At 68.0% G+C, this 46593-nt stretch carries 37 protein-coding genes and 1 tRNA gene; 18 read left to right on the top strand and 20 right to left on the bottom strand.

The window, feature by feature from the left end; translation table 11 throughout:
- The coding region (locus GX543_RS18810) for an AMP-binding protein (protein WP_366929072.1) at window positions 1-167 on the bottom strand (167 nt) is incomplete at its 3' end.
- A gap of 73 nt (window positions 168-240) precedes the next feature.
- Between GX543_RS18810 and GX543_RS12195 the strand changes: the two genes are divergently transcribed.
- The gene (locus GX543_RS12195) at window positions 241-822 is read left to right on the top strand and encodes a TetR/AcrR family transcriptional regulator (protein WP_290852179.1); all 582 of its coding nucleotides are present in this window, start codon (window positions 241-243) and stop codon (window positions 820-822) included.
- Window positions 823-1005: 183 nt separating this feature from the next.
- Window positions 1006-1971, top strand: coding sequence for a hotdog domain-containing protein (locus tag GX543_RS12190; RefSeq protein ID WP_290852176.1), 966 nt, complete (start codon window positions 1006-1008; stop codon window positions 1969-1971).
- A gap of 25 nt (window positions 1972-1996) precedes the next feature.
- Here the strand turns inward: GX543_RS12190 and GX543_RS12185 are convergent, their stop codons facing one another.
- Window positions 1997-3019 (bottom strand): LLM class flavin-dependent oxidoreductase, encoded by a 1023-nt coding sequence (locus GX543_RS12185; protein WP_290852174.1) that lies wholly within the window; start codon window positions 3017-3019, stop codon window positions 1997-1999.
- Window positions 3020-3061: 42 nt separating this feature from the next.
- Window positions 3062-3619 (bottom strand): dihydrofolate reductase family protein, encoded by a 558-nt coding sequence (locus GX543_RS12180; protein ID WP_290852172.1) that lies wholly within the window; start codon window positions 3617-3619, stop codon window positions 3062-3064.
- A 134-nt stretch (window positions 3620-3753) separates the two neighbouring features.
- On the opposite strand from GX543_RS12180, the gene GX543_RS12175 reads away from it, so the two are divergent.
- Window positions 3754-4524 (top strand): YggS family pyridoxal phosphate-dependent enzyme, encoded by a 771-nt coding sequence (locus GX543_RS12175; RefSeq protein WP_290852170.1) that lies wholly within the window; start codon window positions 3754-3756, stop codon window positions 4522-4524.
- Between the two features lie 31 nt (window positions 4525-4555).
- Here GX543_RS12175 and GX543_RS12170 read toward each other — a convergent pair whose 3' ends face one another.
- On the bottom strand, window positions 4556-5200 hold the full coding sequence (locus tag GX543_RS12170) for a hypothetical protein (RefSeq protein ID WP_290852169.1): 645 nt from the start codon (window positions 5198-5200) through the stop codon (window positions 4556-4558).
- Window positions 5201-5360: 160 nt separating this feature from the next.
- Between GX543_RS12170 and GX543_RS12165 the strand changes: the two genes are divergently transcribed.
- Entirely contained in the window at window positions 5361-5792 is a 432-nt protein-coding gene (locus GX543_RS12165) for a VOC family protein (RefSeq protein WP_290852168.1), read from the top strand.
- Between the two features lie 10 nt (window positions 5793-5802).
- On the opposite strand, the gene thiD is transcribed toward GX543_RS12165, so the two are convergent.
- The 4 genes from thiD to GX543_RS12145 all read right to left on the bottom strand — a co-directional run bounded on the left by thiD (window position 5803) and on the right by GX543_RS12145 (window position 11960).
- Complete coding sequence (thiD, locus tag GX543_RS12160) at window positions 5803-6594, bottom strand: bifunctional hydroxymethylpyrimidine kinase/phosphomethylpyrimidine kinase (RefSeq protein WP_290852167.1); 792 nt, start codon at window positions 6592-6594, stop codon at window positions 5803-5805.
- 40 nt (window positions 6595-6634) lie between these two features.
- A complete protein-coding gene (locus tag GX543_RS12155; RefSeq protein WP_290852186.1) occupies window positions 6635-8020 on the bottom strand; it encodes a wax ester/triacylglycerol synthase domain-containing protein in 1386 nt (461 codons plus the stop codon).
- A gap of 86 nt (window positions 8021-8106) precedes the next feature.
- A complete protein-coding gene (locus GX543_RS12150) occupies window positions 8107-9609 on the bottom strand; it encodes an HAD-IB family hydrolase (protein ID WP_290852166.1) in 1503 nt (500 codons plus the stop codon).
- Window positions 9606-11960, bottom strand: a complete 2355-nt coding sequence (locus tag GX543_RS12145; protein WP_290852184.1) for a glycerol-3-phosphate 1-O-acyltransferase — start codon at window positions 11958-11960, stop codon at window positions 9606-9608. Before GX543_RS12145 ends, GX543_RS12150 begins: the two co-directional genes overlap by 4 nt.
- Window positions 11961-12134: 174 nt before the next feature.
- Between GX543_RS12145 and GX543_RS12140 the strand changes: the two genes are divergently transcribed.
- From GX543_RS12140 to GX543_RS12130, 3 genes are read left to right on the top strand one after another with little or no spacing between them, the layout of a single operon-like run.
- A complete protein-coding gene (locus tag GX543_RS12140; RefSeq protein WP_290852165.1) occupies window positions 12135-14057 on the top strand; it encodes a sphingolipid ceramide N-deacylase in 1923 nt (640 codons plus the stop codon).
- Window positions 14054-15400 (top strand): MFS transporter, encoded by a 1347-nt coding sequence (locus tag GX543_RS12135; RefSeq protein ID WP_290852164.1) that lies wholly within the window; start codon window positions 14054-14056, stop codon window positions 15398-15400. Before GX543_RS12140 ends, GX543_RS12135 begins: the two co-directional genes overlap by 4 nt.
- Window positions 15397-16872, top strand: coding sequence for an aminotransferase class V-fold PLP-dependent enzyme (locus GX543_RS12130; protein WP_290852163.1), 1476 nt, complete (start codon window positions 15397-15399; stop codon window positions 16870-16872). The genes GX543_RS12135 and GX543_RS12130 overlap by 4 nt, the downstream gene beginning before the upstream one ends.
- Before the next feature lie 21 nt (window positions 16873-16893).
- Here GX543_RS12130 and GX543_RS12125 read toward each other — a convergent pair whose 3' ends face one another.
- From GX543_RS12125 to GX543_RS12115, 3 genes are all read right to left on the bottom strand, one after another.
- Window positions 16894-18036 (bottom strand): acyl-CoA dehydrogenase family protein, encoded by a 1143-nt coding sequence (locus tag GX543_RS12125; protein WP_290852162.1) that lies wholly within the window; start codon window positions 18034-18036, stop codon window positions 16894-16896.
- 217 nt (window positions 18037-18253) lie between these two features.
- A complete protein-coding gene (locus tag GX543_RS12120) occupies window positions 18254-19447 on the bottom strand; it encodes an Ig-like domain-containing protein (RefSeq protein ID WP_290852161.1) in 1194 nt (397 codons plus the stop codon).
- A 252-nt stretch (window positions 19448-19699) separates the two neighbouring features.
- A complete protein-coding gene (locus GX543_RS12115; RefSeq protein WP_290852160.1) occupies window positions 19700-20986 on the bottom strand; it encodes an NAD(P)/FAD-dependent oxidoreductase in 1287 nt (428 codons plus the stop codon).
- Between the two features lie 137 nt (window positions 20987-21123).
- Here GX543_RS12115 and GX543_RS12110 point away from each other — a divergent pair, with 137 nt between their 5' ends.
- Window positions 21124-21990 (top strand): LysR family transcriptional regulator, encoded by an 867-nt coding sequence (locus GX543_RS12110; RefSeq protein WP_290852159.1) that lies wholly within the window; start codon window positions 21124-21126, stop codon window positions 21988-21990.
- Between the two features lie 25 nt (window positions 21991-22015).
- Here GX543_RS12110 and GX543_RS12105 read toward each other — a convergent pair whose 3' ends face one another.
- Window positions 22016-23437, bottom strand: coding sequence for a carotenoid oxygenase family protein (locus GX543_RS12105; RefSeq protein WP_290852158.1), 1422 nt, complete (start codon window positions 23435-23437; stop codon window positions 22016-22018).
- Window positions 23438-23536: 99 nt separating this feature from the next.
- On the opposite strand from GX543_RS12105, the gene GX543_RS12100 reads away from it, so the two are divergent.
- Window positions 23537-24088, top strand: coding sequence for a TetR/AcrR family transcriptional regulator (locus tag GX543_RS12100; RefSeq protein WP_290852157.1), 552 nt, complete (start codon window positions 23537-23539; stop codon window positions 24086-24088).
- 681 nt (window positions 24089-24769) lie between these two features.
- Here the strand turns inward: GX543_RS12100 and GX543_RS12095 are convergent.
- From GX543_RS12095 to GX543_RS12085, 3 genes are all read right to left on the bottom strand, one after another.
- The gene (locus tag GX543_RS12095) at window positions 24770-26359 is read right to left on the bottom strand and encodes a DUF222 domain-containing protein (RefSeq protein WP_290852156.1); all 1590 of its coding nucleotides are present in this window, start codon (window positions 26357-26359) and stop codon (window positions 24770-24772) included.
- A 193-nt stretch (window positions 26360-26552) separates the two neighbouring features.
- Window positions 26553-26625: transfer RNA gene (locus tag GX543_RS12090), tRNA-Lys, on the bottom strand.
- A gap of 135 nt (window positions 26626-26760) precedes the next feature.
- Window positions 26761-26982 carry a DUF3618 domain-containing protein gene (locus GX543_RS12085; RefSeq protein WP_290852155.1) on the bottom strand — a complete coding sequence of 74 codons (222 nt, stop codon included), beginning with the start codon at window positions 26980-26982 and terminating at the stop codon, window positions 26761-26763.
- 121 nt (window positions 26983-27103) lie between these two features.
- Here GX543_RS12085 and bcp point away from each other — a divergent pair, with 121 nt between their 5' ends.
- Together bcp and GX543_RS12075 are read left to right on the top strand one after the other, a co-directional pair.
- The gene (gene bcp / locus GX543_RS12080; RefSeq protein WP_290852154.1) at window positions 27104-27577 is read left to right on the top strand and encodes a thioredoxin-dependent thiol peroxidase; all 474 of its coding nucleotides are present in this window, start codon (window positions 27104-27106) and stop codon (window positions 27575-27577) included.
- 22 nt (window positions 27578-27599) lie between these two features.
- The gene (locus tag GX543_RS12075) at window positions 27600-28235 is read left to right on the top strand and encodes a TetR family transcriptional regulator (RefSeq protein WP_290852153.1); all 636 of its coding nucleotides are present in this window, start codon (window positions 27600-27602) and stop codon (window positions 28233-28235) included.
- Window positions 28236-28294: 59 nt separating this feature from the next.
- Here the strand turns inward: GX543_RS12075 and GX543_RS12070 are convergent, their stop codons facing one another.
- Complete coding sequence (locus GX543_RS12070; RefSeq protein WP_290852152.1) at window positions 28295-28690, bottom strand: holo-ACP synthase; 396 nt, start codon at window positions 28688-28690, stop codon at window positions 28295-28297.
- A gap of 2 nt (window positions 28691-28692) precedes the next feature.
- A complete protein-coding gene (locus tag GX543_RS12065; protein WP_290852151.1) occupies window positions 28693-37941 on the bottom strand; it encodes a type I polyketide synthase in 9249 nt (3082 codons plus the stop codon).
- Window positions 37942-38267: 326 nt separating this feature from the next.
- On the opposite strand from GX543_RS12065, the gene GX543_RS12060 reads away from it, so the two are divergent.
- The 4 genes from GX543_RS12060 to GX543_RS12045 all read left to right on the top strand — a co-directional run bounded on the left by GX543_RS12060 (window position 38268) and on the right by GX543_RS12045 (window position 40754).
- The gene (locus tag GX543_RS12060) at window positions 38268-39065 is read left to right on the top strand and encodes an LppX_LprAFG lipoprotein (RefSeq protein WP_290852150.1); all 798 of its coding nucleotides are present in this window, start codon (window positions 38268-38270) and stop codon (window positions 39063-39065) included.
- Window positions 39066-39088: 23 nt separating this feature from the next.
- A complete protein-coding gene (locus tag GX543_RS12055) occupies window positions 39089-39478 on the top strand; it encodes a DUF4189 domain-containing protein (RefSeq protein WP_290852181.1) in 390 nt (129 codons plus the stop codon).
- An 87-nt stretch (window positions 39479-39565) separates the two neighbouring features.
- Window positions 39566-39991 carry an HIT family protein gene (locus tag GX543_RS12050; RefSeq protein ID WP_290852149.1) on the top strand — a complete coding sequence of 142 codons (426 nt, stop codon included), beginning with the start codon at window positions 39566-39568 and terminating at the stop codon, window positions 39989-39991.
- A 13-nt stretch (window positions 39992-40004) separates the two neighbouring features.
- Window positions 40005-40754: an NAD-dependent deacylase gene (locus GX543_RS12045; RefSeq protein ID WP_290852148.1), complete on the top strand. Its 750-nt coding sequence runs from the start codon at window positions 40005-40007 to the stop codon at window positions 40752-40754.
- Here GX543_RS12045 and GX543_RS12040 read toward each other — a convergent pair.
- Window positions 40747-41490 carry an ABC transporter permease gene (locus GX543_RS12040; protein ID WP_290852147.1) on the bottom strand — a complete coding sequence of 248 codons (744 nt, stop codon included), beginning with the start codon at window positions 41488-41490 and terminating at the stop codon, window positions 40747-40749. The genes GX543_RS12045 and GX543_RS12040 overlap by 8 nt on opposite strands.
- A 9-nt stretch (window positions 41491-41499) precedes the next feature.
- A complete protein-coding gene (locus tag GX543_RS12035) occupies window positions 41500-41754 on the bottom strand; it encodes a hypothetical protein (RefSeq protein WP_290852146.1) in 255 nt (84 codons plus the stop codon).
- A gap of 109 nt (window positions 41755-41863) precedes the next feature.
- Here GX543_RS12035 and GX543_RS12030 point away from each other — a divergent pair, with 109 nt between their 5' ends.
- Window positions 41864-42487, top strand: coding sequence for a TetR family transcriptional regulator (locus GX543_RS12030; protein ID WP_290852145.1), 624 nt, complete (start codon window positions 41864-41866; stop codon window positions 42485-42487).
- 77 nt (window positions 42488-42564) lie between these two features.
- Here GX543_RS12030 and GX543_RS12025 read toward each other — a convergent pair whose 3' ends face one another.
- Window positions 42565-44337 carry a DEAD/DEAH box helicase gene (locus GX543_RS12025; protein WP_290852144.1) on the bottom strand — a complete coding sequence of 591 codons (1773 nt, stop codon included), beginning with the start codon at window positions 44335-44337 and terminating at the stop codon, window positions 42565-42567.
- Window positions 44338-44482: 145 nt separating this feature from the next.
- Between GX543_RS12025 and GX543_RS12020 the strand changes: the two genes are divergently transcribed.
- Entirely contained in the window at window positions 44483-46270 is a 1788-nt protein-coding gene (locus GX543_RS12020) for a long-chain fatty acid--CoA ligase (protein ID WP_290852143.1), read from the top strand.
- Between the two features lie 93 nt (window positions 46271-46363).
- Window positions 46364-46593: OpgC domain-containing protein (gene opgC, locus GX543_RS12015; RefSeq protein ID WP_290852142.1), on the top strand; the 230-nt coding region annotated here is incomplete at its 3' end.

The raw sequence follows: 46593 nt of genomic DNA, 5'->3' as shown, positions 1-46593 counted from the left end.
GCGACGTGTGTCCCCTTCGCGATTCCGGCGGCGATCAGCCGACTCGCAATGAGATTGGCCCGATCGTTCACCTCGCGGAAGGTCAGCGAGTCGTCACCGACGTACACGGCGGGACGATCGCCGTGCGCCAGCGCGCCCCGGCGGATGAGAGTGGCAGCTAGCGTCATTGTGCTCCTCGATCATGGTCGTCATCGTTAAAACAGATCAATTGGTCTGTTTTGCATCTGTCACTATTGTGACGTGAGCAACGAGCCCCGTCAAGAGCGTGCGATCCGTACCCGCGAGCAGATTCTGACCGGCGCCGTCGAGGTGCTCGTGGAGCACGGGTACGCCGGAATGACCATGCAGCGAGTGCAGTCGGCGGCGGGAGTCAGCCGCGGCGCGCTGACCCACCACTTCGGCTCCATGACTCAGATCGCCGTCGCCGCAGTGGATTTCATCGCCGAGAATCAGTCAGCGGAGATCCGCGGCGCGATCGCCCCGGAGACGTCGATGCTCGATGCGGTCGAGGTGATCCACGAGATCACCCGACGTCCGACCTTTGTCGCCGGCCTCCAGCTCTGGATGGCGGCCCGGACCGAGCCCGCCTTGCGCGAAGCCCTGCAGCCGGGTGCTCACCGACTGTTCGCCGAACTGCGGCAGACGCTCGCTCCGTTCGTCGGCGACGTCGACGACGAGCAGGAGGTCGTCGTCTTCCTCGACGGTCTGCTGAGCCTGTTGCGCGGGCTGGCCATCGGCGCGGTACTGCGCGATCGTCCAGATCGGGAGAAGCAGGTGCTCGCCACCTGGCTCGCGGCCTTCGCCCCGAGCCCCCGCACCTGACGCCCTGCTACACGTGCCGCCGGACGCGTAGCACCCCGGTGACGGCCGCGTTACCGGCCGATCACCGAAATCTCTCACCTCACCCCCGCTGCACTGTGCGTTTGCTGCGTGCTCCACGATTGCCGAACCGCAATCGGGTCTCAGCCCGCAAGCAAGGATCAGCCCGCAAGCAAGGAGAAGCGCATGGAGTCGACCGACCGCGAGATCACCCTACGGTTCATGGCAGCCCCGACCGACGTCGCCACACTCGGCGGCGGCGTCCGCGGAGGGCGGATTCTGGAATGGGTCGACAAAGCGGCCTACGCCTGCGCTGCGATGTGGTCGGGCGGCTACAGCGTGACCGCGTACGTCGGCAACATCAGCTTCGGCCGGGACATCGACTCCGGCGACCTGGTCGAGGTGACGGCCACCCTGATTCACACCGGACGCACCAGCATGCACATCGAATGCACCGTCGCCTCGGCCGATCCCCGCGTCGGCATGTACACCGAGGCCAGCCGCTGCCTGCTGGTGTTCGTCGCGGTCGACGAGGGCAAGCCCACGCCGGTCCGTCAGTGGCGTCCGACCGACCCTGCCGACATCGCCCGATCCGAACACGCGGTCGCTCGCACGCGGGTCCGCGACCAGATCACCGCGGCGATGGCCGACGCCGACTACTCCGCGCCGACCCTCGCCCCCGCAGCCGACACCCGCTTCCTCGCCGCGCCCACCGACGTCAACTGGGGTGGCAACACGCACGGCGGCCGGGTGATGGGCTGGATCGACGACGCCGCGTACCTGTGCGGCACACGCTGGTGCGGCGGCGAGGCGGTCACGGTGTACATGGGCGGTGTCCGCTTCTACCGACCGATCCGCATCGGCCAGGTGGTCGAGATCGCTGCCCGTCTGATCCACACCGGTCGTCAGACCATGCACGTGTCCGTGCACGTCTATGCGTACTGGCCGCGCGAAGGGCGCGACTCCCGACAGCTCGCGGCCCACAGCCTGACCGTGCTGGCGGCCCTCGATCCCAACGGCGACGCCGACGTCACCCCGACGTGGACACCGACGCTACCCGGCGACGTCGCACTCGACGCCCATGCCCGCGAGATGATCGCGATCCGCGGCTCGCGCCGACCGGCGCGCGAGCACCGGATGGTCGAGATCTAGCGACGCGCGTCGGCGGGGCCGGAGCTCAGCGCCAGCCGAGCTCCGGCGCCACGTGAGTCAGCAGTGACTCGATGACGTGCGCGTTGTACTCGACGCCCAACTGGTTGGGCACCGTGAGCAGCAAGGTGTCGGCCGCGGCGATCGCCTCGTCCTCCCGCAACTCCTCGATGAGCTTGTCCGGCTCGGCGGCGTACGTGCGGCCGAAGCGCGCCGTGGAACCGTCGATGACACCGACCTGGTCCTTGCTGGCCTGCCCCCGCAACCCGAAGTAGGCGTGGTCCTCTTCCGTGGTGAGCGGAAAAATGCTGCGGCTCACCGAGACTCGAGGTTCACGCTCGAATCCCTGGTTCTTCCACTCGGCACGGAACCGCTCGATCTGCTCGGCCTGCAGCTGGTGGAACGGCACACCGGTGTCCTCGGTCAGGAGCGTGGAGCTCATCAGGTTGAGACCCTGGCGCGCGGTCCACTCCGCCGTGGCACGACTGCCCGCACCCCACCAGATGCGCTCCCCGAGTCCCGGCGACTGCGGCTCGATCGGCAGCAGGCCGGGCGGGTTCGCGAACATCGGCCGCGGGTTCGGCTGCGCGAAACCCTCACCGTCGATCACCTTGAGGAACACTCCGGCGTGCTGGCGCGCCATGTCCGCATCGCTCTGACCTTCCTTCGGCACGTAGCCGAAGTACTTGTACCCGTCGATCACCTGCTCGGGCGATCCCCGCGAGATGCCCAACTGCAGACGACCACCGGCAATCAGATCCGCGACGCCGGCCTGCTCGGCCATCGCCAGGGGATTCTCGTAGCGCATGTCGATGACGCCGGTGCCGATCTCGATCCGACTGGTCTTGGCGCCGATCGCCGCCAGCATCGGGAACGGCGTCCCGAGTTGGCGGGCGAAGTGGTGGACGCGGAAGTACGCGCCGTCGGCGCCCAACTCCTCGGCCGCGACGGCCAGATCGATGGACTGCAGCAGCGCGTCCGACGCCGACTGGACTTGCGATCCAGGAGTGTCGGACCAGTGACCGAATGACAAGAAGCCGATTTTCTTCACGGTTCCTACAGCGTCGAAGGTGAGCGAACTATTCCGCCGACATCAGGCGGCGCGTCGATAGTGCATCGCGACCGTACCGTTGCTCAGCGGTCGCGTCGAGACCAGTTCGAGACGCCGGGTGCCGGGCAATCCACCCTGGTACAGGGTGGGGCCGTGGCCGACGATCCGAGGCTGGATCAGGAACTGGTACTCGTCGATCAGGTCCAGTCGATCCAGCTCCGTCGCCAGCATGCCGCTGCCGATCAGAACCCCTTGGGGCGTCTGGTCTTTGAGGCCCTGAACCGACGCCTGCAGATCCCCGCCGAGATGATGGGTGTTGGTCCACGAGTAGTCGTGACGCGTGGTCGACACCACGTACTTCGGCTTGGCGTCGAGCTTGCGTGCCCACCCGACGAGCGCCGGTGGCGCCTCGACCTCACCGCGGGCGACCGCGGGCCAGTAGTCCTCCATCATCTCGTAGGTGGTCCGGCCCCAGAGCATCGCGCCGCTCGCGTCCAGCAGCCGGGTGAAGTGGGCGTGCGTCTCATCGTCTGCGATCCCCTCTCGATGGTCGACGCACCCGTCCAGAGTGACGTTGATGCTGAACGTGAGCAGTCCCATGCGACGCCCCTTCCCGGCGGTCGACGACCATCGATTCCTGCGCTGGGTCCATCGAAACACAGGTCCGGGACGCCCCGCCGCGGGTTCAGTCACGCCGACGGACCCCGATTTGGCCGGCCGAGGATAATCGAGCCATGACCGCCTCCGATTCCGCCAAGCAGCCCGAGTACACCACCGCCGTCGAGGTCGCCGACTTCCGGCACAACATCGCGGCGGTGCAGGCCAGGATCGATGCCGCGGCACAGCGGGCCGGACGCGACCCGAGCGAGGTGGAACTGCTACCGGTGAGCAAGACGGTGCCCGAGGAGCGCATCATCAACGCCGTGGCCGCCGGGTGTCGTCGGCTCGGCGAGAACAAGGTGCAGGAGGCCAAACGCAAGCACGGCAATCTCGCGGACCTCGATGTCGCGTGGTCGGTGATCGGCCACCTGCAGACGAACAAGGCCAAGGACGTCGCGGCCTTCGCCGCCGAGTTCCAGGCGCTCGACAGCCTCCGCGTCGCCGAGGCCCTGGACCGTCGACTGCAGGCCGCAGGCCGCGCGCTGGACGTCTACGTGCAGGTCAACACCTCCGACGAAGACAGCAAGTACGGCCTCGACCCGGAGGAGCTCCCCGCACTGCTGAAGCAGCTGCCGAACTACTCGTCGCTCCGCGTGCGCGGGTTGATGACACTCGCCCTCTTCTCCGACGACGCCGAGCGCGTCCGCCCCTGCTTCCAGAAGCTGCGCGGTCTCCGCGACCGGATGCGCGAGGAGAACCCGGACCTGATCGGCGACGGCGGCCTGTCGATGGGCATGTCCGGCGACTACGAACTGGCGATCGAGGAGGGCTCGACGTGCGTCCGCGTGGGGCAGGCCATCTTCGGCGCGCGCGCCACGCCGGACAGCATGTACTGGCCCAGCTGACCGTGTCGGCCTGACACCTCGCGCGACCGCCTCACCGCCCGCGGATCGCCACCGCCCGAGCGATCGCCACGGTCGCCGCCAGTACCAGGAGCACCGCGACGCTCGACGCCACCCAGGTTCCCTCGGTGGTCGCGAACCCGAGGATCCATGCGGCGCCGACGCCTGCGCCCGTTGCCACGGCCGCGCCGGGAATCAGAGCGACGGCCGCCGCCCGAACCGTGGACCGGACCGCGGAGTCGCCCGACAGGCGCAGCACGACAGCGATCGCCACGAGGGCCAGACCATACGCCACCAGCCCGCACGCCGCATAGATCGCAAGGACCGTCGCCGGTGTCGGTGCGGAGTCGATGACGTTGCCGAAGGCGATGAACACCGCGACTCCGACACCGACCGCCGCGCCGACCAGACCGGCGAACACCACGCGGGCGATTCGGTTGTCGGGGGCTCCCGCCATGCTGAACCCCAGGCCCCACAGCACAGCGCCGACCAGCCCGCCGACGACAGCACCGAGAACGCCCGTCGACACCAACTGTTCCGCTGCCGTCGGCATGGCGGCGAACGAGGCGTCGAGTATCTGTCGCCGCGGACTGCCGATAGAACTGAGCCCGCTCCCCAGGGTGGCCGCGAGGAGCGCGACCGCAGCCCCCAGGACTGCGAATCCAAGTGTCTGTCGCACAGCTCTCCCCTCTCCTGAATTACTCGCCACTGCCGGCCGAGGATATCCCCCGTTCAGTCGGCATGCCCAGGATTGCGATTCCGGAATGACGCACCACCGCATCGGATACTCTCGCGACACTCCGCACTCCGCCGCGGAAACCACAGCGAAAGGACCGCCCATGGCGCCCTTGTTCAGTCCGTACCTGACCCTCCCCGGCAACGCCGCGAAGGTCTTCGCGTACTACCGGGAGGTGTTCGGCGGCACGCTCGACCTGATGACATACGGCGACACCGACACCACCGGGTTTCCGTTCACGCCCCCGGACGACGCCGTCGCGCACGCACAGCTCGACGGCGGACTCGTGACCTTGGCCGGCGGCGACGCGGTCGGCGAAGACGACGCCGACCCCCAGGCCCTCGCGTCGGACGTCTACTCGTTCCTCATCAGCCTGGACTCCGTCGCGCAGGCGGAGGCACTGATCGGCGAGTTGACCGCACGCGACGCCGAGATCGCGATGCCCTTCGCGCTGGCCCCGTGGGGCGACCACTACGGCCAGGTCCGCGACCGGTTCGGCGTTCTGTGGGCGCTGGTGGTGCCGGGCGGCGACTGACCCGCGGGTGCTACTGCCCCTGACGCACCGCGGCGAACGGCAGATGGCCGCTCACCCGGGCGGCGATCGCGGCGCCGGTGAACTCCTTGGCGCGACGCGCGGCATCGACCACCGTCGCCCCCTTGGCGAGTTCGGCGGTCACCGCGGCGGCCAGCGTGCAGCCGGCGCCGGAGACCCGCTCGTCGCCGATCTTCGGGGCGCTCAGCACAGTGACGTCGGTGCCGTCGAAGAGGACGTCGACGGCGTCGTCGCCGGGCAGCTCCACGCCACCCTTGGCGAGCACATACCGCGGACCGAGGTCGTGGATCCGGCGGGCGGCCTCGATGAGGTCGTCGACCGTCTCGATGGCGTCCATGCCGGAGAGCACGGTGGCCTCGAACAGGTTGGGCGTCACGACCGTGGCCTGCGGCAGCACCCGGGCGCGCAGCGCGGTATCGGTGTCGAGGGCCGCGCCCGGCTCCTGCCCCTTGCAGATCAGGACCGGGTCGAGGACCACGTGGCGCCACGATTGCTTTGCCAGGGCGTCGGCCACCACTTCAATGGTCGCGGGCGTGCCCAGCATGCCGATCTTGACCACGTCGAGGTCGTACGCCGACGTCGCCGCCTCGATCTGGTCGGCGATCACCTGCGGATCCACCGGGACGAACCGATGGTTCCAGCCGTTGTTGGGATCGAACGAGACGATGCAGGTGATGGTGCCGAGCCCGAACGCACCGAGTTCCTGAAAGGTCTTCAGGTCGGTCTGGATTCCAGCTCCGCCGGTCGCTTCGGACCCGGCGATGACATATGCGAAGTCAACCACGCCTGTAGAAACTACAGGGTCCGTCAAACCCCACGGCCGGTCAGTCGACCACCCTGATCATCCGACCGGTCGGGTCGCCGTCGGCCAGGGCGAGGACCTCGTCGAAGCCCTCGACGACGCAGTCGGCGAACAGATCTTGATCGGTGACGGCCGCGGCGTCGAGGTTGATGCCGAGGCACGCCGTCTGACTGTGGGTGATCATCGTCGCCATCACCGCGCAGCCCGGGAGCGGGCCGAAGGGGAACATCCGCTCCACCTTGGCGCCCGCGACAAATGTCTCCCACGGAATGCCGGGCACGTTGCTGGCCTGCAGGTCGTTCTGCGACGTGGTTCCGCTGAACTGCATCAGCACGGGCCCGGGCAGCCACGCCAGCAACGGACCGATGGCATTGAGGACGTCGACGGCGGGTTCGCCCCGCGCCGCACGCACCTGTTCGCGGATGGTCAGCACGCGCTCGAACGGATCGTCGATGCCGACGGGACCGGCCAGGCGGCCGACGGCGATCCGGTTGCCGCCTTCGGGATCGTCGGGTTTACGGACCGAGATCGGAATCGCGACGGGAATGGTCTCGACCGGGGTCCCCATCTTCTCGTGGTAGCGGCGGAACCCGCCGATGAGACCGCCGAGGTAGACGTCGTTGACCGAGGCCCCAGAGGACTTCGCCGCGGCGTGCAGCGCCGAGAACGGCACCTCGAAGGCCAGGAATCGCCACGAGAGGCTGCGCCCGGCGAGCAGCGGCGATCCCGGCGGGCTGATCATTCCGGCGACGCGCGGCACCGACCGGCCATAGCGCAGCACTCGACTCAACGCCTTCTTTGGATCGGTCAGGGCGCGGACGCCGTCGAACGCCATCTCGGCGAGCTTCGGCACCCGGCGGACCTCCTCACCCACCTGACGGGTCAGGACGTCGAGGGCCGACAATTCCTTGGGGACCGGCGGCGCGGGCTGCGGCTTGCCGGGGATCGGATCTCGCGTCGTCGAGTGCAACTGCGCCAGCACCCGGATGGCACCCAGCCCGTCGGTGAGGGCGTGGTGCCCTTTCAGCAGGTAAGCGGTCTTGCCGTCGGCCAACCCGTCGATCAGATAGCCCTCCCACGGCGGTCGTGCCGAATCGAGCGGGGTCATCGCCAACTGCTCGCACAGGGTGAAGAGGTCGGCCATCGTGCCGTCGCCCGCCAGGCGGACGCGTCGCAGGTGGTAGTGCAGGTCGAAGTCGGGATCCACCTCCCAGCTCGGCGTGCCGGTGTGCAGCGGCGACTCGATCACCCGCTGGCGGAACCGGGGGGCCATCCGACTCCCCCAGTCGTGCGCGGCGACGAGTCGGTCCCAGTCGGGCTCGGTGTCGTAGATCTCGACCATCGAGATGGTCGAGCGCATCCGGCGGTCGGCGTCACCGCGCCACATGACGGTGTCGACCGCGCTCATCTCCGTCTCGGTCCCCCAGTCGAGCGGGCGGTCTTCCGGCTTCGTCTTCTGGTCGGCCGCCCCGGCTGCCGTTGCGTCGTGTTCGGTCACTTGCCTGCCTCCCGCCATTCGAAGACGCCCATCGTCCGAGTCATGCGGCCGTCGGCGTAGGCCGTCACCGGCCAGTCCGCGAGCGCGTCGAGAAATTGCTGTCGCACTTCTTCGGCGTACTCGCCCGCCTTCTCGGGCACCCACGACGACGTGTCGATGGGTGGCAGCACCCGGACCTCCACGGTGCCGGGTTTGATCAACTGCGCGCCGCGCCACATCAGCTCACCGGCGTTCCGCAGCACCACCGGGACCACGGGCACCCCCGCGTTCATGGCGATATGGAACGGCCCCTTCTTGAACGGCCCGATCCGCGGCGTGGCCGAACGGGTGCCCTCCGGCGCCACGACGAGTGAGAAGCGCTCCTCCTCGATCTTCTTGACCACCGGCGCCAATTGCTCGATCGCGCGGCCGGCATCGGCCCGGTCGATGAAGGCGACCCCGCCCAGCTGCAGGATCTTGCCGAACAGCGGCAGGTCGCGGATCTCCTTCTTGGCCACGCCGGTGGCGTCCTGACGAATCAGGTGGATCATCACCGGGAGGTCGAGTTTGGACTGGTGATTGAAGACGAACACGCACGGCCTGGCCGCGGTGAGGTTCTCGCGGCCGTCCAGCACCTCGACGTTGACCCCGGCGACCGCGAAGCCGGTGTCGATGCCCGCCGAGACCGACTGCTGCATCGTCTCCGTACCGTCGTCGCTCACCAGGCCTTTCGCGAAGCCCACCGCCGCGCTGCCGAGGAACGACCCGTAGAAGGCGGTGGTCCGCGCCAGCATGCCGAGGCGGTTGTACGACGGATTGTGCATGTCGAGGATGGGCCAACCCCGAGACTCGGCGACCGCGCGCAGTTCGCGCTGCGGTGAAACCGCCGCCGGGTGCCCCACCGACTCCAGATAGGGCACGTCCTCGTTGCCGTCGCTGTAGGCGAACGACGCCGCCAGGTCGAGGTCGTACTCCTTGGCCAGTCGCCGAACGGCGGCGGCCTTGCCCGGTCCCCACAGCGGACGGCCGAGGATCCGCCCGGTCACGATGCCGTCGACCACCTCGACATCGGTCGCGAGGGCGTGATCGGCGTCGATCTGTTTGGCGATCGGCTCGATCTGGAACCGGGTTGCCGACGATGCGATGACGATGCGATGTCCCTTGGCCCGGTGCGCCCGCAGCACCTGCCACATCTGCGGTCGCAGCTTGGCCGCGGTGTCCTGTTTGAAGAGCTGCTCGCCCATCTCCAGCAGTTCGGCGTAGGTCTTGCCCGCGAACGCCGGTTTGGTGGCTTCGAGCACCTCGGCGTAGTCCTGCTCCGACGAGCATCCGCGCAGCCCGATCATCAATCCGTCGAGCAGTTCACCGGTGGTGAACTCCATGCTGCGCAGCCGAGCGCGCAGGATCGCGGTGGCCGAGAAGCCCTCCAGAAGCGTGCCGTCGTAATCGAAGAAGGCGCAGACCTTCTTTCCTGACGGGGCGGCGTTGATCTCTCGCAGCCGATCGGCCAATGCACTCACTGATCGGACTCCTTCTGGCGGTCGGCGACCGCACGAACGTCACTGGACTCGATGTCAGCAGCCCGGTCCTCGGCCTCACGGTCGTCAACACAACCGGCCGCGGCCTGCTCGGCTTCGATCGCCGCCAGTCGCACCAGTCGCGCACGCATGGTCTCGACCTCGGCCAGCCAGGCATCACGCGCCTGCGCCACGTCGTCGAACGACGATCCGCCGACCGCACCGCGATTGTCGGCCAGACGGTACGCCGCGTCGTACTGTTCCCGCGAGACCGAGTCCTTGCTGTGAACGACGCCCTGCATCGACAGCTGCCGTCCGAGCCCCAGGCAGTCGGCCAGCACCGCCTCCTTGTCGCGCTCCTGGGCGCCGAGGGCGACCAGGTAGCGGGCGACCACGAGCTGCGAGTCGAAGAAGGTCTGGAGGGTGCGCCGCGCGAAGAGCTGTCCGGCACCCGCGAGCAGAGCCGTGTGCACCCATTCCTTGCTCGGCGGCGAGACACGCCACCCGGGTGCGATCAGATCGGTCTCCGCACCGAGTCGGTGCAGGAACTCCTTCTTGGCGGGAAAGAAGAATTCGAACTTCAGCAGGTCGCGGATCCGCAGCGCCTCCTGCTGCGCGGGACCCAGCAATCCCTCCGACGGGTCGGCCTGCGCATCGGGCGCCGGGCCGCCTTCCACCACGTCGCCGTCCGAGACTGCGAGCATGCCGAGCTCGACGATCGCACGGTCGACGAAGTGGTGCAGTGCACCGTTGCGGTAGTAGGCGGCCACCGCGTGGTTGTCGGGGGCGATCGACCAGATCTGCTCGGGCCCGCCGTCGAAGGTCTCCAGCACGCCGGCGTCGGTGAGCTCACTAAGCGTGTCGAGGAGGCCCAGACCGCGACACAGCGCGGGGTCCGGGCCGGGCAGCGACCGCGCGTCGATGTAGTCCAGGAGCGGTGCCAGGATCACCTCGATCTCGCGCGCCGTATACGCCCGATCCTCAGCGCCGAGCAGCGCGAATCCCGCGAGCGAGGTCGCCGAGATGGGAGTGGCGGCGTTGATCTCGTCCATCACCTTGAACGCGACCTTCTCGAGCCGCACCCGACCGCTGCCCGCGTCGTTCAGCGCGGTCCGCAGCGAGAAGGGCTCGCCGAATCGCACCCGGGCCTCGCCGCGATAGGTGCGCTGGCCGCGCGCGTACTTCAACAGCCACTTGAGGTCTTCGGGAGTCTTGGTACCGCCTGCGGATTCCTTCGCCATCGCGGCGATCTCGGGCAGTTGGTCGTAGACGATCGAGGTCGGGACCACCATCACGTCGGCGTCGTCGAGCGCCTCGACGGCATCGGCGACGTAGGCCAGCAGGCCCAGCATCGGCGGTCGCAGCTTGCCGGTGCGACTGCGTCCGCCCTCGATGTACCACTCGAGGTTGAACCGCTTCTCGACGATGAACGACAGATACGACCGCATGGCCAGCTTGTAGACCGGATCCGAACCGAACTTGCGACGGATGAAGATGGTGCCTGCACGACGGGCGATGGGCCCCATCGGCCAGAACGCCAGATTCTCGCCGCCGAGGACCAGGTTGGGCGGAAAGTCGTGCTGCTCCAGCACACTCGCCAGGATCAGCGAATCGACGTAGCTCCGGTGCGACGGCAGGAACACCAGCGAACTCGACTTGTTCAGTTCCCGCAGCCGACTCAGGGTGTCGAGGTCCACCGACACCGACCAGGCTCGCTCGTACAGCCCGCGAAAGGTGGTGGTGAACACGTCCTGCACCAGTCGGCTCTGGGTCGCGACGAACGTGCCCATCTTGTCGGTGGCCTCCTGCGCCACCGACGCCGCCGTGCGACCGAGGTCCACGGCGAGCTCTGCGGCCGCAGCTTGGAACCGGGCGGACGAGCTGATCTGTTCGGCCACCAGCCGCGGAACCTTGTACCGCGTACCGATGAGCTCGAGTTCGGCACGCTCAGCCGAGAGCGCGGCACGCATGCCGACGAAGGCCGCGAACGACTCCCCCTCGGCCTGCTGCTCGCCGTACCGCGCGCCGAGCTCGGCGACGCTGGCCGCCGCACCCTGAACCACCCGAACACGAGCCGGACTCTGTCTGCGGATCGCCTGCTGTCGAAAGGCAGGCGGCTTGCGCGGGTTCGACAGGACGATCGCGTCGGCGAGCGCCACCCTGCGCTCGCCGCGGCGCACCGGCGGCAGCCACACCACGCGGGCCGGGATCAGCACCGTCTCAGGGTCCAAACCGGCGATGTCGACCTCGTCGAGGGTGCCGACCCAAGCGCCGGGGTACTGCCTCGCCGCCCACTCCGACACCATTTCGTGCTCGATGTCGGTCCGCACGTCGGCCAACACGATGTCGCCCACATTCCACCCCTCCCAGAACGTCCCGCCTGCATCGTCATGGCAGGTGACGGCTGTCATTGTCGCTGATTTCACACCGCGGCGGATCCGATTGGGCACGAAAACTCCGGGACGGCCCACACGCCGGTGAGTCGATGGGACTACCCACCGAAGTTGATCATCTGATCTACTAGCCGTGTGACCACTGCCTCAACTCGACGCCCGTTGTGGCGCGTCGCCGTCGCCGTGTTCGCGGCGATCGCGATGCTCGCCGCGCCGGCAGCCCTGATCCCGACGTCCGGACCGCTGGCCAACGCCGCGCCGGGCGAGCCCGCCTACGACCTCGCAGGCAAGTGCCTGCGACTGACGGACAACACCGGCCGCGCACTGCCCGGCACCGGGCCGTCGACCGCCAAGGCAGCGGCGCTGGGCGCCTTCCTGTTCTACGACACCGCCGGAAAGCTCCTCACCTCGAGTGACGGCAAGCTGGTCCGCGAGGCGAAGCCGTCGTCGGCCGCCATCTGGAAGGTTCATCGTGCAGGCGACGACTACCGCCTGACGTCGTCGAGCGGCAAGGTCCGCACCGTGCGCCTGGCCGAGGCGAGCGGTTGTCGTGCCTTCCCCGAGGCAGAGCTGAACGTGAGCGGCGAGCCGCACACCGGCACCGACGCGAACGGCAACCTCGCGGGCTTCGCCGACTCGCACGCACACCTGATGGCCGAGCAGTTCCTCGGCGGCGCGCTGCACTGCGGCAAGCCCTTCAGCCCGCTCGGCATCACCGACGCGCTCCAGGACTGCCCCGACCACGGCACCGACGGCATGCCCGCGCTCGCGGAGCACATCCTGTCCGAGCCCGGCCCGCACGACACCCAGGGCTGGCCCACCTTCCGCGACTGGCCGCGGTACAACTCACTGACCCACGAGCAGACCTACTACCGCTGGCTGGAACGTTCGTGGCGGGCGGGCCTGCGCGTGCTGAACAACTACTACGTTCAGAACCGCGTGCTCTGCGAGATCTACCCGCTGAAGAACCAACCGTGCAACGAGATGGACACCGTCCGCATTCAGCACCGCAACCTGCTGAAGCTGCGGGACTACATCGACGCGCAGGCCGGCGGCCCCGGCCGCGGCTTCTTCCAGATCGCGACCAACGAAGCCGAGATGCGCCGCATCGTCGAGTCCGGCAAGCTGGCCGTCACGCTCGGCATCGAGATCTCGGAGCCCTTCGGCTGCGGACAGTCGTTCGGCAAGGCCGAGTGCAGCACCCGCGACATCGACCGCGGCCTCGACGAACTGCACAAGATCGGCGTGCGCCAGGTGATCCTGACGCATAAGTTCGACAATGCGCTCGGCGGAGCCCGCATGGACAGCGATCTCACCGGTGTCGGCGTCGAGATCGGTCAGGTCTACGCCGGCGGCGGTCTGTGGCAGACCGAGCCGTGCCGCGGCGAGCTGAAGGACAACATCCCGCCCGCAGGCGCACCCGGACAGTGCAACATCCGCGGCCTGTCGAAGCTCGGCGAGTACGCGGTCGACGCCGTCATCGACCGCCGCATGGTGATCGACGTCGATCACCTGTCCGCGAAGTCGTCCAAGCGCATGCTCGACATCCTCACCGCGCGCAAGTACCCGGGCGTCGTCTCGTCGCACAGCTGGACCGACGACAAGAACTACAAGCGCATCCTGGCGAACGGCGGCGTCCTCGGCCTCTATGCCAACAGCGCGGCCAAGATCGAAGGCGACGAGATGAGCGAGTCGTTCATCGACAAGTGGCGCATCGCCCGTGCGGCAGCGCCGGCCGGCTCGTTCTTCGGCATCGGCTTCGGCCCGGACATGAACGGACTCGGCATGCAGGCCGCGCCGCGGCCCGACGCCAAGACCAAGCCCGTGCGCTACCCGATCGTGATGCCCGACGGCACCAAGGTCAGCAAGCAGCGCACCGGCCAGCGGACCTTCGACGTGAACGTCGACGGCAACGCCCACTACGGCCTGATCCCGGATTGGATCGAGAGCCTTCGGGTGGAAGGCGGCAAGGACGGCGATGCCATCGTCGCCGACCTGTACCGCGGTGCCGAGGTCTACGCCCGGATGTGGCACAACGTGGAGGCCTACGGCCGGTGACCGATGCCGAGACCGCGCCCGCGGCACTACCCCGCAGAGTCACCGCGGGTTTTGCCGCGGGCAGTCTCGGCACCGGCGGGTTCGGGGTCCTGCCCGGCCTCGTCCTCGCCTACTACCTCACCGACACGCTCGCCGTCAGTGCCCTGCTGGCGGCGGCGGTGGTGGTGATCCCGAAACTCGTCGACGTCCTCATCAATCCGATCATCGGGGCACGCAACGATCGCGCGTTCGCCGCCACCGGAACCCGCACGCGACTGATGTGGACCGGGACGGTCACGATCGTCCCGTTGTTCATCCTCACTTTCTGCGCGCCGACCGGACTGCCGCCGGTGGTCGCCGCGCTGTGGGTCCTGTTCTTCTTCACCGCGGCGGCCGTCGCGTACGCGTGCTTTCAGGTCCCCTACGTCGCGTTGCCCACCGACCTGACTCGCGACTACCACGCCCGCACCCGATTGATCTCCGCTCGGATCGCGGTCCTGGCCCTGGCCATTCTGCTGATCGGCGCCGGGGCGCCCGCGATCCGCAACGCGCTCGGCGGCGGCGCGCTCGGGTACGCCGTGATGGCCGCCGGGTCGGTGGCGGTCATCGCCTGCGGGATGGCGGTCTCGACGTCCATCGCCGGTGCCGCTGCGCGACGACCGCCCGCCGCCGTCGTCGCTCCCCTGCCTCAGGTCGACGGCCGAGAAGCCTTCCGCGCCGCCCGTCGGCACCGCCACTACCGGATCCTGCTGTCGGTGTTCGTGATCCAGGCACTGGCCAGCGCCGTGATGCTCGCGGGGGCGCAATACCTCGCGACCTACGTTCTCGACGATCCCGACGCACTCACCCCGCTGTTCGTCGCGCTGGTGGCCCCCGCTCTGCTGGTGATGCCGCTCTGGGTGCGCGTCGGTCGCCGCTTCGGCAAGCTCCGCGGCCTGTTCGTCGCCTCCGGGGTCTTCTTGCTGGCGGACCTGATCCTTGCCGTCGCCATCAGCGCTCCCGGCCCGTGGGTGTTCGCGGTGGTCGCCCTCACCGGTGTCGGCTACGCGGGCATGCAGACCTTCCCGCTCGCCATGCTGCCCGACGTGATCGACGAGCACACCAGCGAAACAGGTCGTGATCAGGGTGGAGCCCTGGCCGGACTGTGGACGGCGGGCGAGACGCTCGGCATGGCGGTCGGCCCCGGCGTCTACCTCCTCGTCCTCGCTGCCACCGGCTTCGTCTCGTCGTCCGCCGACACGGTCGCCGATCAGCCGCGCAGTGCCGTCGTCGGCATCACCGCGGGCTTCTCCCTGTTGCCCGCGGTGCTGGTGGCGATCAGCATGGTGATCCTGACCCGCTACCACCGAAAGGCACCCCGATGAGCAGCGACGCCGAAGCGGTGATCAGCGAACTCCGGCGACTGCGGGAGTCGGATGCGCCGACGCACGGCGGTCGGATCCTGTCGTACGTGTACGACAGCGGACTGGCCGAGCTCGACGCCCTCGCGGCCGAGGCCGCCGATCTGGTCCGCCCGGTCAACGGGCTCGATCCGACGGTCTTCGGATCGGTCGCCGCGATGGAGCGCGACTTGATCTCGTTCGCGCGCACCGCGTTCGGCGCACCCTCCGCGGTCGGCACGGTGACCTCGGGCGGTACCGAGAGCTGCCTGCTGGCGGTGCTCGCAGCCCTCAAGTCGAGCGGCGTCGAACGGAACCGGGCCAACGTGGTCGCACCGTCCACCGTGCACGCAGCGTTCAGCAAAGCCGCCGAGACGTTCGGCATCGAACTGCGTCGCGTGCCCGTCGACCCGACCACCACTGAGGTCTCGGCCTCCGCGATGGCCGCGTGCATCGATGACGCGACGGTCCTGCTGGTCGCGTCGGCGCCCAACTATCCCACCGGGGCGATCGATCCGATCGCCGAGATCGGGGCGGTGGCCCTCGAGCACGACCTCCCGTTCCACGTCGATGCGTGCCTCGGCGGCTTCGCCCTCGCGTGGTGGCCCACCGATCTCCCGTCGTGGGATCTGGCGACTCCGGGGGTGACGAGCCTGTCGGCCGACTTCCACAAGTACGGGTACTCGCCGAAGGGCGCGTCGATCCTCCTGCACACCGACCGCAACCGTCACCGCGCCGGGTTCTTCGCCACCGCCGACTGGCCCGGCTATCCGATTGTGAACCCGACCCTGCTCGGCTCGCGCTCCGCGATGGGCACGGCGTCGGCCTGGGCCATCGCCCGTCGTCTCGGAACCGACGGCTTCGCCGCACTGGTCACGGACATCGCGGCGGCGCGCGAGGTACTGGTGGACGCGGTTCGCGAGATCGACGGACTGCGCGTCGTCGGCAGTCCCCAGGGGCCGGTGTTCTCCGTCGCCGCCGATCTCGACGCCGCGACCGCCGTCGACCCCCACCGGTGGGCCGACGAGGTGGCCTCGCGCGGATTCACCCTGCAGGCGCAGCCTCGCTATACCCAGGCGGACGGTTCCGAGTTGCGCCCGAGCACGCATCTCACGGTGACTCCGGTGACCCGCACGGTGGTCGGCGACCTCGTCGCCGCAATGCGCGAGGCCGCCGACGCGGCGCGCGGTCTCCCCGGACCGGAGGCGCCGGCTCCGCTCCGAGAGTTGGCGACAGCGTTCGAATCCGGTGCCGTCTCGGTTGCCGATGCGCTGGCATTGGACTCCGCGGTCACCGAATCCGTGCTGGTGGGCGCTGGAATCGACCCGCACACCGATCCGTCGCAGGCCTCAGATGCCCTTGACATCGGCGCGGTGATCGCGGCGATCGATGTCCTGCCGCGGCCGGTGACCGCGAAAATGCTCACCGAGTTCCTCGCCGCGTTCACCAACCCGTGAGGTCAGGCCCGGTCGATCACCTCACAGCGAGCGGGAGATGATCTCCTTCATGATCTCGTTGGTGCCGCCGTAGATCATCTGGACTCGGTTGTCGGCCCACATGCGGGCGATCGGGTACTCGTTCATGTAGCCGTACCCGCCGAACAGCTGCAGGCAGGTGTCGGCCACCTGCATCGCGCGGTCGGTGGTCCACCACTTCGCCATGGCGACCGTCGGAATGTCGAGTTCCCCGCGCAGGTGCTGCTCCATGCAGTCGTCGAGGAAGACGCGGGCCACGTGCGCTTCGGTCGCCACCTCGGCGAGCTTGAACTTGGTGTTCTGGAATCCGAAGACCGGGCGACCGAACGCGGTGCGCTCCTTGGTGTACGCGAGGGTCTTTTCGAGCGCGACCTCCATGCCTGCCACCGACGCGACGGCGATGATCAGGCGCTCCTGCGGAAGCTGCATCATCAGCTGCACGAAGCCCTGGCCCTCTTCAGTACCCAGCAGGTTCGACTGCGGAACACGGACGCCGGTGAAGTTCAGTTCGGCGGTGTCCTGACCGCGCATGCCCACCTTGTCGAGGATTCGGCCACGGCTGAAGCCTTCGCGCTCGGTCTCCACGAGGATCAGGGACATGCCCTTGGAGCCCTCTGAGGTGTCCGTCTTCGCGACGACGATCACCAGGTCGGCCTGACCGCCGTTGGTGATGAAGGTCTTGGAACCGTCGATGACGTAGTCGTCGCCGTCCTTGACCGCCTTGGTCTTGACGCTCTGCAGGTCGGAGCCGGTGCCTGGTTCGGTCATCGCGATCGCGCCGACCACTTCGCCCGAGGCCATCTTGGGCAGCCAGTGCTTCTTCTGCTCTTCCGAGCCGTACGCCAGGATGTAGTGCGCGACGATGCCGTTGTGCAGGCTCTGCCCCCAGGCCGAGTCCACCACGCGGGCCTGTTCCTCGATCAGGACGGCCTCGTGGGCGAAGGTTCCGCCACCGCCGCCGTACTCCTCCGGGATCGACATGCACAGCAGGCCGACCTCGCCGGCCTTGGTCCAGAGCTCACGGTCGACGTGATGCTGCTCGATGTAACGCTCCGAATTCGGCGCGATCTCCTTCTCACAGAAGGCGCGCGCCATATCGCGCAGCGCAGTGAGGTCTTCGGTCTCCCACGAAGGACGTCGTGCCATGAATTCAGCTACCTATCTCGTTTGCGTCTGTTGACGATGGATTCGCCCAGCACCCCGAGACTATACACACGTATCGGGAGTGCGGGCCTCAGCGATCGTAACATCGCTCAATGGCATCGTCACGATCGGCCGTCCACGAGCCCCGACGACGATGGGCCCGGAACCATGAGGTTCCGGGCCCATCGATCAGGTCTGCGGCGTCAGCCGCGGCGGAGTGCTAGGCGTTGCCCTTCTTCCACGTCGACCACGGGATGTTCCAGTCACCGAGGCCGTCGGTACCCGGCAGGGTCGGCCCCACGGTGTTCTTGACCGTCACCGGGTCGCCGCGCAGCGTGTTCTGCAGAATCCAGAGCGCATTGTCCGGACTGAGATTCAAGCAGCCGTGACTCTGGTTCGAGCTGCCCTGCGCCCACATCGACCAGGGCGCCGAGTGGAAGTAGATGCCGCTGTAGGACATCTGCGTCGCGTAGTCGACCGGCGTGCGGTACCCGTCGGCCGAGCCGACCGGCACACCGTAGGTGGACGAATCCATGATCATGTTGTCGAGGCGATCGCCGACCAGGTAGATGCCGTTGTCGGTGGGCGTCGAATCCTTACCCATCGAGGTCGGCATGGTCTTGATGGTCTTACCGTTGCGGACCACCGTCACCTGCTTGGTGTTGTCGTCGGCGAACAGTTCCATATGACGTCCAACGGTGAACGACGACGACGAGTTCTCCTCGCCGAACAGGCCGTCACCGAGGTCCATTCCGAAGATGTTGACCTTGACGTTCACCTTGGTGCCGGTCTTCCAGAAGTTCTCCGGACGCCACCGCACTTCGCGGTCGCTGAGCCAGTAGAACGCGCCCTCGACGGCGGGAGTGGTGGTGATCTTGATGGCGTCCTGAGCCGCCTTGCGGTCCGGGATCGACTCGTCGAAGCGAACGCCGACCGGCTGGCCGACGCCGACGGTCTCACCGTCGGGCGGGCTGATGTACGCCATGGTCACGTTGTTGGGAGCACGCGTCCGGAAGGCACTGGTGCTCGTGGTCTTGCCACCGACACCGATCGCGTCAGCGGTGATCGAGTACCGCTTGCCATAGCCGAGCGGCTCGGCGCTGGTCCACTTCGTGCCGTCGTCGCTGAGGGTGCCCTTGATCGGCGAACCGTCAGACTTGGGAATGGTGACCTTGCTGATCGCACCCTCGGTGGCCGTCACGACGATCGGGCGACCCGGCTGCACACCGACCTCGCCCTTCGTCAGCTGATCGCCCGCCTCATCGGTGATCGTGATGGCAGGCTTGACCATGTCCCCGAACTCACCATTCGCGTGAACGGTCTCCTCGTAGCTGCTGCACGACGAGACCAACGCGATGGCAGCGAGAAAGACAATGACCGTGGTGGCCTTACGGCCGTGCCCACGATCGCGCATCCGACGAAAACGCATTGTGCTCCCAAGAAGTCATTCATCACGGTCCACAGAAAGCGGACCCGGTACCGGTTCTCCAGTGTACGGAACCACCACGACCGCCTCCACATCGGCGCGTGTGGAGCGCCACACATCATTCAGGCAATCGACGATTACACCGAAATCGCAGCTGAGACCGCACATCACAGGGCTGCGAACGTGAATCTGAACTTGAGGTTCAGTCGCTCACCCGGCTGCCAGATCGTGTCGTCGCGGCTACGCGGCAAGGTCGTCGCGTTCATCCGTGCGGAGGACAGCCGAAGGCACTGGAACGGACTGGCCCGCCACCTCGATCTGAGCGAAGCCCGGACGTGCCTTTCCAGCGAACGACCGGAACCACGACAGCACGGCACCGACCCGATTGCGGAAACCGACAAGGTACAGGAGGTGGACACCGAGCCAGGTGAACCAGCCGAGGATGCCGGTCAGCTTGATCCCCATCGGCGCGTCGACCACCGCGTTGTGACGGTTGACGACGGCCATGCTCCCCTTGTCGAGGTAGGAGAATCGCGTTCCGCGCGGAGTCGCGCCCCGGACCATGTCCGCCGCGTGACGCCCCTGCTGCATCGCCACCGGGCTCTGTCCCGGGTAGTTGTTCAGGCTCGTCATGTCGCCGATCGCGAAGATGTCCGCACGACCGCCGACGGTGAGATCGGGGTTGATCAGGAGGCGTCCGGCCCGATCGGTGTCGCACCCGGTCGCCTCGGCGATGACCGCCGCGAGCGGCGTCGCCTTGACGCCGGCGGACCACACGACGGTCTTGGCCTCCAGCACCTGCTCTTGGCCGTCCTGATCGCGAATCGTGACGCTCCCCCCTTCGATATCGGTCACGAAGGTGCCGGTGAGAATGTCGACGCCTGCACCTTCCAGGGTCTTGCGCGCGAAGGCCGAGAGCCGACCCCCGTACACGGGCAGGACGTCGCCCGCACCCTCCACCAGGTAGACCTTCGCCGGCGCGTCGGTGAAGTAGCGAGCACCCAGTTCACGGATCTGCCCGGCGACCTCGACGCCGGTCGCGCCGCCGCCGACCACCACGAAAGTGTGGGCGGCTTCGTCGCCCACCGGGGCGTTGAAGCAGTCGTACAGGTGCTCGCGCAGGCGCACGGCGTCGTCGAGCGTTTTGAGCGAGAACGTGCGGTCCGCCCACTCGTCATGACCGAAGTATCCTTGGCTGGCGCCCGCGGCCACGATCACGTACTCGTACCCGATCTGCTCCGCGCCATCCGCAGTCTCATACGTCAGCACCTTGTTCGCCGCGTCGACCGCGGTGACTCGCCCGTGAACGACGTCGACGGTCTTCTTGTCGGCCAGCACCTCGGCGATGGGCGGCGCGATCTCCTCGGAGTTCAGGACGCCGGTGGCCACCTGGTAGAGCAGCGGCTGAAAGAGATGTTCGGGCGTCGCGGAGATGAGCACCGTCTCGACGTCGGACTTCGCGAGCTGCTTGGCCGCGGCCAGGCCGCCGAATCCCGAGCCGATCACGACAACATCGGTGCTGCGCATTTCTTCACATCTCCCAACTGATGGACTGCCGAACTACTGTCATCAGCCACGGTGCCAAAGCTCTGTTTCATGATCAATCGGCTTGACCACCGGTTTACAGATGCGATTAATCAGTTCTACTCATATATGGTGATGCGGTGGAGTTTCGCCAGCTTGAGTACCTCGTCGCCGTCGAAGAGACCGGCGGATTCTCCAAAGCCGCCCAGCGATGCTTCGTCTCACAGTCGGCCATCAGCCATCAGATCGCGACGCTGGAGCGAGAACTGGACACCACGCTGTTCGACCGTTCGACCCGCCGCGTGGAGCTCACCCAGGCCGGCGAACTCCTGCTCCCCCGTGCCCGCGAGCTGCTCCGCCTGCGCGACGAGGCTGCTGCCGCCGTCCGTCCGCAGCCGAACCGCATTCGCATCGCGGCCAACATGTCGTTCGCGAGTTCGGCGCTTGCGGCAGTCTCCACGATCCGCGATCGCCATCCGGACGCGGAGATCGACTTCCTGATCAAGCCCTTCGCCCAGCGCATCGAAGCGGTCGCGACCGGCGAGGCCGACCTCGCACTGATCCGCGGCCGTCTGGAGTTCGACGGACTCTTCCTCGACCCGCTGTGGATCGAGCAGCCTGTCGTGGCCTTCAGCCCGAAGCATCCGCTCGCCAAGCTGGGGCGACCTCCGAAACCCGCCGAACTCGCTGAGTATCCGCTGATCCTGCCGTCGATCGAGAAGCAGCGACTGCTGCACAATCTGGTGGAGCGCGCCTTCGCGAAGGCGGGAGTCACCGCGACCCTCGGCCCGGAGATCCGCGAGGACCATCCAGTCTCGTTCGAGCTGGTGAATCACCCCGATTCCTGGACCATCGTCTACGAGGACATGAAACAGCCGGGCATCATCTCACGCCACAATCCGGCGTTCACCCTCACCGTCTCCGCCGCGTTGCGCGTGGACGCCGAGCCGAACCCGCTGGTCGCCGACCTGCTGACCGCACTCTCCGGCGGGCATCGACGACACTGACGCGACGCGGCGTTGCGCGCCGAGCTCAGGTGGACGGCGCGAAGGCTCCATGGAAGGTCATCGGTATGTGATGATCCAGGGTCGCCGTCGCGAGTGGGCCATCGTCGGGCCGATCGGCACGCAGAATGAGCAGCGCTGAGACCTGCGCGGTCGGCCGATGCCGCACCGTCAGCAACCAGCCCGCGCCCTCCTCGGAGGTCCCGGGGTCTGCGACGAACAGCGGTTCACAGATCGTGTCGTCGCCGTCGGTGAGGAAGCTGCGGTGCGTGCCGAGAGTGTGGTCGATAGTCGTGATCAAGTCCGGATTGCCGCCCGGCCGCGAAGCCTGCGCCAGGTAGGTGAAGCGATGGGGCGTGGTGGTTCGGCGGTGGTCGAGCTGCGGAAACTCGCCGCCGAGGTCGCTGAGCGGTTCGCTCGAGCAACGACGGGTATCGCGATTGACGACCAGCCTCGTCAGAGTGCCGCCGAACGCAGGCCCCGGCTCGCCGCGGTAGTCGCGCAGATGTGAGTTCCACTTCGCCCAGCCGCCGTCCCCCGGATCGTGGGCGACCAGTTCGACGACGGTCTCCGACCCGAGGTCGTACGCATTGGTGACATGGAAATGGAACAGCGGCCCGTCCTCGATCCGGATCGCAGCGCTGCCGTCCCGAGGAACCAGCACGATTGTGGTGCCGAGATCCGGTTGGTACGAGAGAGCATCGTCGAAGGGACGGAGGCCCAGCGCCACGGGGATCGGCCGTTTGACCACCAGCGGTCCGAGAACAAACGCCAGGAAGCGCTCGGTCAGCGCGAAGTCGTGGACGAATCCGAGCTTCGGAATCGGAATCGTTGCGAGTCCGGACAGCTGCCCGCCCGGACTCAACCGGTAGCAGCGGATCATCGGCCGCGGAAAGAAGTCCAGTCCGAAGTTGAAGACGTCGCCGGTTGTCGGGTCGACCTTCGGGTGCGCCGAGAAGGCGCCGAGGCGCTTGAGTGCGCCGCCGAACGACTCCGCGCCGTACGTCGCCAGCGTCTCGGCATCCATCCGGTGCGGCCTGCCGCCCTCCCAGAGGGCATACAGCGATTCTCCGTGGGTCAGCACATTGGTGTTGGCCATGTTCTCGGGAAAGCGCAGGGCGTTCGCCAGCGCACCGCCGAGTCGCTGCGTGCCGAAACCTCGCGACGGCTTCCCGTCGCGCGACGACCGCTCGAACGTTCGGGTGCGAACGTACCGGTTGCGGAACCGCACCGCGCTCGGAGCGATCTCGAATCGCGAGACCATGCCGTCGCCGTCGAAGATGTGCCCGATTGGATGGCCGCCGACTTCGAATCGGCCAGGCCCAATCCGATACAGAACGCCACGCAGCGCTTCCGGGATCCGCCCCTGCACGTCGCGCACGACGTAGTCGAACTCCCCGTGTTGTGAATCCCACGGCGAAGTGCCCAGGTCAGACCCAACGCGGCCCATTACTCGATGATCAGGTGAGACATTCATGCCTAGCAATGTCTCACTTTCGATACATTCGAATCAATAGTTGAATCATAATTGGTCGATAGACTGAACTTCATGCCCGACAACGACGACATCCTCATTGCCGCGCGCACGGTCATCGGGCGAGTCGGCCTCAGCGCGTTGACGTTCACCGCAGTTGCAGAGGAGGCCGGGATCAGCCGGGCCACGCTGTACCGCCGGTTTCCTTCGCGTGACGAACTCATCGCGGTGGTGGTCGTGGCCGAACTGGACGAACTCGAGCGCATGGTGGCCAACCGCCTACGCTTCGCCGATCAGCCCCAGCAGACGATCACGATGCTCGTGCGCGAGGTGCTGGACTACAACTCGCGCAACGAGGCGTTGCAGACCGCCCTTCGCACCGACGCCGCGGAGTTGCTGCCCTGGCTCATCCGCACCGAACCACGACCCACCCTTGTCGACATCGTCACCGAACGAACCCTCGCGCGCATCGCAGACTCACCGTTGACGACCGCCCTGCACCCGGATCCCGCCACCGCGATCGAGTTCATGGTGAGCGCCATCTATGCGGAACTGCTCTCGCCCGCCCGACACCTGAGCCACGCGCAATTGGCCGACTACATCACCGCCGCCGTATACCGGCCGTGACGAGGCACGGCCGACACGCCCGACTGGCCGGTCCTCAGTTTCAGGACGACTGCGGCGTGTCCGAATTGTGGGCGTGTCGCACCGCGTAAACCATTCGGCACGACACGCCGAGAACCCGCGACACGCCGTTTCGCACCAGAACTGACAGAGAGCGAACCTTGCGTTCCCGTCCCACCCCTCACGAGCAGCACCGCAACCTGCCACTTCCTCCCGGGAGCGGCCGTTCGCCAGTTCTGGGTCGTCAGCGGCGTGTCCGATCCTCGGGCGTGTCGATGTCCGCGACAAGATCTGCTCCACCCCGAGATCCGCGAACCCCCATCCCGACCGGCCGGGCTTGAGATTTCGGACGACTGCGGCGTGTCCGAACTGTGGGTGTGTCGGGCTACGCGTGAACCATTTCGGCACGACACGCCGAGAACCACGACACGCCGTTTCGCACCAGAACTGACACGGCAGGACCTCGCGGTCCGACACCGCGACGACGTGGGGCCCGACCCAACACTTCCCTGGGTCGCCCTCGCAGGAGCACCACATCTCCAGCCGCACATCGCCAGTCGGCAATTCTGGGCTCTGACCGGCGTGTTCGATTGTGGGCGTGTCGACCTCCGCGACAAGACCTGCCCACCACAAAACCCCCGAACGCCCACCCCGACGCCCGGGTCACACAGCCGAACACCCAAATCAGAAGGGCGGCTCCCCGTCCATGACATCACGAGCAACCACCGCCGCAACCTCCGCCGCCTCGCGGAGCCGCCGATTCTCGGCCCGCCGCCGCATCCGATACAGATGCTTGGCCTCCAGCCGTGTCCTCGCCCGTTTCGGATCCTCACCGGCGTGTCCGGAACCCGGGCGTGTCGCCGCCCCGTGCGAACACGGAATCAACCCCAACTCCGGCAACAACCACCCATTCGCCGCCTGCTGCCGAACCACCAGACCCTCCGGCGTCGTGACCTCCGTCCACACCACACCGTTCGCATCGACCACCCGATCATCGAGCCAGCCCGCAGCATGGGTCTTCAATCCGTGATGGAACTTGCACTTCGGGGTCAGATTGCACGCACAGGTCGCGCCACCGGCCGCCGGATCAACATGATTGAACTCAGTCACATGATCCAGCTCGCACCGCCACGCCGGCCGCGAACACCCCACCCACGAACACGTCCCGAACAAACCCCGCACCGCCGCATCCAGCGCCGCCGACGGCCGATACACACTCGCCCGGTGCGCCATCCCGCCCACCAACTCCTCCACATCCAACTCCCGCCGCACCGCATCCCCGCGACCCGCGAGCTCCCGCACATGCTCAGCCGAAATCGGACCGTACCCATCCAGATGAGCAGGCGTCACCGCACCGCCATCCAGGGTGTCCTTGCGGACCACCACATGCAGCACGATCCGCGCACACCGCGCCGCCACCGCCGCCTCCGACAGTTCGGCCGCACAATCCTCGCGGCCGCACTCGCACACGAACGCCGTGCCGTTGATGCGGGCCATCGCCGCATCCGACCGGCGCGCCGCCTTGGTTCGTGGGTCGTGCGTGCACACCCCGGCGATCACCGCATCCAGCACATCCAGGCACAGCGTGGCGTCCTCGGCCGAGGCGGTGATGATCACCTCCGACATCCCGTCGGTGATCGGAGCGACCTGCACCCGCTTGCTCGCCTTGACCTCCTCACGCGTCAACGTCGCCGCATCCCGATCATGCTCAGCCACAATCGCCGCCACCGCCGCCTCCACCCGCTTCGCCGACAGACCACCCAACGTCGTCAGCCGATGCGCGATCTCCGCATCAATGAACGCCAACACATCCGCATCCTCGACCAGCGCGGTCTGCTCCACCACCCGCCGAAACCAGGCAGCCGAGATGCGTCCGGCGCGCAGCAACCGACCCACCGCCGGAACCCGCTCCATGCACGCCACCGCATACTCGACGAACCGCTCCGCCGTGAACTGCTGCACGCCCGCCGCGACCGCGTACGAAGCCGCCGTCTGACACAGCGGATCGTAAACCCGCGTGTACGCATCCACCGACGGATCAGCCGCCAACTCCGCCGCATACGACGCCAACAGACCATGCACGGCTTCGTACCGGTGCCACAGAACCAAACCCTCAAAACCATCAGCCCGCGCCGCGAACGCCAACCGCGCCTCCCGCAACGACCTCCCCTGCGCACCCGCACCCGGCCGGACAATCCGAATCACAATCGCCTCCGACGTCACCTCCACCCCCGACCCCAACACCACGCCCGACACCGCTCCCCGAGTTGCCATGACCCCTCCTCCAATCAACTCGAACTCACGTTCGATAATAGGAGAAGGGTCCGACATTTCCGCCCGGCAAGCGAACCGTCGGAACAAATAAGAGTCCGGATCAGAGGGCGGGTCGAACACACCACCACTTCGCCACCAGAAGGACGGAACGCGAAAGCCCCCTTCCGGATGATCCGGAAGGGGGCTTTCGAAGTGCGCCATCAGGGACTCGAACCCCGAACCCGCTGATTAAGAGTCAGCTGCTCTGCCAATTGAGCTAATGGCGCTTGATCACGCTGCAGCTGCCGCGGCGCTCGCCGCTGCGGCCTTGCGGAGAAAACATTAACACCATGATCCGCCAGATGAAAAATCGGCAGGTCAGAGGGCTTTCTCACGGAAAGTCCGCAGCGGCAGCACGACCACTAGCTGAAGATCTTGCGAACAATCACCACGACGGCGAGCGCTCCCACTCCGATCAGGGTGTACTTCACCGGCGGCTTGCTGACGAGCCCGACGACCTGTCCCTTGGCGTCCTGCGCCAGTCGCTGCGGGTTGGCGCGGACGACGAGCTGATCGAGAGTGCCGGCGAGCTCCTCCCGAGCCTTCGCGATCTCGTCCTCGATACGTTTGGTTTCGTCGGCCACTGCGATCCTCCATCTCAGGCTTGCACCCCGTGCGGGTGTGCCACGGCACAAATTTCCGTCACTTGACGACGGTTCGAGCCTACAGAGTAGGAGCGTCGTCCGAATCCGATAGCCTGGCGGTATGTCTGCCAATGGACGACTTTCAGTCGGTGACAAGGCCCCCGCATTCACCCTTCCCGATGCTGCGGGCGAGCCCGTCTCGCTCTCGGACTACGCGGGACGCAAGGTGATCGTGTACTTCTACCCCGCCGCCATGACCCCCGGCTGCACCAAGCAGGCCTGCGATTTCCGCGACAATCTCGCCGAGTTGAACGGCCAGGGCATCGACGTCATCGGCATCTCGCCCGACAAGCCGGCCAAACTCACCAAGTTCGTCGAGCGCGATGAACTGACCTTCCCGCTGCTCTCGGACCCCGACAAGGAAGTCCTCACCGAATGGGGTGCGTTCGGCGAGAAGAAGCTGTACGGCAAAGTCGTCAACGGCGTCATCCGCTCCACCTTCCTGGTGAACGAGGACGGCACCATCGGCGCGGCGCAGTACAACGTCCGCGCGACCGGCCACGTCGCCAAGCTCCGACGCGACCTGTCGATCTGATCGGACATCGATCGATTCGCTGATGTCCGATACGAGTTCCCCCGCTCCGCTGGTCCCCCGCAAGAGGCCGACGCAAGAACGCAGCAGACGCACGTTCGAGTCGATCCTGAACAGCGCTCGCGAGGTCCTGATCGACGTCGGGTTCGAGTCGCTCACTTGCGAGCAGATCGCCACCCGCGCCGAACTCCCGATCGGCACCATCTATCAGTACTTCGCGAACAAGTACGTGGTGGTGTGCGAGCTCGACCGGCAGGACTCCAGCACGGTCAGCAGCGAACTCAACGAGTTCGCCTCTGAGATCCCGTCGTTGGAATGGCCGCAGCTGCTCGAGAAGTTTCTCGACCACCTCGCGGCACTGTGGCGCGACGACCCGTCGCGCCGCGCGGTGTGGCTGGCAGTCCAGTCCACCCCGGCCACCCGCGCGACCGCAGTCATCAACGAACGCATCCTGGCCGACCAGGTGGCCCAGATCCTTGCGCCACTCACTCCGGATCAGCGCGAGCGCCGGGCCATGATGGCCGAGGTCCTGGTGCACACCGCATTCTCGCTGCTGAGCTTCTCGGTGCAGGACGGGCACGATCACGAGCGCACCGTTCATGAACTGAAACGAATGCTGGGCGGCTACCTGATGCTCGAAGAAGTGGCCGGCCGCGCCTGAGCCGCAAAGAGCCGCTCCCCCGACCGACGGTCGAGGGAGCGGCTCTCTTCACTGATCGATCAGTCGAGATCCTCCAGGATCGCGACCGCGGCGGCCATGTCGCCGTCGTGCGTCAGCGACACGTGGATCTTCTGTCCTGCCAAGGCCTGCGCGATATCGCCGTGCAGACGGATCCGCGGACGACCGTGCGCATCGGTCTGGACTTCGACGTCGTTGACCGCGGTCTCCGGCAGCAGCGGCGTCGCACCGAACCGGCTCGACGACCACGCCTTGATCACGGCTTCCCGAGCCGCCCAGCGGGCCGCGAGGTGACGCGCTTCGTCGCCGGTCCGCTCGGCCACGTCTCGACGTTCGCCCACCGTGAAGCGGGCACCAAACGTCGAGCCGGGCTTGCGGAGCTGCTCGGCGAACTCGGTGACCGAGACGATGTCGATCCCGACTCCGACAATGCTCACCGTTACTCTCCGACCTGCGGGTAGGCGCCCGCGACATCGAGACGGCTCTCCGGATCCAGGAGCAGGCCGGCTTCCACCGTGTGCTCGTCACCGTCGCCCATGCGACGGTCGGCCGGGCGCTGGTAGGCCGGCTCGCCACCGCACATGGCCTGCAGCAGGCGCTGCTGGCCGTCGCGCAGGCGCGTGGCGGCCTGCTCACGGTAGGTCGCACGCTCCGACTCGTCCAGGGTGGCGACGAACGCCTCCGGATGGACGACGGCGATCAGGCCCGACACGTGGCCGAATCCCAGCGAGGTCAGCAGACCCGCCTTCAGCGGGAACTTTCCGCCCATGCGTAGGGTCTCCCGGGGCCACACCAGGTGCGGGTACTCGCGCATCTTCTCGTCGACACAGTCCAGGCTGCGGTTCGGCGGGATGACGCCGTCGCGGAGCACCTGGCAGAGGCCGATCAGCTGGAAGGCGGCGGCGCCGCCCTTGGCGTGACCGGTCAGCGACTTCTGCGAGACCACGAACAGCGGTGCGCCGGTGCCGCGACCGATGGCTCCGGCGAGGCGCTCGTGCAGTTCGGACTCGTTGGGGTCGTTGGCGCGGGTCGAGGTGTCGTGCTTGGACACCACGGCGACGTCGTCGGGGCTCACGCCCAGGGCCGACAGCGCGGTCGCCAGCGGCGAAGCCTTCTGACCGCGAGCTGCGCCGAGGGCACCGATGCCCGGTGCCGGGATCGAGGTGTGGACACCGTCGCCGAAGCTCTGGGCCCAGGCCACGACGCCGAGGACCGGCAGGCCCAGCTGTGCCGCGACGTCGCCGCGGGCCAGCAGGACGGTGCCGCCACCGGCCGATTCGACGAAGCCTCCGCGACGACGGTCGTTGGCGCGGGAGAAGCGGCGGTCGTCGATGCCGCGAGCCGACATCTTGGCCGAGTCGGCGGTGGCCGACATGTCACCGAATCCGACGATGCCTTCGATGCCCAGATCGTCGAACCCGCCGGCCACGGCGAACAGCGCCTTGCCGACACGGATCTTGTCGACGCCCTCCTCCACCGAGACGGCGGCGGTGGCGCACGCGGCGACCGGGTGGATCATCGCACCGTAGCTGCCGATGTACGACTGCACCACGTGCGCGGCGACCACGTTGGGCAGCGCTTCCTGCAGGATGTCGTTGGCCTTCGACTCGCCGAGCAGCGTGTCGACGTACAGCGACCTCATCGAGGTCATGCCGCCCATGCCGGTTCCCTGCGTGTTCGCGACCAGACCGGGGTGCACCCAACGCATCAGCTCCGACGGCGAGAAGCCAGCGGTGATGAAGGCGTCGACGGTGGCGACCAGGTTCCAGAGTGCGACGCGATCGACGGACTCGGCCATGTCGGGCGAGACGCCCCAGCGAACCGGGTCGAAGCCGGTCGGGATCTGACCGCCGACGGTGCGCGAGAGTCGTGCCTGGCGCGGCACGCGGATCTCGGTGCCCGCGAGGCGGGTGACGGTCCAGTCACCGGTCTCGGCGTTGGGCGCGATGCGGGTCCGCTCGGCGTCGGCCGACAGGAACTCGCGGGCCGCAGCCTCGTTCGGCACGGTGAAGGTGAGGTCCTTGTCGAGGAACACCGACTCCAGCAGCGGCGCCGTGTTGTCGACCATCGCGCCCTCATCCGCGTAGGTGCGGATGCCGACGCGCTCCAGGACAGCATCGTGGTAACGCTCGGCGATCTCGGCCTCGGCGACCGGGTCGCCCGACTCGACGTCGTACCAGCCCGCCTTCGGTGTCTCTTCCCAGACCACCAGGCCGGTGGTCCATGCGAGCTCCAGAACGCCTGCGGCAGAGAGCTGCTCGTCGACCTCCATCTCGAAGCGGGTGCGAGCCGAGCCGTACGGGCCCACCTCGCCCGCGCCGACGATCACCACGAGGTCCTCGGGGCGCGAGTCGAGTTCGGGCCAGCTGTGCTCGGCGGCCAGCTCGGCACGAGCCGGTGCCGGCAGTGCCGCAACGGTGACGCCGGACGCCTCGTCCGACTCTGCTGCCTCGGCCTCATCTGCCTCCGGAGCCTCTGCGGCGGCCGTCGCCAGCGCCTTGAGGTCGATCTTCTCCGGGTCCAGGCCTGCGGTCAGGTCGGCGAGGATCGGCTCGACGACCGCTCCGGCGCGTGCCTCGGCCGAGCACAGCTCGACCAGGGCGTCCGCCATCTCCGGGGTGCTCCAGGTCTTGACGCCCGCGGCCTCGACCGCGTCGACGAGACCGTCGTTGTGACCCATGAGGCCGGTGCCGCGGACCCAGCCGATCAGGGCGTGGGCCAGCGTGGTGCGGCTGTTCCAGGAGTCCTCGGCACCCCAGCGGGTGACGAGCGCATCGAGCGCGGCCTTGGCCTCGCCGTACGCACCGTCGCCGCCGAACATGCCGCGGTTCGGCGAACCGGGCAGGACGACGTGCAGACGGGCGCTGATGTCGTGGTCGGCGCCGATGGCCGACAGTCCGGCGATCAGTCGCTCGACCGACCACAGCAGGACCTTCATCTCCATCTCGGCGCGGGCGCCCGCATCGGTGAGGTCACCGGCGACCCGCGGTGCGGCGAACGGGAAGAGCAGGGTCGGACGCATCACCGGCTTGATGACGGCGGTGCTGGCTCCGAGGTTCTCGGTCTGCTCGCTGCCGAGCCAGTCGATCACGGCATCGACGTCGCCGTACGAGGCGAGGTTGGCCGGGATCACCCAGAGCGCGGCGTCGTGCCGTGCATGCGTGCGGTACAGCTCCTTGTAGAAGCCGAGGCGCTCGCTGTTCAGGCGCGAGGTGGTCGCGACGACCGTCGCGCCGCCTGCCAGCAGCCGGCCGACCACCGCCGCGGCGATCGAACCCTGCGAGGCGCCGGTGACGACGGCGATGTCGTCGGCGAACTCACCCGGCTCGGGCGACTGCGCTGCCTGGGCGATCGCTGCATAGACGCCCGCGTGCTGGTGCATGCCGAGCGCGAGGGCCTTGCCCTGCCACCAGGTGGCGTGCTCGGCCACCTGGTCGCCGGCACCGATCATCGCGTCTTCGAGCTCGTGGTGACGAGCGTGGATGTCCTCCTCGCTGATCAGCCAGAGGCGCGCGAGGTCCTCGCGAGCGCTGGCCCAGCGATCGTCCAGCAGCACGGCGCGCTGCTCGTCGAAGGCCGGTGCGACGGTTCGCTGCCAGTCCGAGCCCAGCTCGGCGCTGACGAGGTCTGCCAACTCCGCGTTCGGGTCGGCCTCGACGTTCGAGGCGTCGACCGTCTCGCTGAGTCCGAGCTGATCGAGAATCACGTTGGCGGCCTGAGCCAGGACGCCGTCGGGACCGGTGATCTGCTCGGTGAACTCGCCGAGCGCTGCGGCGTCGACGGTGCCTCCGCCGCTCGACGCGGCGGCCGGGAGCTCGACGGCGATGCCGCGAGCCTGGCCGACACTGCGCACTGCGCGGTCGATCAGCGCATCGAGGTCGGCTGCCGAGGCGACGCCGCCGTCGAGCAGGTCGCCGAGGTCGCCGCCGCGCACGCTGGCGCCGTCGCGGGATCCCAGGGCCACCGCGACCAGGGTGTGGCGTCCCCAGCCGTCGCCGAGCTGCCAGGCGCTCGTCACGCGTTCGGTGATGTACGACGCGCGCTTGCCGATCGGGCCTGCGATCTTGCGGACCTGGTCGCCGACGGCGTCGCCGAGGACGTCGCCGAGCGGCTTATAGCCGCGAGCCAGCGTGCTGACGGTGGACGCGAGTGCGCCCATGTCGGCTTCCGCGGCGCCGTCGATGGCGCCGAGGCCGAGCTCGGTGCCGATGTCGAGCAGCAACTGATTGCGGCGCGAGGACACGCCGTCGCACAGCGACTCGATGGTGTCGGCGGGTCCGATCTGCGCCGGGGTCATCTTGGTCCACAGCGAGATCACGGCGCGGACCGCGTCGGCCGGGCCGAACGCGATGTCGTCCGGGCGCGGTCCGGCCGCGGCGGCCGGAGCCGGTGCGGAAGCGACCGCGGCGGGGGCGGCTGCCGCAGCAGTCTCAGCCGGCGCCTCCTCGACGATGTCGTCTTCCACCGGCTCCGGCGCGGAGTCCTCCGCGCGCAGCACCGCTGCGTCGGACTCCACGTTGAGGACCTCGGAGGCGGCTGCCTGGTAATCGGGCAGCTTGAGGGTGTTGCGGGCCAGGCCGGTGAGCGTCGGCGCGTTCTTGACGCCGACCTCGACGAAGCGGTCGATGCCGAGACCGCCGTCGGCGGCCGGCGTGAACAGCAGGTCCTGGGTCTCGATCCAGCGGACCGGGCTGGCGAACTGCCAGGCCAGGAGCTCGATCAAGATGACTCGGGTCAGCTCCGACGGGCGCGCCGCCCACGCGTCCCACTCGGCCAGCACGGCGTCGAGCGGATCAGACGGCACCAGGCCGGCGATCTCGGCGACAAACTCGCGGCTCAGGTTGAACAGGCGCGGGACCAGGTTCGGGATGTAGCGGCCGACCAGGATGTCCGGGTCGATGTCGGCAGGCAGCAGCTCTTCGAGCTTGCCGCGGAACTCCGGCACACCGGCGCGCAGGACCGTCGAGTGGAACGGCACGTCGATGCCCGGGACCAGGATGAACGCGCGCTTGCCGCCGAACTCGGCGACGCGGCGGGCGATCTCAGTCTCGAGGTGCTCCAGACCGCGGACGGTGCCCGCGATGGCGTACTGCGAGCCGAGGAGGTTGAGGTTCACGACCTCCAGGTACTCCCCTGCCTCGCGACCGATCGACGCGACGAAGTCTTCGACGTCGGCGTCCTTGAGTCCGAACTGGCTCGGCCGGATCGCGGCCATGCGATAGTCGGAGCGACCGTGCTCGTCGCGCGGCACCAGGTGGTGCATGGCGCTGCCGCGCTGGAAGACCACCTCGAGGACGGCTTCGAGCGGCAGCACTCCGGCGCAGGCGGCGAGAGCGTTGTACTCGCCGACCGAGTGGCCGCAGGTGATGGAACCGTCGACGTACGATCCCGACTCACGCAGCTCGGCGACCTGTGCGACACCGAGGGTCGCCATCGCGACCTGGGTGAACTGCGTCAGGAACAGCACGCCGTCCGGGTGGTGGTAGGTCACGCGACGCTTGTCGTCCCCGCTGCCGGCGGCGGCCACGAGGGTGGTCGGATTGTCGCGTACCACGGCGAGGATCGAGAAGCCGAGGGCCTCGCGGGTGTGCTTGTCGGCGCGGTCCCAGATCTCGCGCGCGGCGGCCGAGCGGGTCCGGGCCTCGAGGCCCATGCCCTTGTGCTGGATGCCCTGGCCCGGGAAGGCGTAGACGGTGCGCGGAGCGGCGAGCAGCGCGGTGGCGGCCATGACGAGCTCGCCGGCGACCTTCGCGGTCAGCTCGACGGTCTCGCGGCCGTTGTCCATGCCGACGCGGTCGACGCGGAAGTCGACGGTATCGCCCAGGCGCACCATACCGAGGTAGCGGGCGGTCCAGCCGAGGATCGCTCGCGGCGCCGGCACCGGGTTCTCCCGGTCGCCGGCCACCAGGACCTGCTGGGCTGCGGCCGACAGCCACATGCCGTGCACGATCGGATCGCCGAGGCCCGCGAGGCGGGCGGCCAGCGCGTCGGTGTGAATCGGGTTGCGGTCGCCGGAGACCACGGCGAAGCCGTTCATCCGGGTCGGGGCGTGCATGGTGGCCGCGCGGACGAACTTGCGGGTGCCCGCGTGCTCGTCGTCGGCGGCGCCGCCTGCGCGGACCGGGTCAACCAGGTCGGCCTTGCCGAGGCGACCGCGGATTGCGAAGCGTTCGCGGAGGACGGCGATCTTGCCGTCGGCCCCGTGGACGTCGACGTGCACCTCGACGACGCGTCCGGCCGAGGTGTCGGTGACGCCGATCAGGCGTGCCACCACGGTCAGCTCGGTGTCGACGGCGGGGATCTGGCCCGTCAGTTCCACGGCGTGGTCGAGGTGGACCAGGTCCAGGAGGCCTTCCACCACGGGCAGTCCGTCAGCGGTCCGGGCCTCGCCGATGACGCTGAAGACGCTCGGCCAGCACGCCACGACGAGGGTGTCGGGGACGGCGAAGCCGTTCGGCGACGCGGGCGTGGTCGGAACCAGCGCACCCGGGAGTGCCGCTGCGGTGGCGCCGCTGTGGTCGGCGACCGAGTCGGCGGTCCATGCGACGGTCGAGGTGACGACACCGGCGACGGACTCCAGGAGCTCGCCGCCTGCGGCGACGGTCAACAGGTCGCGCATCGCGTCGGCGGCGCCGGAGGTGGTGATGCGCGGGCTGCCGCCATCGATGGCACGCAGGTCGCCGGTGAACGGGATGCGCAGGATCGAGCCGGCCACCGGAACCACCAGGTCCAGGCGGATCTCGTCGTCTGCGGTCTCGGCGTCGGGGACGAAGGCCACCATCGCACCGCTGGGGTGCTCGGCGTACTCGCCGTCGTAGAGCTCCCAGGCGTCACGATCGCCGAGCAGGGCGATCGGGTTGCGGCCCTGACGTCCGGCCCACAGCACGTCTTCGGCCTCGATGAGGACGCTGAGCGGACCCGACTCGGCCACCAGGTCGCGATGACGGCGCGCTGCGACCACGCGCGGCTGCTCGCCCGCGGTACGCAGGTCGGCAGTGACCTGGGCCTCGAAGCGGTTCAGCAGATCGCCGACCGGCTCGTCGACGCGAGTGATGCCCGCGACGGCGACGGTGCCGGGGATGATGCAGACCTCGTCCGCGGTGTAGCGCGCGTCGTGGGCCTGCCACAGCGAGTCGCTGCGGTACCAGCGGCGCACGTCCTTGTCGATGACGGGGACGAAGTTGACCGGCTTGCCCGGCGTGCGGCACAGCTCCAGGAAGAAGGCGACGTCGGCCGGGTGCAGGATGTCCGTGGCGACCGCCGGGTACATCTGCGCCAGCTCGGCGATCACCGCGTGCGGGTTCGGGAACTCGTCGCCGAAGGCGGAGACGAACTCACCCGAGTCGAGCTCGTTCATGCGAGCCTCGGTGCGCCGCAGCATGTCGGCGAAGCGCTGCTCCCAGGTGATGTCGGCCCAGCCGTACTGGCCTTCGGCACCGGTGGCGAGCTCGGCGTAGCGGTGGAGCCACGCGAGGTACGTCATGGTGGTGACGTCACCGAAGAACGGCTTCGCGGTGGCATCGAGCGCGGCGATGATCTCGTCGCGACGCTCGGCGACGGCCTCGGCGTCTCCGGCGACATCGTCGAGCAGTCGTCCGGTGCGCGACGCGGCGTTGTCGATCTCATGGATGTCGGCGCCCAGCTGGCTGCGGCCGGAGGCCATGCCCGCCTCGGCGTGTCCGGCGCCGATCCAGGTGTCGCAGCCTTCGGTGTCGACCAGCATCTGCTTCACCGCAGGCGCCGTGGTGGCCTCGAGGGTCGCCATCGCTGCGGTACCGACCAGGATGCCGTCGAGCGGCATCAGCGGATAGCCGTAGCCCGCGGCCCAGGTACCGGTGAGGTACTCGCTGGCGCGCTCGGGGGTGCCGATGCCGCCGCCGACGCACAGGACCACGTTGGGACGGTCGCGGAGTTCGGCGTACGTGGCCAGCAGAAGATCGTCGAGGTCCTCCCACGAGTGGTGACCACCCGCGCGGCCGCCCTCCACCTGAACGATGACCGGGAAGTGCGGCACCTGCAGCGCGATGCGGACCACCTGGCGGATCTGGTCCACCGTGCCGGGCTTGAAGGCGACGTAGTGCAGGCCCGCCTCGGTGAACTCGTGGACCAGGTCGACGGCCTCGTCGAGCTCCGGGATGCCCGCGGTGATGATGACGCCGTCGAACGGGGCGCCCTTGGCGCGTGCCTTCTGCACGAGCTTCTTGCCGCCGAGCTGCAGCTTCCACAGGTAGGGGTCGAGGAACAGCGAGTTGAACTGGACCTGGCGGCCGGCGTCGAGCAGTTCCTCGAGACGCGCGATGTTGCCGTCGAAGATCTCCTCGGTCACCTGTCCGCCGCCCGCCAGCTCGGCCCAGTGGCCGGCGTTGGCGGCCGCGGCGACGATGGCCGGATCGACGGTGGTGGGCGTCATGCCCGCGAGCAGCATCGGCGAGCGACCGGTGAGACGGGTGAACGCGGTGTCGACCACGGTGCGACCGTCGGGCAGGCTGATCAGGCGCGGAGCGAAGACCGACCACGGGCGCGAGACCTCGGGCGCCGAGCCGGGAACGAACAGGTTGCGCTGACCACCGCGGGTGGCAGCGGCGACGACACCGACGCCCTGACCGCGCAGCGACGGCGAGGAGAGGCGCGACGCGAGGTCGGACGGACCGAAGTCGATCACCCAGCGGGCGCCGGATGCGACGGCGTCGCCCACCAGCTCCACCCAGTCGACCGGATCGACGAGGGTCGCGGTGGCGTGTCGGCGGACGAGGTCCACATCGAGACCGCAACGCTCGGCCCATTCGACGGCGAGGTCGACGGCAGGTGCGAGATCGGGGTGGTGGAACGGAACGGTGACGTTCAGGTCCTCGAGGACCGGCGAGAAGGGGGTGCCGCCGGTGACCTTCCGCTTGCGTGCGTCGGCCTCGGCAGCGGCGCGCAGCTCACAGTGCGCGCTGAACGCGGCGAGATGACGGGGCGAACCCGACAGGACGATGGTGCGACGCGAGTTGACTATGGCGACGGCGGGCAGACCCGTGGCGTCGGCGGGCTGGCCCGCTGCGTACTCGGCGAGCAGTTCGTCGATGACGGCCGCATTGGTGCCCGCGATCGAGATCATCGGGGCTGCGTCACGCGTTCCCAGCAGGCCGACGCGACGTGCGACGACCGTCGATGCCGCGCCGAGCAGCTGAGCGATCGCCAGCAGATCCGAGTCGGCGACGATGGGGGCCTGGCCGTCGGTGGAGACGGCCTCGGTGGCGAGAATGCCCTGCGAGTGTCCGATGACGGCGCTGGGCGGAAGGGCGTCGGTGTCGAGCCCCTGCTTGGCCAGGTTGGCGACGGCCGCCAGCTGGGTCAGGAGGATGCCGGGGAGCGAGACCAGCGCGTCGCCGAGCTCGGTCTCGCTGGGAACCGCGAGCTCTTCCTCGTGGTTGCGAATCCAGGTGATCGGCTCGAAGCGATCGCCGCCCGCTGCGGCCAGCTCGTCTGCGACCGGGCTCAGGGTCTCGTGCGCCTGATCCACCGTGGCTGCGATGGACTGTCCCAGATCAGCGTCGGCCACCAGTTCGGTGAGCGTCGGCAGCCAGGCGCCGCCCTGTCCGCCGAATGCGATCGCATAGCTCTCGCCTGCGGTCAGGCGGTCGATCAGTCCGCTCGAGTTGATGCGGTCGTTGTGCTGGCCGGTGCGGTGCTGGTCGAGGGTCACAAGCTCTCCTGTCGATGCGTCACGTCGGACATAGCCGTCGCTGGAACGAGACCAATAGTGACACAGAAACATGAGGCTTCCCTCATGTTCTTGGCGACCAGCGGGTATACCCGCTGGTAGACCGACTGGTAACCGCGAGTGCCAGCAACGAAAGAAAAAGAGTGAAGGTCGTCACACTGTTTTCCACCGCGGCACGTCATCCCGTTGACCGACTCTTACTCCCCAGCCGACCTCGAGCCGGGTAAGTTCCCATTCAACAAAATCGTGACGGATCGCCCAGATTCCACCTGAGCGACAGCGTGACGAGAAACAGGAGGACTCAGTCAATGAAACGTTCCAAACGATTCGCCATCGTCGCGGCCGCGGCCGCGCTCGCTGCGACCGTCGCACTGACGGGATGCTCCAGCGACGATTCCGGGTCCGACGACGCACCCGCCTCCGACGCCAACGCCACCTCGACTCTGAACGCCGCGGCCGACACCGCCGCAGCACTCACCGGCGCCAAGGTCGTCATCGACGTCGAAGGCTCGCTGCAGGGACTGAACGCCTCCAAGGTCGAGGCCGACATCTCCACCAAGCCCGAACTGGTCGGCGAAGGCACCGCGACCCTCACGATGGGTAGGGACAAGTCGGTCTCCGCACCCTTCGTGTACGTCGACGACCACATGTACGCGAACGTCGACAACAAGGGCTTCATCGACTACGGCGACGGCCGCTCCATCTACGACGTCTCCAACGTCCTCAATGCCGACAAGGGCGTCCCGCACGTCCTGCGCAGCATCAAGGGCGCCAAGGAAGACGGCTCGGAGACCATCGACGGCGTCAAGACCACCAAGATCACCGGAACCCTGCCCGCCAAGGAGCTCTCCGGCCTCACCGGAGCCTCGCCTCAGGCCAAGGGCCTCGACGAGGACATCCCGGTCACCGTGTGGGTCGCCGACGACGGCTCCAACAACGTCGTCCGCGTCTCGTCCGAGCCCGCCAAGGGCGCCTCGCTCACCGTCACGCTGAGCGATTGGGGCAAGACCGTCAAGGTCACCAAGCCCGCAGATGTGAAGTCGCCGAGCGCCAAGCCCAGCGCGGCTCCGAAGTCCGGCGAACAGACCCGCACGCCGGTCGGCTGATCGCCGTCAGAGAAGAGAAGATGATGAACATTCGTAAGCGTCTCGCCGCCGCCGCACTCGTCGCGGTCGGGTTCGGCACCGCACTCACCGTCCCCACCGTCGTCGATCCCGCCCCCGCGGCCGCGGCCAACTACTACGGCGCCCTCGCCCTGTCGCCGAGCACCGGCGCCACCGGTCGCGCTCTTGACTACCCGGACTGGTCCAGCGCCTCCAACGCCGCCCTGTCCTGGTGCGGCTACACCGACTGCAAGGTCGTCGTGCGGATGCGCAACGCCTGCGGCGCCATCGCCAAGAGCAACAGCTACTGGGGCTACGGCTGGGCAGCGAACCTGTACACCGCGCAGAGCAACGCCCTGTACTACTCCGGCGGCGGTTACATCCACGACTGGGCCTGCACCTCGGGTCACCAGTAGGCCCACCAGTAGGCTCTGCACACTCGCTCGAACCTGCGACACGCCGGGACATCCGATTCGGATGCCCCGGCGTTAGGCTGTGAAGCCATGTCCGACTGCACCTTCTGCGACATCGTCGCCGGCCGCGCTCACGGCCATGTCGTGTACTCCGACGAGTATGTCGTCGCCTTCCTCGACATCTCGCCGATCACGTCCGGGCACACGCTCGTCGTGCCGCGACGACATTCATCGGGCCTCGCCGACCTGGATCCCGCCATCGGCGGCAAGATCTTCGCCGCGGGTCAGCGGATCGCCGCAGCCATGCGCGTGGGCGCGGTGGCGGCCGACGGCGTCAACCTGGCGATGAACGACGGTCGCGCCGCCAGTCAGACCGTCTTCCACTCGCACCTGCACGTGATTCCTCGCCATTCCGGAGACAAGGCCAGCTTCGCGAAAGGCCTCCTGACGCGACGGGCGCGGGACCTGGACTCCGTGGCGGCCGGCCTCCGCGCTGCGATTGAGACAGTGCCGTGAGCGGGGCAGTGCCGTGAGCGGCTCCCCGTCACCCTCCCGCCTCGCGCTCGCCGCGGACCTGATCCGCGACGCCGAGCACGTCTGTGTCTTCTCCGGCGCGGGGATGTCCGCCGAGAGCGGCATTCCGACCTTCCGTGACGCGCTGACCGGGCTGTGGGAGAACTACCGGCCGGAGGATCTCGCGACGCCGGAAGGCTGGCACCGCGACCCGGACCTGGTCTGGGGTTGGTACCGCGATCGGGCCGCCAACCTGAGGAAGGTCGAGCCGAATGCCGGACATCGCGCGCTAGCCGAACTGGGTCGGACCAAGCGCCGGACCGGCGGCCGGGTCAGCATCGTCACGCAGAACGTCGACGACCTCCACGAACGCGCCGGGTCGACCGTCGACGCGCACCTGCACGGCCGGATCCTCGGACCTCGCTGCGAGTTCTGCACGTATCGCGGCGACCCCGAACTGTCACTCGCGACCACCCGCCCCCGGTGCCCCGACTGCACCGGCAGTCTGCGACCGGATGTCGTCTGGTTCGGCGAGATGCTTCCCGAGCGCGAATGGGCCGCAGCGACCGCCACCATCGAATCCTGCTCGGCGCTGCTGATCGTCGGGACCAGCGGCGTGGTTCACCCGGCCGCTGGACTCCCCCTGCTCGCCGCGGAGAGGGGCATCCCGATCATCGAGGTGAACCCCGAGCCGTCCGCGCTGACTCCGCTCGCCGCTCTGCACCTGGAGGCCGCCGCCGCCGAGGTGCTGCCCGCGATCAGCTGACCGCGACCGGCTCCTCCGCCAGGTCTTCGCGCGCAGCAACCGCGGGGGCGACCGCCGGTTTCCGCTTGATCAGCGTCAGTGCGTACCCGAACACGATCCACCCGATCAACACCAGGTAGGCCATGCCCGCCCCGGCGCCGATCAGACCCGACGGGTTGAAGAACGCCGCACTGCGCAGGGCCGTTCCGGTGGCGCCCAGCGGCAGCAGCTGACCCAGTCCGCCCCAGAACGGAGGCAGGAACTCCGACGGCACCGCGATCCCCGCGAGCGGCATCCCGACGATCATGACCACCAGCGCCGCCACTCCCGCACCCGGCGGCCCGATCACCGACACCACACCCGTCACCAGCGCACCGATCGCCAGAATGCCGGTCGACATCGCGAGCCACTGACCCCAGAACCCGCCGACCAGCACGCCCGACCACATCGCGACTCCGACCACCGTCGCGCCGACGACCGCGGCACCGATCGGCAGCACGGCGGCCATCACCCGTCGTCGCCGTCCCACCAGCGCTGCCGCCATGCCCAACGCGATGCCGGTGATGAAGACCGGCAGGACCACCGACCCGAATCCCGCGCCACGCGGATCGTCGGCCGCCGCCGGGGCCACGTCGATCACCGCGGCGCCGTCGGGCGACCCCGCGGTCGGCATCGCCTTCCCGATCTCGGTCAGCATGGTCGCCACCGTGGGTGCGGCACCGGTCGCGATGACGGTCTGCGACACCGGGCCCATCACGAAGCCGCCCTACACCTCGCGATTCCGCGCGGCATCCTGCAGGTCCTCGCTCGTCGCGAATCCAGTGACCTCGAACTCACCGGGTTGCCGCTGCTCGAGCATCGCGGCCATCTGGTCCACCGCAGCCTTCGGTCCGACGACGCCGATCGGGACCGCGTGCGGCGTCGCCCGCGACGCAGGCGAGATGAACATCACGAGCACCAACGGGATCACGAGTGCCAGCCCGACGATCACCGCCCCCAGCTTCTTCGCGGTCTGGCTCACAGGGACCTCCGATAATAATTCAACAGCCGTTGAGTCGAACGTAGAACTCCAACGTCAAAGATGTCAACCGTTGTTGAATAATGTTCGACCGGGACTAGGATCAGGTGCCGTGAGCACCCCGACGCCGGATCACGACGCCCCGACCGTCTCCGCAGGATCGCGGACCGGACGCCGCGGCGGCGACAGCACCACGCGCGACGACATCCTCGTCGCCGCGCGACGCCTGTTCGGCGAGAACGGCTTCAGTAAGACCTCGATGCGGTCGATCGCCGCCGAGGCGGGGGTCGATGTCGCCCTCGTCTCATACCACTTCGGCAACAAGCGCGGCCTGTTCACCGCAGTGATGGACGTGCCGGGCGACCCCGTCTCGCGCGTGACGACCGCCGCACAGAGCCCCCGCGAGGATCTCGGTCGCAGCCTTATCACCGCGTTCACGACCATCTGGGAGAGCCCTGACACAGGACCCGCGCTCCAGGCGATGCTGCGGTCGGCAGCCACCGACGACAATGCGGCGAAGACCTTCGGGGAGTTCGCCTCCGGCGAGATGCTGCCCGCTGTCACCGCCACGACGGGACTGACGAGCGAGACTGTCCGCGCGGTCGGAAGTTGCGTGTTCGGCCTCGCGCTGATGCGGTATCTGGTGCGCGCGGAGAGCTTCGCCGCACTGACCACCGACGAGGTGGTCGATCAGTTCGGGCCACGACTCCAGGCCATCATCGACCTCGAGAAATAACCCCCACCGCACGCCCGAAACGAGTTCGGCCCCCGACGCGGAAGCGTCGGGGGCCGAACTTTCGAGAGTCAGCGCTGCTAGCGGTTGTCGCGACCGCGGCCGGCGACGCGTGCCGGACGCTTGCCGAACTTGTCGCCACCCTTGCGGAAGCCGCCCTTACGGCGATCGTCGTAGCTGCGCGAGCCGCCGCCACCGCGCGGTCCCCGGTCGGGCCGCAGGTCGATCGGATTCTTGCCGATCTTGGTGTGCTTGAGCATGCCGAGGGTCTCGGAGTCGAGGTCGTTCGGCAGTTCCACGAGGCTGAAATCGTCACGGATGCTGATGTTGCCGAAGTCGCCGCGGGTGAGCCCACCCTCGTTGGCGATGGCGCCGACGATCGCTCCCGGCGACACCTTGTGCTTGCGTCCGACGGCGATCCGGTACGTCGCGAAGTTGCCGCCGCCACGCGGACCGCGATCGGAACGCTCGGGCCGCTCGCGTCGCTGACCCGCGGGCGGGTCGGGCGCCATGAGGAAGCCGCCGTCGCGGGTCTCCAGCGCCAAGGCCGCCGCGATGTCGGCCATCGCGACGTCGTGCTCACGGGCGTAGGTCTCGATCAGGCCGCGGAACAGATCGAGGTTGTCGGACTCGAGGTTGGCCGTGATCGAGTCGGCGAACTTCGCGACGCGCTGCGCGTTGACGTCGTCGACGCTCGGGAGGTCGATCTCCGTGAGGTCCTGGCGGGTGTGGCGCTCGATGGAACGCAGCAGGTGACGCTCACGGGGCGAGACGAACAGCAGCGCGGTGCCCGACCGGCCCGCACGACCGGTGCGACCGATGCGGTGGACGTACGACTCGACGTCGTGCGGGATGTCGTAGTTCACGACGTGCGAGATCCGGTCGACGTCGAGGCCGCGGGCGGCGACGTCGGTGGCGACCAGGATGTCGAGGGAACCGTCTTTGAGCTGGTTGATGGTGCGCTCGCGCTGCGCCTGCACCATGTCGCCGTTGATCGCCATGGCCGACAGGCCGCGCGCACGCAACTTCTCGGCGAGTTCTTCGGTGGCCGACTTGGTCCGGACGAACACGATCATGCCGTCGAACTGCTCGACCTCGAGGACGCGAGTCAGAGCGTCAAGCTTCCGCTGGTGCGACACCTGCAGGTACTTCTGCGTGATGTTCTGCGCGGTCGCCGTCTTGTTCTTGACGGTGACTTCCTGCGGGTTGTTCAAGTACTTGCGAGCCAGGCGGCCGATGGCCGACGGCATCGTCGCCGAGAACAGTGCGACCTGCTTGCGATCCGGGGTGTCGGCGAGAATTCGCTCGACGTCCTCGGCGAAGCCCATCGTCAGCATCTCGTCGGCCTCATCGAGAACCAGATACTCGAGTTCGGAGAGGTCGAGGGTGCCCTTGTCGAGGTGATCGATCACGCGACCGGGCGTACCGACGATCACCTGAGCGCCGCGCCGAAGTCCGGACAGCTGGATGCCGTAGCTCTGGCCGCCGTAGATCGGGAGGACCTTCACCTCGGGCATGTACGTCGAGTAGCTGCCGAAGGCCTCGGCGACCTGCAACGCGAGTTCTCGCGTCGGTGCCAGGACCAACGCCTGCGGCTTACGCGCCGAACTGTCGAGTCGTGTCAGGATCGGCAGCGCGAACGCCGCGGTCTTACCGGTGCCGGTCTGGGCCAGGCCGACCACATCGCGCCCGTCCATCAACGGCGGAATGGTGGCCGCCTGGATCGGCGAAGGATTCTCGTAGCCGACGTCGTCGAGTGCTTTGAGCACACGCGAGTCGATGCCCAGTGCGGCGAATGCGCCGGAACCCTCAGCCGGTGTCGCCGGGGTGCTGCTGTTTTCTGCTTCGCTCATCGGCGAACATTCATAGTCATCGGGTCTAGATTGTACCCCTTCCAGGGCCTGTGACACCCCTCACTCGTCCGTAAGGTACGGTTCGTGTCACTTGGGTCCGTAGAGACGGAACCAGCCTTTCGTACCACCACAAGGGGACGTCATTATGCAGGAGTTCGCAACTCCATCCATCACGACAGTTGATGAGAACGCCACCACCATCACCAAGCTGCAGCACTATCGCAAGGACCGGCCCACGCTGCCGCTGTTCCGCAAGCGCTCCGAATCCGGCCAGTGGGTCACCGTCACCGCCAGCGCGTTCGCCGACGAGGTGGACTCCGTAGCCAAGGGCCTGATCGCTGTCGGCGTCAATCCCGGCGACCGCGTGGGACTGCTCTCCTCCACCCGCTACGAGTGGAGCGTCATCGACTACGCCATCTGGCGTGCGGGCGCGACCACCGTCGCGATCTATGAGACCTCGTCGCCCGACCAGGTCGACTGGATCCTCACCGACTCGGCCGCCTCGGTCCTGTTCGTCGAGACCCCGGCCAACCGCGCAGCACACCAGGAGGTGATCTCCAACGCTTCGGCGCTGAAGCAGACCCTGGTGATCGACGAGGGTGCGCTCAACGACCTCCGCAAGCGCGGTGCCGACGTCCCCGACTCCGCGCTGGACGAGCGCGAGGCCGCGGCGAAGTCGTCCGACGCGGCCACCCTGATCTACACCTCGGGCACTACCGGCCGCCCCAAGGGCGTCGTGCTCACCCACGCGAACTTCCTGGCCGAGACCGCCGCGACGGCCACGGCCGTCGGGTCGGGCCTCGAGGAAGGCAAGTCGACGCTGCTGTTCCTGCCGCTCGCACACGTCTTCGCACGCGTGGTCGCGGTCGGATGCGTCGAGAACGCTGTGGTCCTGGGCCACACCAACGACATCCCGAACCTGATCGCCGACCTCGACGTGTTCAAGCCGAACTACGTGCTGTCGGTCCCCCGCGTGTTCGAGAAGGTGTACAACACCGCCGAGCAGAAGGCGATCGACGGCGGCAAGGGCAAGATCTTCGGCAAGGCCACCGACACCGCGATCGAGTACAGCCGCGCAGTCGAGGCAGGCAACGTCGGCCTCATGCTGAAGATCAAGCACGCCGTCTTCGACAAGCTTGTCTACGGCAAGCTCCGCGCAGCACTGGGCGGCAACTGCGAGGGCGCCATCTCCGGCGGCGCACCGCTCGGCGAGCGCCTCGGTCACTTCTTCCGCGGTGCCGGCGTCCCGGTGTACGAGGGCTACGGCCTGTCGGAGACCACCGCTGCGGTGACCGCCAACAACGATGAGCACAGCCGTATCGGTTCGGTCGGTCGTCCTGTCCCGGGCGTGACCATCCGGATCGCCGAGGACGGCGAGGTGCTGCTCAAGGGTCCGATGATCTTCTCCGGTTACTGGCAGAACGAGAAGGCCACCGCCGACTCGATCATCGACGGCTGGTTCCACACCGGTGACATCGGCCGACTGGAAGACGGATACCTGTTCATCACCGGCCGCAAGAAGGAACTCATCGTCACCGCAGGCGGTAAGAACGTCTCGCCGGCACAGCTCGAGGACACCATCCGCGCGCACCCGATGGTGAGTCAGTGCCTGGTGGTCGGCGACAAGAAGCCGTTCATCGCCGCCCTGATCACCATCGATCCGGAGGCCGCCCCCGGCTGGCTGGAGCGCAAGGGCCTGCCCGCGTCCACCCCGATGTCGGAGCTGATCGCCAACGCCGAACTCCGCGCCGAGATCGACGCTGCGATCGCCGCGGCCAACAAGACCGTGTCGAAGGCCGAAGCCATCAAGAAGTATGAAATCCTCGATACGGATTTCACGATCGAGAGTGGCGAGCTGACGCCGACGATGAAGCTCAAGCGGAACGTCATTCACGACACGTACCAGCAGGCCATCGCAGAGCTCTACACCTGAGAGGCGAACCGGGGAGGGTGAGGAGCCATCACTGATCCGCACCGCACCCCGCTAGCCGAAGCGACCGACGACGGCGCACCGAGTTCCGATTCGGTGCGCCGTCGTCGGCATTCGGGCCGCGACCTCGCCATCGACGCGACGCGCGGAGTGGCGATCTGGAGCATGATCAGCCTGCATTTCGCCGCGGGCACCATCGTCGCGGCCCCGACCCACGAGTATCCGTACGTCGACGGCATGAGCGCCTTCGTTCTGTTGTCCGGCCTGGTCCTCGGCATCGTGTACCAGCGCTGGGTCGCCAGACTCGGGTTCGCCTACGCCTACCG

Origin of the sequence: Gordonia sp. (in: high G+C Gram-positive bacteria) (assembly GCF_012515855.1) — a bacterium.
In the GTDB taxonomy this organism is placed as follows: domain Bacteria; phylum Actinomycetota; class Actinomycetes; order Mycobacteriales; family Mycobacteriaceae; genus Gordonia.
This window is presented reverse-complemented; position numbering and strand designations above follow the sequence as displayed.

What these genes read in the sequence shown, in the direction of transcription:
- GX543_RS12190 (WP_290852176.1), top strand. Translation starts at nt 1,006, where the DNA reads ATGGAGTCGACCGACCGCGAGATCACCCTACGGTTCATGGCAGCCCCG.
- GX543_RS12180 (WP_290852172.1), bottom strand. Translation starts at nt 3,619, where the DNA reads ATGGGACTGCTCACGTTCAGCATCAACGTCACTCTGGACGGGTGCGTC.
- GX543_RS12175 (WP_290852170.1), top strand. Translation starts at nt 3,754, where the DNA reads ATGACCGCCTCCGATTCCGCCAAGCAGCCCGAGTACACCACCGCCGTC.
- GX543_RS12165 (WP_290852168.1), top strand. Translation starts at nt 5,361, where the DNA reads ATGGCGCCCTTGTTCAGTCCGTACCTGACCCTCCCCGGCAACGCCGCG.
- GX543_RS12155 (WP_290852186.1), bottom strand. Translation starts at nt 8,020, where the DNA reads ATGAGCGCGGTCGACACCGTCATGTGGCGCGGTGACGCCGACCGCCGG.
- GX543_RS12130 (WP_290852163.1), top strand. Translation starts at nt 15,397, where the DNA reads ATGAGCAGCGACGCCGAAGCGGTGATCAGCGAACTCCGGCGACTGCGG.
- GX543_RS12125 (WP_290852162.1), bottom strand. Translation starts at nt 18,036, where the DNA reads ATGGCACGACGTCCTTCGTGGGAGACCGAAGACCTCACTGCGCTGCGC.
- GX543_RS12120 (WP_290852161.1), bottom strand. Translation starts at nt 19,447, where the DNA reads ATGCGCGATCGTGGGCACGGCCGTAAGGCCACCACGGTCATTGTCTTT.
- GX543_RS12115 (WP_290852160.1), bottom strand. Translation starts at nt 20,986, where the DNA reads ATGCGCAGCACCGATGTTGTCGTGATCGGCTCGGGATTCGGCGGCCTG.
- GX543_RS12105 (WP_290852158.1), bottom strand. Translation starts at nt 23,437, where the DNA reads ATGGGCCGCGTTGGGTCTGACCTGGGCACTTCGCCGTGGGATTCACAA.
- GX543_RS12100 (WP_290852157.1), top strand. Translation starts at nt 23,537, where the DNA reads ATGCCCGACAACGACGACATCCTCATTGCCGCGCGCACGGTCATCGGG.
- GX543_RS12095 (WP_290852156.1), bottom strand. Translation starts at nt 26,359, where the DNA reads ATGGCAACTCGGGGAGCGGTGTCGGGCGTGGTGTTGGGGTCGGGGGTG.
- bcp (WP_290852154.1), top strand. Translation starts at nt 27,104, where the DNA reads ATGTCTGCCAATGGACGACTTTCAGTCGGTGACAAGGCCCCCGCATTC.
- GX543_RS12075 (WP_290852153.1), top strand. Translation starts at nt 27,600, where the DNA reads ATGTCCGATACGAGTTCCCCCGCTCCGCTGGTCCCCCGCAAGAGGCCG.
- GX543_RS12060 (WP_290852150.1), top strand. Translation starts at nt 38,268, where the DNA reads ATGAAACGTTCCAAACGATTCGCCATCGTCGCGGCCGCGGCCGCGCTC.
- GX543_RS12055 (WP_290852181.1), top strand. Translation starts at nt 39,089, where the DNA reads ATGAACATTCGTAAGCGTCTCGCCGCCGCCGCACTCGTCGCGGTCGGG.
- GX543_RS12050 (WP_290852149.1), top strand. Translation starts at nt 39,566, where the DNA reads ATGTCCGACTGCACCTTCTGCGACATCGTCGCCGGCCGCGCTCACGGC.
- GX543_RS12025 (WP_290852144.1), bottom strand. Translation starts at nt 44,337, where the DNA reads ATGAGCGAAGCAGAAAACAGCAGCACCCCGGCGACACCGGCTGAGGGT.
- GX543_RS12020 (WP_290852143.1), top strand. Translation starts at nt 44,483, where the DNA reads ATGCAGGAGTTCGCAACTCCATCCATCACGACAGTTGATGAGAACGCC.